This window comes from Rhodopseudomonas palustris BisB18 (assembly GCF_000013745.1).
Taxonomy (GTDB): domain Bacteria; phylum Pseudomonadota; class Alphaproteobacteria; order Rhizobiales; family Xanthobacteraceae; genus Rhodopseudomonas_A; species Rhodopseudomonas_A palustris_F.
This window is the reverse complement of record NC_007925.1, coordinates 3626070-3682979: the sequence shown is the minus strand read 5'-3', so window position 1 is coordinate 3682979 and position 56910 is coordinate 3626070. Positions and strand designations below refer to the sequence as shown.

General features: G+C 65.3%; 51 protein-coding genes (2 of these 51 running past the window's edge). 27 read left to right on the top strand and 24 right to left on the bottom strand.

Going from position 1 to position 56910, the window contains the following annotated elements; genetic code table 11:
• Window positions 1-1959, top strand: partial view of an ATP-dependent Clp protease ATP-binding subunit ClpA gene (clpA, locus tag RPC_RS16680; protein WP_011473754.1) — the 3' portion only. It extends 450 nt beyond the left edge of the window; only the last 1959 of its 2409 coding nucleotides appear in the window; its start codon lies beyond the left edge, outside the window; the stop codon is at window positions 1957-1959.
• 63 nt (window positions 1960-2022) lie between these two features.
• On the opposite strand, the gene RPC_RS16675 is transcribed toward clpA, so the two are convergent.
• Together RPC_RS16675 and RPC_RS16670 are read right to left on the bottom strand one after the other, a co-directional pair.
• The gene (locus RPC_RS16675; protein ID WP_415914727.1) at window positions 2023-3696 is read right to left on the bottom strand and encodes a glycosyltransferase family 39 protein; all 1674 of its coding nucleotides are present in this window, start codon (window positions 3694-3696) and stop codon (window positions 2023-2025) included.
• Window positions 3697-4079: 383 nt separating this feature from the next.
• Entirely contained in the window at window positions 4080-5015 is a 936-nt protein-coding gene (locus RPC_RS16670) for a glycine reductase (RefSeq protein WP_011473752.1), read from the bottom strand.
• 108 nt (window positions 5016-5123) lie between these two features.
• On the opposite strand from RPC_RS16670, the gene RPC_RS16665 reads away from it, so the two are divergent.
• Window positions 5124-6149, top strand: coding sequence for a transglycosylase SLT domain-containing protein (locus RPC_RS16665; protein ID WP_011473751.1), 1026 nt, complete (start codon window positions 5124-5126; stop codon window positions 6147-6149).
• A 74-nt stretch (window positions 6150-6223) separates the two neighbouring features.
• Here RPC_RS16665 and RPC_RS16660 read toward each other — a convergent pair whose 3' ends face one another.
• On the bottom strand, window positions 6224-6583 hold the full coding sequence (locus RPC_RS16660) for a PilZ domain-containing protein (RefSeq protein ID WP_011473750.1): 360 nt from the start codon (window positions 6581-6583) through the stop codon (window positions 6224-6226).
• 153 nt (window positions 6584-6736) lie between these two features.
• Between RPC_RS16660 and RPC_RS16655 the strand changes: the two genes are divergently transcribed.
• The 3 genes from RPC_RS16655 to tsaA all read left to right on the top strand — a co-directional run bounded on the left by RPC_RS16655 (window position 6737) and on the right by tsaA (window position 8345).
• Window positions 6737-7474 carry an AzlC family ABC transporter permease gene (locus RPC_RS16655; protein WP_011473749.1) on the top strand — a complete coding sequence of 246 codons (738 nt, stop codon included), beginning with the start codon at window positions 6737-6739 and terminating at the stop codon, window positions 7472-7474.
• Window positions 7471-7815 carry an AzlD domain-containing protein gene (locus RPC_RS16650; RefSeq protein ID WP_011473748.1) on the top strand — a complete coding sequence of 115 codons (345 nt, stop codon included), beginning with the start codon at window positions 7471-7473 and terminating at the stop codon, window positions 7813-7815. Before RPC_RS16655 ends, RPC_RS16650 begins: the two co-directional genes overlap by 4 nt.
• A 68-nt stretch (window positions 7816-7883) precedes the next feature.
• Complete coding sequence (gene tsaA, locus RPC_RS16645; protein WP_011473747.1) at window positions 7884-8345, top strand: tRNA (N6-threonylcarbamoyladenosine(37)-N6)-methyltransferase TrmO; 462 nt, start codon at window positions 7884-7886, stop codon at window positions 8343-8345.
• Between the two features lie 213 nt (window positions 8346-8558).
• On the opposite strand, the gene RPC_RS16640 is transcribed toward tsaA, so the two are convergent.
• The 4 genes from RPC_RS16640 to RPC_RS16625 all read right to left on the bottom strand — a co-directional run bounded on the left by RPC_RS16640 (window position 8559) and on the right by RPC_RS16625 (window position 11588).
• Window positions 8559-8987: an HIT family protein gene (locus RPC_RS16640; RefSeq protein ID WP_011473746.1), complete on the bottom strand. Its 429-nt coding sequence runs from the start codon at window positions 8985-8987 to the stop codon at window positions 8559-8561.
• 50 nt (window positions 8988-9037) lie between these two features.
• A complete protein-coding gene (locus RPC_RS16635; protein WP_011473745.1) occupies window positions 9038-10258 on the bottom strand; it encodes a GNAT family N-acetyltransferase in 1221 nt (406 codons plus the stop codon).
• Between the two features lie 102 nt (window positions 10259-10360).
• Window positions 10361-11110 carry a glycerophosphodiester phosphodiesterase gene (locus RPC_RS16630; protein ID WP_011473744.1) on the bottom strand — a complete coding sequence of 250 codons (750 nt, stop codon included), beginning with the start codon at window positions 11108-11110 and terminating at the stop codon, window positions 10361-10363.
• A gap of 10 nt (window positions 11111-11120) precedes the next feature.
• Window positions 11121-11588, bottom strand: coding sequence for a RidA family protein (locus RPC_RS16625; RefSeq protein WP_011473743.1), 468 nt, complete (start codon window positions 11586-11588; stop codon window positions 11121-11123).
• A gap of 200 nt (window positions 11589-11788) precedes the next feature.
• Here RPC_RS16625 and RPC_RS16620 point away from each other — a divergent pair, with 200 nt between their 5' ends.
• Window positions 11789-12661 carry a cell envelope integrity EipB family protein gene (locus tag RPC_RS16620; RefSeq protein ID WP_011473742.1) on the top strand — a complete coding sequence of 291 codons (873 nt, stop codon included), beginning with the start codon at window positions 11789-11791 and terminating at the stop codon, window positions 12659-12661.
• 196 nt (window positions 12662-12857) lie between these two features.
• On the opposite strand, the gene RPC_RS16615 is transcribed toward RPC_RS16620, so the two are convergent.
• Together RPC_RS16615 and RPC_RS16610 are read right to left on the bottom strand one after the other, a co-directional pair.
• On the bottom strand, window positions 12858-14156 hold the full coding sequence (locus RPC_RS16615) for a DNA polymerase IV (protein WP_011473741.1): 1299 nt from the start codon (window positions 14154-14156) through the stop codon (window positions 12858-12860).
• Window positions 14153-14452, bottom strand: coding sequence for a DUF3572 domain-containing protein (locus RPC_RS16610; RefSeq protein WP_011473740.1), 300 nt, complete (start codon window positions 14450-14452; stop codon window positions 14153-14155). The genes RPC_RS16615 and RPC_RS16610 overlap by 4 nt, the downstream gene beginning before the upstream one ends.
• Window positions 14453-14578: 126 nt before the next feature.
• Here RPC_RS16610 and RPC_RS16605 point away from each other — a divergent pair, with 126 nt between their 5' ends.
• From RPC_RS16605 to murB, 6 genes are all read left to right on the top strand, one after another.
• A complete protein-coding gene (locus tag RPC_RS16605; RefSeq protein ID WP_011473739.1) occupies window positions 14579-14944 on the top strand; it encodes a response regulator in 366 nt (121 codons plus the stop codon).
• A 9-nt stretch (window positions 14945-14953) separates the two neighbouring features.
• The gene (locus RPC_RS16600; RefSeq protein ID WP_011473738.1) at window positions 14954-16327 is read left to right on the top strand and encodes a PleD family two-component system response regulator; all 1374 of its coding nucleotides are present in this window, start codon (window positions 14954-14956) and stop codon (window positions 16325-16327) included.
• Between the two features lie 124 nt (window positions 16328-16451).
• A complete protein-coding gene (gene ftsW, locus RPC_RS16595) occupies window positions 16452-17603 on the top strand; it encodes a putative lipid II flippase FtsW (protein WP_011473737.1) in 1152 nt (383 codons plus the stop codon).
• Window positions 17604-17632: 29 nt separating this feature from the next.
• Complete coding sequence (murG, locus tag RPC_RS16590; RefSeq protein ID WP_011473736.1) at window positions 17633-18760, top strand: undecaprenyldiphospho-muramoylpentapeptide beta-N-acetylglucosaminyltransferase; 1128 nt, start codon at window positions 17633-17635, stop codon at window positions 18758-18760.
• Between the two features lie 148 nt (window positions 18761-18908).
• A complete protein-coding gene (gene murC / locus RPC_RS16585; RefSeq protein WP_011473735.1) occupies window positions 18909-20312 on the top strand; it encodes a UDP-N-acetylmuramate--L-alanine ligase in 1404 nt (467 codons plus the stop codon).
• On the top strand, window positions 20270-21241 hold the full coding sequence (murB, locus tag RPC_RS16580) for a UDP-N-acetylmuramate dehydrogenase (protein ID WP_049766117.1): 972 nt from the start codon (window positions 20270-20272) through the stop codon (window positions 21239-21241). Before murC ends, murB begins: the two co-directional genes overlap by 43 nt.
• Before the next feature lie 38 nt (window positions 21242-21279).
• Here the strand turns inward: murB and RPC_RS16575 are convergent, their stop codons facing one another.
• A complete protein-coding gene (locus tag RPC_RS16575; protein ID WP_011473733.1) occupies window positions 21280-22104 on the bottom strand; it encodes a DUF4239 domain-containing protein in 825 nt (274 codons plus the stop codon).
• A 10-nt stretch (window positions 22105-22114) separates the two neighbouring features.
• Complete coding sequence (locus tag RPC_RS16570; RefSeq protein ID WP_011473732.1) at window positions 22115-23278, bottom strand: glycosyltransferase family 4 protein; 1164 nt, start codon at window positions 23276-23278, stop codon at window positions 22115-22117.
• 120 nt (window positions 23279-23398) lie between these two features.
• Here RPC_RS16570 and RPC_RS16565 point away from each other — a divergent pair, with 120 nt between their 5' ends.
• The 9 genes from RPC_RS16565 to RPC_RS25575 all read left to right on the top strand — a co-directional run bounded on the left by RPC_RS16565 (window position 23399) and on the right by RPC_RS25575 (window position 36174).
• On the top strand, window positions 23399-24325 hold the full coding sequence (locus tag RPC_RS16565) for a D-alanine--D-alanine ligase (RefSeq protein WP_011473731.1): 927 nt from the start codon (window positions 23399-23401) through the stop codon (window positions 24323-24325).
• Window positions 24292-25284, top strand: a complete 993-nt coding sequence (locus RPC_RS16560; protein ID WP_041801957.1) for a cell division protein FtsQ/DivIB — start codon at window positions 24292-24294, stop codon at window positions 25282-25284. Before RPC_RS16565 ends, RPC_RS16560 begins: the two co-directional genes overlap by 34 nt.
• The gene (gene ftsA / locus RPC_RS16555) at window positions 25281-26603 is read left to right on the top strand and encodes a cell division protein FtsA (protein ID WP_011473729.1); all 1323 of its coding nucleotides are present in this window, start codon (window positions 25281-25283) and stop codon (window positions 26601-26603) included. The genes RPC_RS16560 and ftsA overlap by 4 nt, the downstream gene beginning before the upstream one ends.
• Before the next feature lie 93 nt (window positions 26604-26696).
• Complete coding sequence (gene ftsZ, locus RPC_RS16550) at window positions 26697-28475, top strand: cell division protein FtsZ (RefSeq protein WP_011473728.1); 1779 nt, start codon at window positions 26697-26699, stop codon at window positions 28473-28475.
• 345 nt (window positions 28476-28820) lie between these two features.
• On the top strand, window positions 28821-29780 hold the full coding sequence (gene lpxC, locus RPC_RS16545) for a UDP-3-O-acyl-N-acetylglucosamine deacetylase (RefSeq protein WP_011473727.1): 960 nt from the start codon (window positions 28821-28823) through the stop codon (window positions 29778-29780).
• A 310-nt stretch (window positions 29781-30090) separates the two neighbouring features.
• A complete protein-coding gene (locus RPC_RS16540) occupies window positions 30091-30999 on the top strand; it encodes an outer membrane protein assembly factor BamD (protein WP_041801955.1) in 909 nt (302 codons plus the stop codon).
• A gap of 12 nt (window positions 31000-31011) precedes the next feature.
• Window positions 31012-32697, top strand: a complete 1686-nt coding sequence (gene recN / locus RPC_RS16535; protein ID WP_011473725.1) for a DNA repair protein RecN — start codon at window positions 31012-31014, stop codon at window positions 32695-32697.
• Window positions 32698-32814: 117 nt separating this feature from the next.
• The gene (ligA, locus tag RPC_RS16530) at window positions 32815-35202 is read left to right on the top strand and encodes an NAD-dependent DNA ligase LigA (RefSeq protein ID WP_011473724.1); all 2388 of its coding nucleotides are present in this window, start codon (window positions 32815-32817) and stop codon (window positions 35200-35202) included.
• Between the two features lie 27 nt (window positions 35203-35229).
• Window positions 35230-36174, top strand: a complete 945-nt coding sequence (locus tag RPC_RS25575; RefSeq protein ID WP_011473723.1) for a 3'-5' exonuclease — start codon at window positions 35230-35232, stop codon at window positions 36172-36174.
• Between the two features lie 388 nt (window positions 36175-36562).
• Here RPC_RS25575 and RPC_RS16520 read toward each other — a convergent pair whose 3' ends face one another.
• Together RPC_RS16520 and RPC_RS16515 are read right to left on the bottom strand one after the other, a co-directional pair.
• Window positions 36563-37855, bottom strand: a complete 1293-nt coding sequence (locus tag RPC_RS16520) for a multidrug effflux MFS transporter (RefSeq protein WP_011473722.1) — start codon at window positions 37853-37855, stop codon at window positions 36563-36565.
• Between the two features lie 115 nt (window positions 37856-37970).
• On the bottom strand, window positions 37971-39797 hold the full coding sequence (locus tag RPC_RS16515; protein WP_011473721.1) for an aminopeptidase P family protein: 1827 nt from the start codon (window positions 39795-39797) through the stop codon (window positions 37971-37973).
• A 157-nt stretch (window positions 39798-39954) separates the two neighbouring features.
• Between RPC_RS16515 and RPC_RS26280 the strand changes: the two genes are divergently transcribed.
• A complete protein-coding gene (locus RPC_RS26280; RefSeq protein WP_157043232.1) occupies window positions 39955-40158 on the top strand; it encodes a hypothetical protein in 204 nt (67 codons plus the stop codon).
• Between the two features lie 17 nt (window positions 40159-40175).
• Here RPC_RS26280 and RPC_RS16510 read toward each other — a convergent pair whose 3' ends face one another.
• The 3 genes from RPC_RS16510 to RPC_RS16500 form a co-directional block, all read right to left on the bottom strand.
• Window positions 40176-41066, bottom strand: coding sequence for a 50S ribosomal protein L11 methyltransferase (locus RPC_RS16510; protein ID WP_011473720.1), 891 nt, complete (start codon window positions 41064-41066; stop codon window positions 40176-40178).
• 86 nt (window positions 41067-41152) lie between these two features.
• Window positions 41153-41938 (bottom strand): DUF3800 domain-containing protein, encoded by a 786-nt coding sequence (locus RPC_RS25120; RefSeq protein WP_208855619.1) that lies wholly within the window; start codon window positions 41936-41938, stop codon window positions 41153-41155.
• A gap of 243 nt (window positions 41939-42181) precedes the next feature.
• Entirely contained in the window at window positions 42182-43795 is a 1614-nt protein-coding gene (locus RPC_RS16500; protein WP_011473718.1) for a phytoene desaturase family protein, read from the bottom strand.
• A 195-nt stretch (window positions 43796-43990) separates the two neighbouring features.
• Here RPC_RS16500 and RPC_RS16495 point away from each other — a divergent pair, with 195 nt between their 5' ends.
• Window positions 43991-46270, top strand: coding sequence for a spermidine synthase (locus RPC_RS16495; protein ID WP_011473717.1), 2280 nt, complete (start codon window positions 43991-43993; stop codon window positions 46268-46270).
• 28 nt (window positions 46271-46298) lie between these two features.
• On the opposite strand, the gene RPC_RS16490 is transcribed toward RPC_RS16495, so the two are convergent.
• Window positions 46299-47054: a L,D-transpeptidase gene (locus tag RPC_RS16490; RefSeq protein ID WP_011473716.1), complete on the bottom strand. Its 756-nt coding sequence runs from the start codon at window positions 47052-47054 to the stop codon at window positions 46299-46301.
• A 248-nt stretch (window positions 47055-47302) separates the two neighbouring features.
• On the opposite strand from RPC_RS16490, the gene RPC_RS16485 reads away from it, so the two are divergent.
• Entirely contained in the window at window positions 47303-47644 is a 342-nt protein-coding gene (locus RPC_RS16485) for a hypothetical protein (RefSeq protein WP_011473715.1), read from the top strand.
• A 77-nt stretch (window positions 47645-47721) separates the two neighbouring features.
• Here RPC_RS16485 and RPC_RS16480 read toward each other — a convergent pair whose 3' ends face one another.
• Entirely contained in the window at window positions 47722-48483 is a 762-nt protein-coding gene (locus RPC_RS16480; RefSeq protein ID WP_041802961.1) for an ABC transporter permease, read from the bottom strand.
• Window positions 48484-48485: 2 nt separating this feature from the next.
• Window positions 48486-49406, bottom strand: a complete 921-nt coding sequence (locus RPC_RS16475; RefSeq protein ID WP_011473713.1) for an ABC transporter ATP-binding protein — start codon at window positions 49404-49406, stop codon at window positions 48486-48488.
• A gap of 225 nt (window positions 49407-49631) precedes the next feature.
• Here RPC_RS16475 and RPC_RS25115 point away from each other — a divergent pair, with 225 nt between their 5' ends.
• Window positions 49632-50132: a hypothetical protein gene (locus RPC_RS25115; RefSeq protein WP_011473712.1), complete on the top strand. Its 501-nt coding sequence runs from the start codon at window positions 49632-49634 to the stop codon at window positions 50130-50132.
• Between the two features lie 27 nt (window positions 50133-50159).
• Here RPC_RS25115 and RPC_RS16465 read toward each other — a convergent pair whose 3' ends face one another.
• The 3 genes from RPC_RS16465 to RPC_RS16455 all read right to left on the bottom strand — a co-directional run bounded on the left by RPC_RS16465 (window position 50160) and on the right by RPC_RS16455 (window position 53523).
• Window positions 50160-50438: a type II toxin-antitoxin system HicB family antitoxin gene (locus tag RPC_RS16465; RefSeq protein WP_011473711.1), complete on the bottom strand. Its 279-nt coding sequence runs from the start codon at window positions 50436-50438 to the stop codon at window positions 50160-50162.
• 38 nt (window positions 50439-50476) lie between these two features.
• On the bottom strand, window positions 50477-50770 hold the full coding sequence (locus RPC_RS16460) for a type II toxin-antitoxin system HicB family antitoxin (RefSeq protein WP_011473710.1): 294 nt from the start codon (window positions 50768-50770) through the stop codon (window positions 50477-50479).
• A 152-nt stretch (window positions 50771-50922) separates the two neighbouring features.
• Entirely contained in the window at window positions 50923-53523 is a 2601-nt protein-coding gene (locus RPC_RS16455; RefSeq protein ID WP_011473709.1) for an ATP-dependent helicase, read from the bottom strand.
• A 283-nt stretch (window positions 53524-53806) separates the two neighbouring features.
• On the opposite strand from RPC_RS16455, the gene RPC_RS25570 reads away from it, so the two are divergent.
• A complete protein-coding gene (locus RPC_RS25570) occupies window positions 53807-53980 on the top strand; it encodes a DUF1328 domain-containing protein (RefSeq protein ID WP_011473708.1) in 174 nt (57 codons plus the stop codon).
• Here the strand turns inward: RPC_RS25570 and RPC_RS16445 are convergent, their stop codons facing one another.
• A complete protein-coding gene (locus tag RPC_RS16445; RefSeq protein ID WP_011473707.1) occupies window positions 53981-54511 on the bottom strand; it encodes a thioesterase family protein in 531 nt (176 codons plus the stop codon).
• Between the two features lie 94 nt (window positions 54512-54605).
• Here RPC_RS16445 and RPC_RS16440 point away from each other — a divergent pair, with 94 nt between their 5' ends.
• The gene (locus tag RPC_RS16440) at window positions 54606-56024 is read left to right on the top strand and encodes an FAD-binding oxidoreductase (RefSeq protein WP_011473706.1); all 1419 of its coding nucleotides are present in this window, start codon (window positions 54606-54608) and stop codon (window positions 56022-56024) included.
• A 369-nt stretch (window positions 56025-56393) separates the two neighbouring features.
• On the opposite strand, the gene RPC_RS16435 is transcribed toward RPC_RS16440, so the two are convergent.
• On the bottom strand, window positions 56394-56910 hold the end of the coding sequence (locus tag RPC_RS16435) for an IS110 family transposase (protein ID WP_011471442.1). Its footprint extends 524 nt past the window's final position; only the last 517 of its 1041 coding nucleotides appear in the window; its start codon lies off the right edge, out of view — the gene reads right to left on this strand; the stop codon is at window positions 56394-56396.

Genomic DNA, 56910 nt, shown 5'->3' with positions numbered 1-56910 from the left:
GAGGCGCGGCCGGTGCGCGGGGTTGATGAGGAGACCGAGACCAAGGGTGGCGAGGACAGCAAAAAGAAAGGTGACGCTTTGGACACCTATTGCGTCAACCTCAACAAGAAGGCCCGCGACGGCAAGATCGATCCGGTGATCGGCCGTAATGTCGAAATCAACCGCGCGATCCAGGTGCTGTGTCGCCGGCAGAAGAACAACCCGCTGTTCGTCGGCGAAGCCGGCGTCGGCAAGACCGCTATTGCAGAGGGCCTCGCCAAGCGCATCGTCGACTCGGAAGTGCCGGAGGTGCTGGCCGCCGCAACCGTGTTCTCGCTGGACATGGGCACGCTGCTCGCCGGCACGCGGTATCGCGGCGACTTCGAAGAACGCCTGAAGCAGGTGTTGAAGGAGCTGGAAGCGCATCCCAACGCGATCCTGTTCATCGACGAGATCCATACCGTGATCGGCGCCGGCGCCACCTCCGGCGGCGCGATGGATGCCTCGAATCTGCTCAAGCCTGCCCTCGCATCGGGCACCATCCGCTGCATGGGATCGACCACCTATAAGGAATACCGCCAGCACTTCGAGAAGGACCGCGCTTTGGTGCGCCGGTTCCAGAAGATCGACGTCAACGAGCCGACCGTCGAAGACGCGATCGCGATCCTCAAGGGGCTGAAGCCGTATTTCGAGGACTACCACAAGCTGAAATACACCAACGAGGCGATCGAGTCGGCGGTGCAGCTGTCGTCGCGCTACATCCACGACCGCAAACTGCCCGACAAGGCGATCGACGTGATCGACGAATCCGGCGCGGCGCAGATGCTGGTGGCGGAGAACAAGCGCAAGAAGACTATCGGCATCAAGGAAATCGAGGCCACGGTTGCGACCATGGCGCGGATCCCGCCGAAGAGCGTGTCAAAGGACGACGCCGAGGTGCTGAAACATCTCGAAACCACCCTGAAGCGCGTCGTGTTCGGTCAGGATAAGGCGATCGAGGCTTTGGCCGCGTCGATCAAGCTGGCGCGCGCCGGCCTGCGCGAACCGGAAAAGCCGATCGGCTCCTATTTGTTCTCCGGCCCGACCGGCGTCGGCAAGACCGAAGTGGCCAAGCAATTGGCGGCCTCGCTCGGCGTCGAGCTGATCCGCTTCGACATGTCGGAATACATGGAGCGGCATACCGTCTCGCGGCTGATCGGCGCGCCTCCGGGCTATGTCGGCTTCGATCAGGGCGGCCTTTTGACCGACGGCGTCGATCAGCATCCGCATTGCGTGGTGCTGCTCGACGAAATCGAGAAGGCGCATCCGGATCTCTACAACGTGCTGTTGCAGATCATGGATCACGGCCGGCTGACCGACCATAACGGCAAGCAGGTCAACTTCCGCAACGTGATCCTGATCATGACGACGAATGCCGGCGCTGCCGATCTGGCGCGGCAGGCGTTCGGCTTCACCCGCAACAAGCGGGAAGGCGACGACCATGAGGCGATCAACCGGCAGTTCGCGCCGGAATTCCGCAACCGTCTCGATGCCATCGTCTCGTTCGCGCATCTCAATGCCGACGTCATCGGCATGGTGGTGGAGAAGTTCGTGCTGCAGCTCGAGGTGCAGCTCGCCGATCGCGACGTCACCATCGAACTGTCCGAGCCCGCCAAGGCCTGGCTGGTGCAGCATGGCTACGACGAGCAGATGGGCGCGCGGCCGATGTCGCGGGTGATCCAGGAGCACATCAAGAAGCCGTTGGCCGACGAGGTGCTGTTCGGCCGGCTGAAGGGCGGCGGTCACGTCCGCGTCGTGCTGATCAAGGACGAAGCGGTGGCCGGGGTCGATCTGGAGAAGATCGGCTTCGAATATCTCGAAGGCCCGGTGACGCCGAAGCCGGAGAAGCTGCCGGGCGCCCGCAAGCGCAGCGTCCGCAAGCCGAAATCCGGCGGCGGCTCCGACGGGCCGTCCTCGAAGGGACCGCTGGTCAAGGTGTGAGCCGCGGCAAATTGCCAAATTTGACGGGGCCGGCGAGCGATCGCCGGCCCCGTTCACTTGATCTCACGGTTGCTTGGTTATGCCGGGGGTGGGCGTCAGCGTCGGGGTGGCTTCCGGCAACATCACCGCCCAGCCATAGGCCTCGGATTTGCCGTGGCCGAGCGGCAGCACCATGGTGCCGAGCGTCGGCGTCAGCCCGGCGAGCGCCGCGCGATACGGCGCCGGGATCTCGTCGGTGCGCGGGAAGTCCGAGGTCGACCAGATCACCAGCGTGCCGGATTGTTTCAGCCGCTCCGGGGTGATCCACGGGCTCTTGCGGAAATCGGCGTCGATGAACACCGACGGCCGCGGCGAGGCGTACAGCGCCACGAATCCCGCCTGCTTGAAATCGCCGGTGACGATGTCCAGCCGGCGCAGCGACTTGCTGTTCCAGATCGCCTGCATCGCGCCCGACAATTCCCGCGCCGGCCACATCTGGGTCGGCACTTGCCCGCTGCCATTGGCCTTGGCGTTGACGAACACCACGTGCCCGATCGGCAGGCCGATCAGCACCAACAACCAGATCGTCGTCACCAGCCGCGGCGCGCGCAGCACGCTGCGCTGCGGCAGCAGCATCACCATGGCGAGCCCGGACAGCGCCACCAGCGAGCCGCCGATCTCCGGCCGTTGATCGACACCAGCCCAGAACGTCATTGCGCCGATCAACAGCAGCGGGATGAACGCCGCCATCAGCACCAGCGATCGGTCGAACAGGGTCGGCCGGCCGAGTTCGAGCGTCACCGGGGCGCCTTGCAGCGGTAGCTTCGGAATCATCGCCAGCAGCACCAGCACGATGATGCCGGCGTGGTAGCCGACCTGAGCGAGCAGGAATTTCAGCCCTGCCCAGAGCCGCGGCACGAAGCCTTCGACCGGCGGACGGTCGAAGGCGAAGGTGAACGGCAGAAAATGGCTCTGCACCAGCCAGATCAGGTTCGGCAGCAGGATCACCAGCCCGACCAGCACCGCAATGTAAGGCCCGCGGGTCAACAGGTGCCTGCGGCCCTGCGGCATCAGCAGCAGGTGCAACCCGAGCACCGCCAGCAGCAACGCGCCGGCGTATTTCGAGTACATCAGGATCGCCGCGGCGACGCCGAACAGCACCCAGTTTGACAATTTGTCGCCCAGCACCGCTTTGCGATAGATGTAGACAGTGGCGGCAAAGATCGGCAGCTGCCCGACGTTGTGGCTGTACATCGTCACCGGCGGGCCGAAATAATAGACCAGAATGGTGAGCGCGACGGCGAGCGTCGCGCCGGTCTTGCCGATGGTTTCCGTGCCGATCAGATAGACGAAATAGAACGTCACCAGGATCGAGCCGATCGCCAGTACGAAATGCGAGCTGATCCAGTGGAAGGTGAGCTGATAGGCGATTTCGGTCAGCCACGGCTCCAGCGGCGGGTGCTTCCAGTAGCCCCACTGCATCTCCCTGCCGAACAGGAACATCTCGTAGCTGTCGAACGGCATCGCCGGAAAGCTGACCGTGCTGGAGAACCACAGCGCGCCATAGGCGCCCATGATCCACAGCAGCAGCCGGGTCGGCGAGGTCTGCAGCGCGTCGAGAAACGAGTCGCAGGTCTCGGCGTACAGCTTGGAAAACGAGAACCCCGGGGCGGCCCTGGGGGGCGCGGCAGCGGGAGTTGCCGCCGCTGGCGCATTCGCTACCTTCGCTCGTTGCGCCGCCGCCGGACTTGGTTGCACCGATGGGGCAACGCGCTGCGGAGGCGCGGCGACGCGTTGCTCCGGGGTCCCGGCCGACGTGGCCGGGAGGAGCGCAGCCGTGGCCGCAGCCTCGCCCGCATTCGCCCGCGCTGCTGGCATCGGCGCTGGCCGTTGCGAAACCGGCGGACCGGAACCGTGGCGCTTCTTCGGCGGGCGCTGCTTGGGCTTTTTGCGCTTAATGCTCGTCGTCCTCGGTGGATCGGATGCGCGACCGTTCGGCCTGCGTTCAACCGATCGTGGGGTCACGGACGACGTTTTAATCAAATCGCCCCGCAAGGCAATTGGCCGGGGCGGCCGGTGCGAGGCTGGAAGCACGGAACACCGCTGCGGCGGGGACTTACCAACAGGAGAGCGCAAGTCGCCTAGGCCGCGCCGTCGCGGATCGCCCGGGCGCGCTGCTTTTGGGCGTCGAAGTCGCGCCGTCGCCGCGCCAACTCCTCCGGGCTCATCGCGGCAACGTTGTTGTAGTCGCGCTTCCAGGAAGCGTCGTCGCGCCAGCGCAGCGGCGACTGCACCGTGGTCTGCGGGCCTGGCGCGGAGTCCAGCAAGCGCAGCGCCAGCTCCAGCGTGAACGCCTGCGACGTCGGATCGCGCGGCTTGCCTGCGGAATTGCCGAGCGGAAAATCGCTGAACAGAAATCGCGGCACCGCGGCGTGCTCGACGATGTCCTTGGCGCAGCCCATCACCACGGTGGAGATGCCGTTCGCTTCGAGATGCCGCGCCACCAGGCTGACGGTCTGGTGGCACACCGGGCAGTTCGGCACCAGCACCACGGCGTCGACGCGATCGGCGCGGCAGCGCGCGAGAATCGCCGGCGCGTCGGTCTCGATGGTGACGCGGTGGCTGCGGTTGGTCGGGGCGCCGAAGAACCGCGGCGCGACTTCGCCGATCCGGCCGTCTGCCGCGAAGCGCAGTAACTGCGGCAGCGGAAACCAGCAATTGCCGTCCTCGGCGGTGGTGTGGATGCGGTCGTAGGCGATGTGCGAGATCCGCAAATCGTGCGGCAGCGCGCTATCGCCGTCATAGACCTGATAGAATTTGGCGCCGCCATTGTAGGGCGCGCCGGGTCCCTGATCGCCTTTCGCCGGATCGAACGGTGCGGCCGTGGTGACGATGGCGAGGCGGGCCTGCGCCAGCGGTTTGCGCAGCGGCTGGAATGGCGCCCCGACATGATGCGCCCAGCGATACGGCTCGGTGTAGCCGATCGCGGCGTAATAATCCCGCGTGCGCGCCATGTAGGGGATCGGCACGTCGTCGTCCGCCGCGAAACCGGGTTGCTCGTTCCGCGTTACAGCCATAACTTTGCCCCGGCTCGGTATCGGACGGGCGAATTGCTAGCCGGTCCGCGGTCGGTGTCAAGCCGCGGCGCGGACTGTCGCACACTGCAATTGGAACATGGACGCTTGATGCCGGCAGCTCGCGCCTTGCGATCGGTTGTTTGTTTGCTGGTGCTGGCTGCGCTGACCGTCAGTGCGCCGCTGTGCGCGGAGGATGCGCCGCCGAACAGCAACGCGACGGCGACCCCACCGGGAGCGCCGCCGCCGAATGCCGATACTGAGCGCAAGCCGGAGACGCCGCAGCAGCCGGAGCAAGTGGCGCCGCCGACGGAAGCCGCGCACGACGGTGATACCCGCGAGGCGATCTGCCTGATGATCGAATCCGCGGCGAAGGCGCACGATTTGCCGTTGGAGTTCTTCGCCCGGGTGATCTGGCAGGAAAGCCGATTTCAGCCCGATGCGGTCGGTCCCTTGACCCGCAACGGCAGCCGCGCGCAGGGCATCGCGCAGTTCATGCCCGGCACTGCCAATGAGCGCAGCTTGCTCGATCCGTTCGATCCGGTCCAAGCGCTGCCGAAATCCGCGGAATTCCTCAGCGAGTTGCGCGGCCAGTTCGGCAATCTCGGGCTCGCGGCTGCAGCCTACAATGCCGGGCCGCGTCGGGTGCAGGAGTGGATTGCCGGCACCGGTTATTTGCCGCAGGAAACCCGCAACTACGTCTCCGCCATCACCGGCACCTCGGTCGACGATTGGGCGACGATCGGCCGCAACGGCAAGACCGCCGAACCGACGGCGCGGACCAGTTGCCGCACGCTGATGGCGCTGTTGACGCGCGCGCCCAATCCGTTCGTGACGCAGCTGCAACAGCGGGTGAAACTCGGCGCCGATCGGCCATGGGGCGTCCAGTTGGCGGCCGGCTTCAACCGCGATCGTGCGCTGTCGCTCTACGCCCGTGCCATGACGCGTTTGAGTTCGGTGATTGGCGATCAGGATCCAAATCTGCTGAGTTCGGTATGGCGCAGTCGCGGCACGCGCACGTTCTACCAAGTGCGGATCGGCGCCGAGAGCCGCGTTGCGGCGAATGATCTGTGTCATCGGATTCGTCGCGCCGGCGGCGCCTGCCTGGTGTTGCGCAATGCGCGATTGAGCGGCTGACGTCATCCTGCTCCAGCCTTTCGATTGAGCATGATGTTTTCCGAAAACCGGTATCCACCTTTCCGGATCGTGCTCTAACCGCCGGAACGAAGCCTCTCGAGCTGCGCGCGCAGGGATTGGTCGGCACGCTCGGTGGCGCGCAGTCGCAGCGTCAAGTCGAGAGGCCGTTCCGCATGCCGTTGGCTGAAGCCATGGAACTCCAGGCCGGCCTGGTCCTGACGGCACCAGACGATGCGGGCGAGAAACCCGACGCTCTTGCGCGTTATCGTCAGATCGACGTGGTCCGGAACGACGGCCGCATTGTTGAATTCGACCTTGGCCCCGCATGAAGACAGATTGCGGACAATACAGTCGATGCTGGACTCTCGCTCGTTGAAGGCGATGCGGCCGCCGCAAAACACCCGTCCGCGAAAATGTTGGCGTCGTTCCAGCAACTCGGCCTCCCGTGCAAGATGCAGATCGTGCTATCGGAGGTGGTGGAGGTTCGGAAGTTCGACTGACGTCGAATGATCGTTAAGGTAAACGGGGGCGCTTGACCCGGCGGGGTTTACTGCGCGTATGAGTTCCTCACTCGATCGACGGATGGCATGGCGCTTCCTGCTCTCGACTCCCCGAAATGGCATAGCGCTGCCGGCGCTTTCAGGCTCGGATTGCGCGCGGTGGCGACCACTGTTTTGACCGCGGTGTTGTTCGCGACCTATCTCGGCATCGGCGCGCTGGCGCATGACACTCATTTCAGCCTCGGCTGGGTGCTGGCGTCGACCTTGTTCGTCTGGGCGGGCCCGGCGCAGATCATCCTGATCTCGACGCTGGGCTCCGGCGCGACGGTGGCGCAGGCCGCGATCGCGGTGACGGTGAGCGCGATCCGTCTGTTCCCGATGGTGGTCGCGGTGTTGCCGATGATGCGAACGCCCACCACGCGGCAGCGTCAGCTGATCCTGCCGGCGCATTTCATCGCCGTGACGCTGTGGGTCGAGTGTTTCCGACTGTTTCCGCAGGTGCCGCGCGAGGCGCGGATCGCCTTCACCCTCGGGCTTGGCTGTGGCCTGGTCTCGATTTGCCTGATCGCCAATGTGGTCGGTTTCATGCTCGCGGCCAATCTGCCGCAATTGTTCGGCGCCGCGATCCTGCTTTTAACGCCGTTGGCGTTCTTGCTGTCCACCGCGCGCAACTGCCGCGAACTCGCCGACATCGTCGCGCTCGGCCTCGGCCTTGCGCTGTTTCCGTTGGTCTCGCTGCTGCACACCGGGGTCGATATTTTGATCAGCGGCGTCACCGCCGGCACCATCGCCTATGGGGTGCATCGATGGAGGCACCGCCGATGAACGAGTTTATCGGCGACTGGCACGCGCTGGTGGTGTTGCTGTTGGCCGGCTTTCTGCCGAATGAAGTGTGGCGGATGCTCGGGCTGTGGCTCGGCGGCGGGCTCGACGAAGGCTCGGAAATTTTGGTGTGGGTGAGGGCGGTGGCCACCGCGATCCTCGCCGGCGTCATCGCCCAGATCCTGGTGTTGCCGCCGGGCGCTCTCGCCAGCGTGCCGGGACCGCTGCGCTACGGCGCGGTCGCGGTGGGGCTGGTGGTGTTCGTCGCCGCGCGCCGCTCGATCCTGCTTGGCGTGCTGAGCGGCGAGGCGGTGATGATCGCCGGCAAATGGGCGCTGGGTTAGCGCTTGCCGCGGCGGTCGCGTTGGTCTAACCGCGGGGTCAGCTTTCTCGGCATAAGCTGGAATTGACCATGGACTACAGTGACATTCGCGACGGCGAAATCGCCGTCACGCCGCCGCCCGCCACCGATGCCGGCCTGATCTTCATCGGTCGCATTCGCACCCCCTGGACCTCGCGCGAGCAGACGCCGCGACAGGGCGCGCTGGAGGGGCCGGTGTGCCGGTTGGAGATCTTCGAGCCGTGGCTGCCGGCGCTGCAGGGGCTGGACAAATACGCTTACCTCGAAGTGCTGTATTGGCTGCATCTGTCGCGGCGCGATCTGGTGCTGCAGAAGCGCCGCGGCGACGAGGCGCGCGGCACCTTTGCGCTGCGCTCGCCGCTGCGGCCCAATCCGATCGGCACCTCGCGGGTGACGCTGGTCGGCATCGAAGGCGCCACCGTGCTGGTGCGCGGGCTGGATTGCCTCGACGAGACGCCGCTGATCGATCTGAAGCCCGACCGCTTCCAGGGGGCGTTGCCGGAGGAGAAGTAGCGCTTACGTCTTCGGCTCGCATCTCGGACGGCGTCTCGAGAGGTGGCAACCTCTCCGCGTCATGGCCGGGCTTGTCCCGGCCACCCACGGAAACGGGCAAGGCGCCGCTTGTGGGCGTGGATGGCCGCGACGAGCGCGGCCATGACGTGGTGGGTTCAGTGCCGATAATCGCTACAGCATTTTCGCGGTGGAGCAGCCGGTGACGGCCTCGCTTCACCCGGCCTGCAGCGCCGCGATCAGTTTTTTCGCCTGCGCCTCGAGCACGGCAGCGTCTTCCTTGCGGCTGGCGGGCGGCAGCAGCGCCACGTCGTCATGGCGCGGGATCACGTGCATGTGCAGGTGAAACACCACCTGGCCGCCAGCGGGTTCGGAGAATTGTTGCACGGTGATGCCGTCGGCGTTGAACGCGGTCTTGGCGGCGCGGGCGATGGTGTGGGCGCCGCGCGCCACATGGGCGAAATCCTCCGCCGTAATGTCAAGGATGTTGCGCGCCGCAGCCTTCGGCAGCACCAGCGTGTGGCCGGGCGCGCGCGGCATGATGTCGAGAAACGCCAGCACGTGGTCGTTCTCATAGACTTTGTAGCAGGAGAATTCGCCGCGCAGAATCTTGGCGAAGATGTTGTCGGGATCATAAGCGGTCATGACGACTCCGAAAATTGATGGCGCGACTGTCGCCGCAGGAGGCGGTGCGGTCAAGACGCCTCGTCAGACCCCTTGCGAAACGGGCCGGCCTCGGTGAGTTCGCGCGCCGCCGCCGCCACATAGGCGCGCTCCTGCTTGAGGTAGTCCGCGACCGCGCGGCGCAGCGCCGGGTCGGCGATGAAATGCGCCGAATAGGTGGTTTGCGGCAGGTAGCCGCGGGCGATCTTGTGTTCGCCCTGGGCGCCGGCTTCGACGGTGGCAAGCCCGCGCAAAACCGCGAATTCGATCGCCTGATAATAGCAGACTTCGAAATGCAGGAACGGGTGATGTTCGATGGCGCCCCAGTGCCGGCCGAACAGCGTGTCGCCGCCGATGAAATTGATCGCGCCGGCGATGAAGCGGCCGTCGCGTTTCGCCATCACCAAGAGAACCTGCTCGCTCATGCTGCGGCCGATCTCGCTGTAGAACGCGCGGGTCAGATAGGGCCGGCCCCATTTGCGCGAGCCGGTCTCCATGTAGAATTCGAAGAACGCGTCCCAGGCTTCTTCGGTGATCGCTGCGCCGGTCAAGGCTTCGATGCTGATGCCGCCCGCCAAGGCGTCGCGGCGCTCGCGCTTGATCGCCTTGCGGTGCCGCGAGGCCAGCGTGGCGAGAAAATCGTCGAAGCTGCGATAGCCGGCATTGTGCCAGTGGAATTGTTGGTCGGTGCGCTGCAGGAATCCCTGCTGCGCCAAGAATCTCCACTCCTGCTCGCGGGCGAAGGTGACGTGCACCGAAGACGCCTTGCTGACGCCGCACAGCGCGATCAGGCCGTTGGCGAGCGCCGTGCCGACCTCTGCGGCGTCGACGCCCGGGCGGATCAGCAGCCGAGGTCCGGTCGCAGGCGTAAACGGCACCGAGACCTGCAGCTTAGGATAATAACGGCCACCGGCGCGCTCATAGGCGTCGGCCCAACCGCGGTCGAACACATATTCGCCCTGCGAATGCGACTTCAGATAGCACGGCACGATGCCGACGATTCCGCCGTTCTGCCGGGCGACGAGATGGCGCGGGCCCCAGCCGGTGCGGGCGCAGGCCGAGTTCGAGGACTCCAAGGCGGCGAAGAAGGCGTGCGATGTAAAGGGATTGAACGACGAGGCCGGCGCGCAGGCCACGCCGTTGGTCGGCGTCGCGCCGGGCTGCAGCGGCGAGGCGGCGCAGGCGTCCCAGTCGGCGGCCGCGATCTGGCTGACCGAACCCACCGCTTCCAGGGTGATCTCCGATGAAATCATCGATCAGCGAACCGGGCGAAAAAATCGGCGAAATCGGGATCCAGCATCGTCGGCGCCATCCTCCTGATTTGTGCATTGCGCCCGCCGGTTCAAGGCCGATCATTATTCCGGGCGGAATCCTTCGAAAATCATCTGGTCGGCATAGCGCGCGGCGTGCTGCCGCTGCTCCGGTGTCCGCACCGTCCAGGTCAACAAAGCGCAGCCGAACAGGTTGCGGGCGATCCACGGCGCCGGCGCCGGCAGATCGCGCACCCAATAGGCGACGAAATGCGGCCGCGTCTGCAGGCCGTGGCGCAGATGCAGCATGGCGTCGCGCTTGGCGGGCGCGAGCTTGTCCCAATAATCGTCGTCGTAGCGGCGCTGCGCGGTGACGCCGCGCGGCAGTTGCGGCAGCGCTTGGCGCAACGCCAGCACCTGGTCGGGATCGAACGACATCACCGCCGCCGGCCCGCGATAGGCCGCCAGCACCTGCGCCATCCGCGCCACCAGTTTGCGGTCGCCGTCGAAATGGCTCTTCACCTCGATCAACAGCGGCACCGCGCCGTCGACCAAAGCGCAGAGATCGCCGAGCGTCATCATCCGCTCCGCGGTGTCCTTGAACGGCACCTGCTTGAGCTGTGCTGCGGTGAGTTCGGCCAGCGCGCCGCTGCCGTCGGTGAGCCGGCCCAGCGCATCGTCGTGATGCACCATGGCCTCACCGTCCGACGACAATTGCACGTCGACCTCGATACCGAACCGGCCGGCCACCGCCGCGCGGACCGCGCCCGGCATGTTCTCGACCAAACCGCGGGCGCGATCATGCAGCCCGCGATGCGCGATCGGCCGTGCGGTCAGCCAGTCAGGGGCACGCATGCTCGGCTCGCTAAGCGACTTCGAACACCGCGTCGACCTCGACCGCGGCATCGGCCGGCAAGGCGGCGACGCCGACCGCGGCGCGGGCGTGGCGGCCCTTGTCGCCGAACGCGGCGACCATCAGGTCGGACGCGCCGTTCACCACTTTCGGAGCGTCGATGAAATCCGGCGGCGAATTCACGAAGCCGCCGAGCCGCACCACGCGGACCACCTTGTCGAGGTCGCCGAGCGCGGCCTTGACCTGCGCCAGGATGTTGATCGCGCAGCCGCGCGCCGCCGCGACGCCCTGTTCGATGGTGACGTCGACGCCGAGCTTGCCCTTGGCGATCAGTTGGCCCTGCGGATCGAAACAGACCTGGCCGGAGACGAACAGCAGATTGCCGGAGCGGACGAAGCCGACGTAGTTTGCAACCGGGCTCGCCGGCTCGTGCAGCACCACGCCCTGCGCCGCAAGTTTCTGCTCAACCGTTCCTGCCATGCTCATCCCCATGTTTGTTGTGCGCCCGGCCGCAATGTTGTGACCCCGCCTTTGCCCTGTTTCGCGCAAAGCGTTGCGACATGCAAGCAACCCGGAACCAGTCGCAGCGGCGAAAATCGCCTCGGTCCTCGGGTTTGAGCCATGGTTGCGGCGCAATGCCGGAGCCACTATTCTCGCGGTTTCAACGCAGGGGAGGTGTGATGCGCCGATTGTGGCCAATTTCGCGGTTTCGGTTGTCGCTGCTGGCGATCACCGTGGCCGTGGCGCCTGCGGGTTTTGGCGCCGCCGTCGCCCAAGCCGGCGCTCCGCCGGCGTTCCTGGCGCATCAGGCGCTGTATGAACTCAGCCTGCTGAAAGCGCGCGGCAATGCTTCGGTCAACAGCGTGCGCGGTCGCATTCTGTACAACTTCTCAGGCTCCGCCTGCGACGGCTACAGCTCCGACTTCCGCCAGGTCTCCGAGCTCGACAGCGGCGAGGGCAAGAACACGCTGAGCGATTTGCGCTCGACCAGCTGGGAAGACGGCGAGGGCAAGAGCTATCGCTTCAAGATCGACACCAAGATGAACGATGGCGATCCGAGTTCGGTCGACGGCATCGCCGAGCGCACCGGAGATCACGTCACCGTCAAGCTGAAGAAGCCTGCGGCCAAGACGTTCACCCTGGATGGTTCCACGGTGTTTCCCACCGAACAGATCCATCGCATCATCGCGGCGGCGCGCGACGGCAAATCGGTGCTCGAACTGTCGGTCTATGACGGCTCGGACAATGGCGAGAAGGTCTACAATACGCTGACGGTGATCGGTCAGCCGATCCCCGGCGACCGCGCGGTCACGGCGCCTGATCCTTCCACCAGTTCCGACGCGATGAAGTCGCTGACGCGCTGGCCGGTGACGGTGAGTTACTACGACCGCGAAGCCAAGGCCAATTCCGGCGAGCAGACCCCGGTCTATGCGATGTCGTTCGAACTCTACGAAAACGGCGTGTCGCGCGCGCTGGTGCTCGACTACAATGATTTCGTGATCGCCGGCGCGCTCGGCAAGTTCGACGTCAAGGCCAGCAAGCCTTGCAAGTGAGCGTGCTGGCTTAGTTTGCGGAGTGGTGACTGTGTCCCGGGCGCGGTGCAGCGCGTAGCGCTGCTCCGCAGAACCGGGACCGTTACGAAGGCCGCATCTGTAACGGCCCCGGCTCTGCAGCGCACTACGCCGCAAGTGCGGCGCACTGCGTTGCAGAGCCGGGGGCACGCAATCTCTCAGTTCACTCGCGCTCAGCTCATTCGCGCTGGTCGCGTTTCTCCGGTCCCTCATAGGCGATGCCCTTGATCACAGCGGCGGTGCCGAATTTCTTGCGCAGGTCATCCATCGCGCGTTCGGCGTGCGCGGCGCGGGCATCCAGCATATCGGTGTCGTCGGCCGCCGAACCCGGCGTCAGCGCGCTGACCCCGGTGCCGATCAGCCGGAACGCGGTGCCGTCGATTTCCTTGGCCAGCATCTCGCGCGACAGCGCGAAGATCTTGCCGGCGAGCTGGGTCGGGGAGTGAATGGTTTGCGCGCGCGTGCGCTGGCGAAAATCCGCGGTCTTCAGTTTCAGCGTGATCGTTGAGCCGGCGAGATCCGCGCTCTTCAGCCGCGACGAGACTTTTTCGGACAAGCGCCACAGCACCTTTTCCAGCGTCGCCAGATCGCGGATGTCGGTCTCGAACGTGGTCTCGTTGGAAATGCTCTTGGCGCCGCGGTCGGGCACGACCTTGCGATCGTCGATGCCGCGGGCTAGCCGCCACAGCCGTTGCCCCTCGGCGCCGAATTGCTTCATCAGATCGGCTTCGGCGGCGCGCTGCAGATCGCCGATCAAGCGATAGCCGCGCGCGATCAACCGCTGCTCGGTGGCCGGGCCGACGCCGAAGATGAAGCCGACCGGACGATCCGTCAGCATCGCGCGGGCGTCGTCCTGATCGAGCACCGCGAAGCCGCGCGGCTTGTCGAGATCGGAGGCGATCTTGGCAAGAAACTTGTTGCAAGACAGCCCGACCGACACGGTGATGCCGATCTCGCGCTCCACCTTGGCGGCGAATCGTGCCAGCACCTTGGCGGCGATCATGCCGTGCAGGCGTTCGGTGCCGGACAGATCGAGGAACGCCTCGTCGATCGACAGCGGCTCGACCAGCGGCGTCAGCGCCAGCATCGCCTGGCGCACCTCGCGACCGACGCGGACGTACTTCGCCATGTCGGGGCGCACCACCGCGGCGTCGGGGCAAAGCGCCAGCGCCTTGAACATCGGCATCGCCGAGCGCACGCCAAAGGTGCGGGCGATGTAGCAGGCCGCCGATACCACCCCGCGCTTGCCGCCGCCGATGATCACCGGGCGATCGGCGATCGCCGGATCGTCGCGCTTCTCGACGGTGGCGTAGAACGCATCACAGTCGATATGCGCCAGCGTCAACGCGCCGAGCCGGGCGTGGCGCAAAAGCCGAGGCGAGCCGCAGGCAACGCAACGCAACGCCGCCGCGCCGTCCTGTTCGGCGAGGCAGTCGCGACAGAAACCGCGCGCTGGGCTTGGCGCCGCCGCTGTCACGGCACGTCGCGCTCCCACGGCAGTTCGTCGAGCGCCTGGCGTGCCGCCGCGATCGTGGTCGGATCGAGACTGGAGGCCGCGGCGAACGCCTTCACGGTGTCGTCGTCGCGCAGCACGAAGTCCAAGACGCCGGCGAGGAACTGCGGATCGGCCGCGGCCAGCCGCAGGGTTTCCGGTCCAAGCCCGGTCTCGGCCAGAAAGCGGCCCAGTCGCTCGGGCTCCGAGGCGACGAAGGACAGCGCTTGGACCGCTACGATTTCAGCCACTTGGCGGGTTTTTCGATCGTCCTTGGTCATTCGCAATGTTTGCCTTTCCGTAACTTATAGTCTCTATTTTGAATCCATCATGCCCGAGTCTTGCGGCGTGGCGAACAGGTTCGCTGGTCGCAGATCCGGGCATTCGTTTGGGGATTGGAGGGCGGGATGGCAAAAACCGTCCTGATCGTGGAAGACAACGAGCTCAATATGAAGCTGTTTCGCGACTTGCTGGAAGCCCATGGCTACCAGACGTCGGGAACCAGCAACGGTTATGAAGCGCTCGAACTCGTCCGCAAACTCCGCCCCGACCTGATCCTGATGGACATCCAGCTGCCGCAGGTCTCCGGTCTCGAGGTCACGCGCTGGATCAAGGACGATCCCGAGCTGCGCGCGATTCCGGTGGTCGCGGTCACCGCCTTCGCCATGAAGGGCGACGAAGAACGAATCCGCGAAGGCGGCTGCGAGGCCTATCTGTCCAAGCCGATCTCGGTCGGCAAGTTCATCGAAACCGTTCGCCGCTTTATCGGGTAGGAGAGTTCGATGTCCGCGCGCATTCTGGTGGTCGACGACATTCCCGCCAATGCCAAGCTGCTCGAGGCGAGATTATCGGCGGAATATTTCGACGTGCTGACCGCCTCCAACGGCGCCCAAGCGCTGGAGATCTGCTCGCGCGCCGCCTGTGATATCGTGCTGCTCGACGTCATGATGCCGGACATGGACGGCTTCGAAGTCTGCCGGCGACTGAAGTCGAATCCGGCGACGCATTTCATTCCGGTGGTGATGGTGACGGCGCTCGACAGCCCGTCCGATCGGGTCCGCGGGCTGGAAGCTGGCGCCGACGATTTTCTCACCAAACCGGTGTCCGACGTGGTGCTGATCGCGCGGGTGCGTTCGCTCACCCGGGTGAAGATGATGACCGACGAATTGCGGATGCGCGCGCTGACCTCGATGGAAATCGGGGTGCAGGCGCCGGAGCGCGAAGCCGTCGCCGAAACCGGCAAAGGCGGTCGCATCCTGCTGGTCGACGACCGGCCGTCGTCCTATGAGCGGTTGGCGCCGGTACTGGCGGCCGAGCATGCCGTCGACGTCGAGCCGAATCCTTCGGAAGCGCTGTTCCACGCCGCCGACGGCAATTACGATCTGTTGATCGTCTCGCTCGGGTTGGAAGAGTTCGACGGGCTGCGGCTGTGCAGCCAGGCCCGCTCGCTGGAGCGCACCCGGCACGTGCCGATTCTTGCCATCGCCGACGCCGACAACAACGCCCGGCTGCTGCGCGGGCTGGAGATCGGCGTCAACGATTACTTGCTGCGTCCGGTCGACAAGAACGAACTGCTGGCGCGGGCGCGGACCCAGATCCGGCGGCGGCGTTACACCGATCATTTGCGCGACAACGTGCAGAACTCGATCGAGATGGCGATCACCGACGGGCTCACCGGGCTGCACAATCGCCGCTACATGGAGACCCACCTCGCCACGTTGGCCGAGCAGGCCGGAGTCCGCGGCAAGCCGCTGGCGCTGATGATGCTCGACATCGACTTCTTCAAGGCTATCAACGACAGCTACGGCCACGATGCCGGCGACGACGTGCTGCGGGAATTCGCGGTACGAATCCGCAAATCGATCCGGGGCATCGATCTGGCCTGCCGCTACGGCGGCGAGGAATTCGTCGTGGTGATGCCGGAGACCGATCTCGCGGTAGCCGGCATGGTGGCGGAGCGGCTGCGTCGCGCCATTGCGGGCGAACTGTTCGCAATCGAAAAGGGGGCGAAGCGCATCGAGGTCACGATCTCGATCGGGCTGTCGACGCTGGAGAAGAAGGGCGAGCCGATCGCCGACGTCTTGAAGCGCGCCGACGTTGCGCTGTACCGTGCCAAGCACGATGGCCGCAATCGCGTGGTCGCCACCGCGGCGTGAACGGCGGCCGTGCCGAGCGGCGCCGCATCGTCGCAGCATTGCGGTTCAAATCATTTCGACCTCGTTAACCGTCCGGCAACCACGATGGGGGACCAATGGGCGAACCCTTTGCCCAGGATGGCCGATGATCTCCCGTGAACAGCGCACCCCGTTCAGCGAATGGTGGTGGACCGTGGACAAGCTGCTGCTGGCAGCCATCGTCGTGCTGATGCTGGGCGGCGTGATCCTGTCGCTGGCCGCGTCGCCCCCGGTGGCGACACGGATCGGGCTCGACCCGTTCCACTTCTTCAATCGCCACGTATTGTTCCTGCTGCCGTCGTTCATCGTGCTGATCGCGGTGTCGTTCCTGTCGCCGCGGCAGATCAGGCGCTCGGCGCTGATCGTGTTCGCGATCTCGATCGCGTTGATCGTGGCGACGCTGCTGCTCGGGCCCGAGGTGAAAGGCTCGCGGCGCTGGATCACGATCCTCGGCCTCAACATCCAAGCCTCGGAATCCGCCAAGCCGGCGTTCGTGGTCCTGGCGGCCTGGCTGTTTTCGGAGTCGGCACGGCGTCCGGAGATGCCGGCGACGTCGATGGCGGTGGGGCTGCTGCTCTCGCTGGTGTCGGTGCTGGTGATGGAGCCGGATTTCGGCCAGACCATGCTGATCCTGATGGTGTGGGGCGCGCTGTTCTTCATCGCCGGAATGCGGATCGTCTGGGTGATGGGATTGGCCGGCCTCGCGGCCGGCGGGCTGTTCGCCGCCTATCTGTTGGTGCCGCACGTCGCCGGCCGCATCAAACGCTTCATGAACCCGGCCTCCGGCGACACCTATCAGGTCGACACCGCGATGGAGGCGTTCAGCAATGGCGGCTGGTTCGGGCTCGGGCCGGGTGAGGGCATCGCCAAGCGCAGCCTGCCGGACAGCCACACCGACTTCGTGTTCGCGGTCGGCGCCGAGGAGTTCGGCATCATCCTATGCTTGGCGCTATTGGCGCTGTTCGCCTTCGTCGTGATCCGCACGCTGTCGCGCGCCTATTCCTGCGAGGACCTGTTCTCGCGCTTCGCCGCTTCCGGACTCGCCATCCTGTTCGGCGTGCAGGCTGCGATCAATATGGCGGTGAACTTGCAACTGATTCCCGCCAAGGGCATGACGCTGCCGTTCATCTCCTATGGCGGCTCCTCGATGATCTCGCTGGCCTATGGCGTCGGCATGATGTTGGCGCTAACCAGGCTGCGGCCGCGGGTCGAGATGGAATCGATCGGCGACGCCACCGCGGCGCCGACCTATGCCTGACGGCGACGCGACGACGATGGCGAAATGAAATGCGACAAATGGCACCGTTGATCATGCTGGCCGCCGGCGGCACCGGCGGTCATCTGTTTCCCGCCGAGGCGCTCGGCGTCGCGCTGATGAAGCGCGGCTTGCGGGTGCGGCTGGTCACCGACATGCGCGCGTTGCGCTACAGCGGGCTGTTCTCGCGCGACATGGTCGACGTGGTGCCGAGCGAAACGCTGCGCGGCCGCTCGCCGGTGGCGCTCGCGCGCACCGCGCTGAAGCTCGGCACCGGCACCCTGATGGCGCTCAGTCTGATGCTGCGGCTGAAGCCCGCCGCGGTGATCGGCTTCGGCGGCTATCCGACGCTGCCGCCGTTGTTGGCGGCGCGGATGTTCGGCATTCCGACGCTGGTGCACGATTCCAACGCGGTGATGGGCCGCGCCAACCGTTTTCTTTCTCATAAGGTGACTGCGATCGCCACCTCGCTGCCCGGCGTGCTGGATCGCGATCCGGCGCTGGCGGCAAAGACCACCACCACCGGCACGCCGATGCGGCCGGCGATTCTCGCCGCCGCCGCGGTGCCGTTCGCCGCCCCCGAGGCGGAGGGGCCGTTGCGGCTGTTGGTGGTCGGCGGCAGCCAGGGAGCCCGGGTCATGGCCGACGTCGTGCCCGGCGCGATCGAGAAATTGGGCCCGGCGCTGTGGCCCCGGCTGGTCGTGGTGCAACAGGTGCGCGACGAGGACATGGCGCGGGTCCGCGCGGTCTATGACCGGCTGAAGCTCAATTTCGAATTGGAGCCGTTCTTCAACGATCTGCCGGCGCGGCTCGCCGCCAGCCATCTGGTGATCTCGCGCTCCGGCGCCGGCACCGTGGCTGAACTCGCCGCGATCGGCCGCCCCTCGATCCTGGTGCCGCTGCCCGGCGCGCTCGACCAGGACCAGTTCGCCAATGCCGGGGTGCTGTCGCAGGCTGGCGGCGCGATCCGTATCGCCCAGGACGATTTTACGCCGACTCGGCTTGCGCAGGAGATCTCCGCGCTCGCCGCGGATCCCGCACGATTGGTCGCGATGGCCGCCGCCGGCCGCGGCGCCGGCCGACTCGACGCCGCCGAACGGCTCGCCGACCTGGTGGTGAAAGTCGCCGGAATTTCCTCGAAGACGTCGCAATTGCAATGACATGGCGGCGATCAACGTCGCCATGCCGGAGTTGATGCTTTAAATCGGGCCGCGCTCGGTATACCGAGGGCCACGCATCCACACCTTGACGGCGCCGTGGCCGGCTGGCCCGCGCCGGAGCGCACTGAAACTTAAGCGAGATCATCCCATGAGACTGCCGCGCGAGATCGGACCCATTCACTTCGTCGGGATCGGCGGCATCGGCATGAGCGGCATCGCCGAGGTGCTGTGCAATCTCGGCTACACCGTGCAGGGCTCCGACGCCTCCGAAGGCGCCAACGTCAGTCGGCTGCGCGACAAGGGCATCGCCATCCATGTCGGCCACCAGGCCGAGAACGTCGCCGGCGCCGACGTCGTGGTGGTGTCCACCGCGATCAAGCGCGACAATCCGGAATTGTTGGCGGCGCGCGCGCAGCGCATCCCGGTGGTACGGCGCGCCGAAATGCTCGCCGAATTGATGCGGCTGAAGAGCTGCGTCGCGATCGCCGGCACCCACGGCAAGACCACCACGACGTCGATGGTCGCGGCGCTGCTCGACGCCGGCGAATTCGACCCGACCGTGATTAATGGCGGCATCATCAATGCTTACGGCACCAACGCGCGGTTAGGGGCGGGCGAATGGATGGTGGTGGAAGCCGACGAAAGCGACGGCACCTTCCTGAAGCTGCCGGCCGACGTCGCGATCGTCACCAATGTCGACCCCGAGCATCTCGATCACTTCAAGACTTTTGATGCGGTGCAGGAGGCGTTCCGCGATTTCGTCGAGAACGTGCCGTTCTACGGTTTCGCGGTGATGTGCATCGACCATCCGGTGGTGCAGGCTCTGGTCGGCAAGATCGAGGACCGGCGCATCATTACTTACGGCGAGAACCCGCAGGCCGACGTGCGGCTGCTCGATCTGACGCCGAACGGCGGCAGCTCGGCGTTCCGGGTGGCGTTTCGCGACCGCAAGGCCGGCACCGCGCATGAGATCGCCGATCTGGTGCTGCCGATGCCGGGGCGGCACAACGCGCTCAACGCCACCGCGGCGATCGCGGTCGCCCATGAGCTCGGTCTGTCCGACGACACCATCCGCAAGGCGCTGGCCGGCTTTGGCGGAGTGCGGCGGCGCTTCACCAAGACCGGCGAATGGAATGGCGTCACCATCATCGACGACTACGGCCATCATCCGGTGGAAATCGCCGCGGTGCTGAAGGCGGCGCGGGAATCCACCAAAGGCAAGGTGATCGCGGTGGTGCAGCCGCATCGCTTCACAAGGCTGCAGTCGTTGTTCGAGGAGTTCTGCACCTGCTTCAACGACGCCGACGTGGTGGTCGTCGCCGAGGTCTATCCGGCCGGCGAGGCGCCGATCGAAGGCGTCGACCGCGATCACTTCGTGTTGGGCTTGCGCGCCCACGGCCACCGCGAAGTCATCCCGCTGCAGGAGTCGGCGGCGTTGGCCAGCGTGGTGTATGGCGCGGCGCACAGCGGCGACTATGTAGTCTGCCTCGGCGCCGGCAACATCACGCAATGGGCCTACGCGCTGCCGGGCGAGCTGAAGGCGCTGGACTGATCGTGGCTTTGTTTCCCGATCTCGTTCCCGAGCTGAAAGCCGCGATGCCGCAGCTGCGCGGCCGGCTGCTCGGCAACGAGCCGCTGGCGCCCTTGACCTGGTTTCGCGTCGGCGGCCCGGCGCAAGTGTTGTTCACGCCGGCAGATGCGGACGACCTCGGTTACTTCCTCGCCGCCTTGCCGCGCGACATCGACGTCACCGTGGTCGGCGTCGGCTCCAACCTGATCGTGCGCGACGGCGGCTTGCCGGGCGTAGTGATCCGGCTCGGCGGGCGCGGCTTCGGCGAAACCGGCACGGATGGCGATGTGGTCAGCGCAGGCTCTGCCGCGCTCGACAAGCGCGTCGCGGAGGCGGCGGCGGCCGCGGGGCTGGGCGGGCTGGAATTCTACCACGGCATTCCCGGCACCATCGGCGGCGCGCTGCGGATGAACGCCGGCGCCAACGGCCGCGAGACCAAGGACGTGCTGATCGACGCCAGCGCAATTGCGCGCGATGGCACGCTGCATCGGCTGAGCAACGCCGAGATGGGTTTCAGCTATCGGCACAGCGGCGCCGATCCGGCGCTGATCTTTACGTCGGCGCGGTTTCGCGGCGAGCCGATGGATCGCGCGGCGATCCGCGCCAGGATGGACGAGGTGCAACGCCATCGCGAGACCGCGCAGCCGGTGCGCGAGAAAACCGGCGGCTCGACGTTCAAGAATCCGCCGGGCCACTCAGCCTGGAAACTGATCGACGCCGCGGGCTGTCGCGGCTTGCGCGTCGGCGGCGCGCAGGTCTCCGAGATGCACTGCAATTTCCTGATCAACACCGGCAGCGCCACCGCGCAGGATATCGAGACCCTCGGCGACACCGTGCGCGCCCGGGTGAAGGAACACTGCGGCATCGAGTTGCAGTGGGAGATCAAGCGGATCGGCCGCGCGCTGGATTGAGGGCTGAGGCCGCGCCAGATGCGACCTTCTCCAAGCGATTACTTCGCTGCGGGCAGGGCGGCCGGGTTCGTCAAAATCTCAGGCACCGCCGGCGTATCGGCCAAAGCCAGCAGTCGTTCCAGCGGCTGCGGCGACACCTTGAAGATGCCGTCGAACGGGTCTTCCTGCAGCGCGACCAAGCCGAGCGCCACGATCGCGCCGGAGGCGAACACGGTCAGCGCCGCGAGCATCGCGCGCGGCCGCTCCAGATGCACCAGCGCCAGCGCCACCTGGGTGATCAGGCCGAGGATCAGCACCGAGATCCATTTCAGATCGTTGGTGCGATCGGACGACAGGCTGAGCCGGACGGCGCGTGCGGTGGCGACCCGCACCGCGGCGTTGAGCAATGCGGCGTGCACCGGGTTGCTGTTGAGGCGGCTGATCGCGGGATCGCTGATCTGGCGCAGCAACTCGTCGAAAGCGGCGTCGGTTTGCGACGAACTGCCGCCTTCCACAGCCGGCCATTCGTCATGAACCACCGAGCCGGCATAGGCCTTCAGCGCGATGCGGATCTCTTTCATGTCGGAGACCGCCGCCACGCTGAGCGTGTAGATGTTGCGCAACTCGCCGGCTTCGCTTTGCACCGCGCGCGTGGCTTGCCGATTGCGGTCGCCGACGTCGTTGGCGAGAAAGCCGGTGAGCAGCGCGAACAGCATCGCCACCGAGGAGAAGAACGGCGCCACCAGGCCGTTCACCGTCTTGATGCGCGGGCCGAGCGGCGAGAAGAAGATCACGCCGACCAGCGCCAGCGCCGTCCCATAATAAAGGATGCCGAGCGTGGCAAAGGTCCCGAAGGTCGAGAGGTCGAGCCAGGCCCGGATCATGCAACGTCCTCTATGATGGTGAGGTGCCGCAGAGTTCGGCGGCGAAGCCGAGCCACGGCCGGTTCTTGATCGCGGCGGCCTCGCGCAGCACGGCTTCGGTCTGCGGCGCCAGCACGCTCATATCGTATTTGGTGCGCGCGGCGGCCTGCGCGGCGTCGCCCATCGCTTTGCGGCGTTCGGGGTCGGCGGCGAGCGCGATGAGGTGGCGGCTGATGGCGTCGACGTCGCCGACTTTCACGACATGGCCGGTGACATTCTCTGTGACGAAGTCCGCCAACATGCCGACGTCGCTGGCGATCACCGGCAGCCCGCGCGACATCGCCTCAAGGACTGCGAGCGGGCTCGACTCCTTGCGCGACGCCAGCACGAAGGCGTCCATCGCGGCCAGCAGCGCCGGCACGTCGTTGCGGCTGCCGGTGGTGATGAGTTGCGACGCCACGCCGAGCTCTTCGACCACCTTGCTGAGTTCGTCGAAATATTCCTTGAAACGACCGCCGACCAGCAGCAGCCGGGCGCGGGGCTCCACCTTCAGCACGTTGGCAAGCGCGCGCACCACGTCGATCTGCCGCTTGCGCTCGCAGATGTCGCCGACGCAGCCGATCACGAAGGCGTCTTGCGGCAATCCAAGCGCCTCGCGCGCCGCGACGCGCTCGTCGTCGCCGATCACCGGGAAGGAGCGGGTGTCGATGAAACTCGGAATCATCCGCATCGCCCGGCGCGACACCCGGTTGACTTTAATATGGTGCGCCTCGGCGTCCGGCGAGGTGGCGATCACCCGGTTGTTGAACCACCAGTGCAGTTGCAGCGAGGTCGAGTGCGCGGTGGCGACCACCGGCCGGCGGCTGAGGATCCGCGCCAGCATGCCGTAGGTGTGGGCGCTGCTCATATGAGTGTGCAGCACGTCGGGCTGGAACGCGTTCAGCCGCTTGGTCACCCGGATCAGCTCGCCGGGGCTGCGGCCGAACGAGGTGACGAATATCTCCGCGCCCTCGAGGCCGGGCCGGTCGCCGATCCAGGCACCGGGGCGGTGCAGCAGCAAGACGCGATGGCCGCGGCTCAAGAGATACTGCACCAGCAGCAGGCAATGCATCGCGACGCCGTTGACGCCGGTGCCGGAAATCAACAGGGCGATCCGCATCGGGGCGGGGCAGAGTGCTGCGGGATTGACGGTCATGGCGGGAGGAGAGATCACAGCTTGCCGGAGAGGCTTCTCCGAATCAGGAAAATCGACGAAATTTCAACGCCGGATATGGTCGCATCGATTCATCGCGCCGCCGCAGTTTGAGGACATCAAGTGACAAAACGCAAGCACGTCGCGGTTCTGCTCGGCGGCTGGTCGTCCGAGCGGGAGGTTTCGTTGCGCTCGGGCAAAGCCTGCGCCGACGCGCTGGAGCGCTGCGGTTATCAAGTGACGCGGGTCGACGTGCAGCGCAACATCGGCACCGTGCTCGACCAGTTGAAGCCGGACGTCGCCTTGGTGATGCTGCACGGCCGTCCTGGCGAGGACGGCACCATCCAGGGCGTGCTGGAGACCTTGGGAATTCCTTATAGCCACTCCGGGGTGCTGGCTTCCGCGTTGGCGATGCAGAAGGATCTGGCCAAGACCGTGATGGCGACCGCCGGGGTGCCGGTGGCGGAGGGGCTGACGCTGTCGCGCGCCGAGGTCGCCAAACGCCATGTGATGGCGCCGCCCTATGTCATCAAGCCGGTCGCCGACGGCTCCAGCGTCGGAGTCTTTATGGTGACCGAGGCCCATGAGCATCCGCCGCAGGAATTGTTCCGCGACGACTGGCCCCATGGCGAGCAACTGCTGGTTGAAAAATACGTCGCCGGCAAGGAGTTGACCTGCGCCGTGGTCAAGGGCGAGCCGACCGGGGTGATCGAGATCGTGCAGACCAACAAATTCTACGATTACGAGGCAAAGTATTCTCCGGGCGGGTCAAATCACATCCTGCCTGCATCTCTTTTACCATTTGTTTACCAGGAGGTCCGAAGGTTAACGCTGGCGGCGCATGTGGCGCTCGGCTGCCGGGGCGTTAGCCGGGCGGATTTCCGCTTCGACGACCGCATCGAGGGAACGGCTGGCCTCATCTGCCTTGAGGTCAACACCCAACCCGGCATGACCGAGACGTCACTTGTGCCAGAGCTCGCAGCGGATGCGGGCATAACATTTGACGAGCTCGTGCAATGGATGGTGGAGGACGCCTCGCTCGGTCGGTAAGACGGCAGAGGCTTCGATCTGACCTGAGAGCGGCAGCCATCGGGGTTGTCGTGCTTTTGCGTGAGCGGCGCGAGCGCGGTCGCCGCGCCAGGATCGCCCGCCGCCAGGAGCGCACCAAGAGCCCGCATCGTTTCATCGCCTTCCTGGAAACCTACGCGCCGCCGCGGGTTGGCGTGCTGTTCACCGCGCTGGTGCTGCTTGGCAGCGTCTCGCTCGGCATCGTCAAGGGCGGCCATCTCGAAGAGGTCACGACCGCGCTGAGCGATGCCCGCAACGCGGTCGCCAACGTCGCCGGTTTCCGGATCACCAATGTGGCGATCTCCGGCCGCAAACAGCTCACCCATGACGAGGTGCTGGCGATCGGTGGCGTCACCGGCCGCTCCTCGTTGTTGTTTCTCGATGCGGCGACCGTCCGCGACAAGTTGAAAGCCAATCCGTGGATCGCCGACGCTACCGTGTTGAAGCTCTATCCGGGCCAACTCACCATCGACATCACCGAGCGCTCGGCGTTCGCGCGCTGGCAGTTGCAGGGACGCCTCGCGGTGATCGCCGATGACGGCGCCGTGCTGGAGCCCTATGTGGCGCGCCGCTTCGCCTCGTTGCCGCTCGTGGTCGGCAAGGGCGCAGAGACCCATTGCAAGGATTTCATCGCGCTGTTGCAGCGCTATCCGCAGGTCAATTCGGTGGTGATGGCCGCGGTCTATGTCGGCGAGCGGCGCTGGAACCTGCGGCTCAGGAACGGCCTCGATATCCGGCTGCCGGAGAACGAGGTCGGCAATGCGCTCGCCACCCTCAGTAAGCTCGATGCCGAAGACCGATTGCTGTCGCGCGACATCGTCGCGGTCGACATGCGGCTGCCGGACCGGCTGACGGTGCGGCTGTCCGAGGACGCCGCCAAGGCGCGGGAAGAACTGTTCAACAAGGACAAGAAGACCAAGAAGAAGGCTGGCGACGCATGACCGGCCTCGATCACAACCAGGCGCCGAAGACGCGCCCGATGTCGCACAAGCGCTCGGCGCTGGTGGCGTCGCTCGATATCGGCACCAGCAAGATCGCCTGCCTGATCGCAAGGCTGACGCCGTGCCCGCCCAACGAAGCGCTGCGCGGCCGCAGCCACGCCATCGAACTGGTCGGCTACAGCCAGATCCAGTCGCGCGGCGTCAAGGCCGGCGCGGTGATCGATCTCGCCGAATGCGAACGCGCGGTGCGCCAGGCGGTGGCGCTGGCCGAAGGCATGGCCAAGGTGCGCGTGGAATCCGTGCTGCTGTCGGTGTCGGCGGGCCGGTTGCAGGGCCAATTAGTCGAGGCGTCCGCGGAAATCCGCGGCGGCGCGGTGACCTCGGACGACGTCACCCGGGTGACCAGCGCCGGGATGCACCACGCCACGCCGCAGGGCCGCACCGTGCTGCACACCCTGCCGGTCAGCTACACGCTCGACGGCGTGAAGGGGATTCGCGATCCGCGCGGCATGGTGGCGCGGCAATTCGGCGTCGATATGAACGTCGTCACCGTCGACGCCACGGTGGCCAAGAACCTGATGCTGGTGGTGGAACGCTGCCACCTCAACGTCGAAGCCATGGCGGCGAGTCCATATGTCGCAGGGCTGTCGGTTTTGACCGACGACGAGGCCGATATCGGCGCCGCGGTGGTCGAAATGGGGGCGGGAACGACCACGATCGCCACCTATTCGGCCGGACGTTTCGTCCATGCCTCCGGATTTGCGGTCGGCGGGCAACACATCACGATGGATTTGGCCCGCGGACTGGGCACTTGCATTGCAGATGCCGAGCGAATCAAGACGTTATATGGCACCGTGCTGACTGGCGGTTCCGATGCTCGCGAGTTGATGTCGGTGCCTAGCGCCGGGGACAACGAGCGGGATGCCCCGCAGATTATCTCCCGCGCTCAGATCGCCAACATCGTGCGGCATCGGGCCGAGGAGATTTTTGAAATGGTGAGGGACCGGCTCGCAGATTCCCCGTTTGCGGCAGAGCCGCGGGCGCGGGTGGTGCTGAGCGGCGGCGCTTCGCAACTCACCGGCTTGCCCGAACTCGCCACGCAAATTCTCGGCCGTCCGGTCCGGATCGGTCGTCCGCTCGGTTTCGGCAAGCTGCCCAGCGAGGCCAAGAGCGCGTCCTTCGCGGTGCCGACCGGGCTTCTGGTTTATCCGCAATATGCGCATCTCGAACACGTCGAGCCGCGCAACATGCGCCATCACAAGACCGGCACGAACGGTTACTTCGGGAAGGTCGGTCGATGGCTGCGCGAGGGCTTCTGATGACTGTCGTTTCACCCCTTTATTCCCCATCCACTCTCCCGGTTGTCGGCCGGGGACATCGCGATTCAACGCGCGCGTAATCGAGAGGCACCCATGACCATCAATCTCAACGTCCCTGATATTCGCGAGCTGAGGCCCCGGATCACCGTGTTCGGTGTCGGAGGCGCCGGCGGCAACGCCGTCAACAACATGATCACCGCCGGATTGCAGGGCGTCGATTTCGTGGTCGCCAACACCGACGCGCAGGCGCTGACGATGTCGAAGGCTGAGCGCCTGGTGCAGATGGGCACCCAGGTGACCCAGGGGCTCGGCGCCGGTTCGCAGCCCGACGTCGGCGCCGCCGCCGCGCAGGAGGTGATCGACGAGATCCGCGATCATCTGTCCGGCGCCAACATGGTGTTCGTCACCGCCGGCATGGGCGGCGGCACCGGCACGGGTGCAGCTCCGGTGATCGCCAAGGCGGCGCGCGAGATGGGCATCCTGACCGTCGGCGTCGTCACCAAGCCGTTCCACTTCGAAGGCGCGCGGCGGATGCGCACCGCGGAGTCCGGCATCACCGAATTGCACAAGGTGGTCGACACGCTGTTGATCATCCCGAACCAGAACCTGTTCCGGGTCGCCAACGAGAAGACCACCTTCGCCGACGCCTTCGCGATGGCCGACCAGGTGCTGTATTCCGGCGTCGCCTGCATCACCGACCTGATGGTCAAGGAAGGCCTGATCAACCTCGACTTCGCCGACGTCCGCGCGGTGATGCGCGAGATGGGCAAGGCGATGATGGGCACCGGCGAAGCCTCCGGCGAGAAGCGCGCGCTGACCGCCGCCGAAGCCGCGATCGCCAATCCGTTGATCGACGATTCCTCGATGAAGGGCGCTCGCGGGCTGTTGATCTCGATCACCGGCGGCAAGGACCTGACGCTGTTCGAGGTCGACGAAGCCGCCACCCGTATCCGCGAGGAAGTCGATCAGGACGCCAACATCATCGTCGGCGCCACCTTCGACGAAAGCCTCGACGGCGTGATCCGGGTTTCGGTGGTCGCCACCGGCATCGAGCAGGCCCAGCTGGCGCGCAATCTTGCCGCGCCCGCCGGCGCTGCGCCCGCCGCTCCCGCCAATGGCGGCACTCCCGACAGCCGGCTGGCCGATCTGACCGCGCGGCTGCGCGCCGACCAGCAGCGCGCGCCGGAAGCCGCCCCGGCGGCGCCGCGCCCGACCACTGCCGCGGCGCCGCGCGCGCCGTCCAACACCGTCGAGCGCGCCGCGCTCGCAGCGATCGCCGCCGCGGTCGGAACCGAGCAGATGCCCCAGGGCATGGCCTCGCAGCCGGCGTCCTACGGCGACGTCACGGTCCGCGCCATCGCGCAGAAGCCGTCGCTGTTCCCGGATCCGGAACCGGCGCGGCAGATCGTCCAGGACGAGCCGCCGACCCCGGAATCGTTCATCCCGCAGCAGCCGGATCGCGCCGCGATTCGCTCGCCGCGGATGCCGAAGTTCGAAGAACTGCCGATGCCGGCGCAAAACGAAATCCGCCAAGCCCACAGCGAGGCCGAGGACGAGCATCCGCATAAGACCCGGATGTCGCTGCTGCAGCGTCTCGCCAATGTCGGTCTCGGTCGCCGCGAGGACGACAGCGAGCCGCCGGTTTCGGCGCGTCCTGCTGGTCCGGCGATGGCGCCGATGCCGCCGCTGCCGGAACGCAAGCCGCAGCGCAGCGTGTCCGAGCAGATGGCCTCCGAGCCGGTCTCCGAATATGCGCGGCGGCCGGCGCCGCAAGGCCTCGACCTTCACGGTCGCCCGGCGCCTGTGGCTCATCCGCCACAGGGCGACGACCATCTGGATATCCCCGCCTTTCTGCGGCGCCAATCCAAGTGAGCGGCGTGTAACAATTGGGCAAGCACATGGCCTCGGCGGAACCCGCCGAGGCCATTATTCTTCGCAATGCAACATTGACGGTTTCAAAACCAAGTCAATGAATTTAAAAGATAAATTCAGATGAGCGGTGATTTTCGGCGGATTTCCGCTGCCACGATCGGCAAGGAATTCGGTGAACCGGCGGCGCTAATACGGCGGAGTTAGGGTAACAATCCGTAAAAAAGCGTGAGTTGGTGGTGTTTGTGACAGTGGGTATGGTTTTCTGACATTGGGGACATTGAAGACGAGTCGCGGGACTTTCGATCGCTTCCTTCTTCAACTGGGTCATTGGTGGGCAGACTAGCTATGAAATTCAGTCGTCAGACCACGCTTCGTTCGCAGGCCACGGTGACGGGCGTCGGTGTCCATTCCGGCCTTCCCGTGAATCTCACCATTGGACCCGCGGATGTTAACGCGGGTTTTATTTTTGTCCGCAGCGGTCTGGAAGGTTGTGATCGGGAAGTGCGCGCCTCGGCGAAGTCGGTGATTGCCACCGAGCTTGCCACGGTGCTGGGCGACACCGACGGCCCGCTGGTCTCCACCGCCGAACACGTTCTCGCCGCGTTGCGCGGCATGGGCATCGACAATGCCATCATCGAAGTCGACGGCCCCGAAGTTCCGATCATGGACGGCAGCGCCGCCGCCTTCGTCGCCGCGATCGATCAGGCTGGCATCCGCGAACAATCGGCGCCGCGCCGTTTCATTCAGGTCTTGAAGCCGGTGCAGGTCGCGATCGGCGACTCCTTCGGCGAGTTGCGGCCTCACGCGAGTGGCTTCCGCGCCGAAGTCGAAATCGACTTCGCCCATCCGCTGATCGGCCGCCAGAATTACATTCTCAATCTCAGCCCGGAAAACTTCCGCCGCGAAGTTTGTCGCGCCCGCACCTTCGGCAGCATGAGCGACGTGGCACGGCTGTGGAGCCTGGGTTACGCGCTCGGCGCCTCGTTCGACAATTCCATCGTGTTCGACGACACCCGCATGCTCAACACCGAAGGCCTGCGTTACGTCGACGAATGCGCGCGCCACAAGGTGCTCGACGCGGTCGGCGATCTGGCGCTGGCCGGTCTGCCACTGCTCGGCGCCTATCGCTCGGTGCGCGGCGGCCACAAGCTCAACCACGCCGTATTGACCGCGTTGCTGGCCGATCACAGCGCCTGGCGGGTGATCGAGGCCGAACCGGCGCGGCGTCCGCGCGGTCACGCCGAGGTCGTCAGCGGCATGCTCGGCGGCATGGTGGCCCCGGCCTACGGTCCCGACGTCTCCTGAACGTCCGACCGGGATTGCAACGACACCGATCAGGCAACCGATCAGGCACTTGGCTCACCTCGTCATCGCCGGCTTGTCCCGGCCGCATCGGCGCGCCCATCGCCGGTTCCAAAGTTAACCACAACCCTTGGCGGCCGCCACCCGGTCGCCTTATTCCGGGCGAAATGCCTGCGTACTCGGTTGGTTAATCGACCCTTTTAGGCTAAACCGCCTGCGGTCGCGCGGCCACGTTCGAGCATGTCGATGGTTCATCCATGACGGTGTTCATGGATCGCGCAGCGGGCAGGGCATCACAGGCATCAGGTAACATATGTCGGCACAACGCGTGGCGCCCGGATTACGGGAACTGATGGTCCTCTGCGGCGGCGCTCGCACCGCCCGCGGTTTGCGGTTCGCCGCCAGCCTGATCGTGCTGACGCTGCCGCTCAGCGGCTGCGGCACCGGCGCGCTGTGGGACAAGTTCATGACCAAGGATGAGACCTACACCGACGAGCCGGCCGACAAGCTCTATAACGAGGGCTTGTACCTGATGAACAAGGGCAAGGACCCCAAGGCGGCGTCGAAGAAGTTCGAGGAAGTCGATCGTCAGCATCCGTATTCCGACTGGGCGCGCAAATCGCTGCTGATGTCGGCCTACGCGTTCTATGAGGCCGGCGACTACGACAGCTGCATCGGCTCCGCGACGCGTTACGTGACCATGCACCCGGGCAGCCCGGACGCGGCTTACGCGCAATATCTGATCGCCGCCTCGCATTACGACCAGATCCCGGACATCTCCCGCGACCAGGGCCGCACCGAGAAGGCGATCGCAGCGCTCGAAGAGGTGATCCGCAAATATCCGACATCGGAATACGCCACCTCAGCCAAGAAGAAGCTGGAAGGCGCCCGCGACCAATTGGCCGGCAAGGAAATGAATGTCGGCCGCTATTACATGGAAAAGCGCGATTACACCGCGGCGATCAACCGCTTCAAGACCGTGGTGACGCGCTACCAGACCACGCGGCACGTCGAGGAGGCGCTGGCGCGGCTGACCGAGGCCTATATGGCGATCGGCATCGTCGGCGAGGCGCAGACCGCCGCCGCCGTGCTTGGCCACAACTTTCCTGACAGCAAGTGGTACCAAGACGCCTACAATCTAGTAAAGTCCGGCGGAGTTGAGCCGAGCGAGAATCGGGGCTCTTACATCAGCAAGGCCTTCAAGAAGCTCGGCCTCGGTTAGGATCATTCTTGCATGCTGGCCCGCCTGTCGATCCGTGACATCGTCCTGATCGAACGGTTGGATATTGAATTCGCCCGTGGCCTCGCGGTGCTGACCGGCGAAACCGGCGCCGGCAAATCGATTCTGCTGGATGCTTTCGCGCTGGCGCTGGGCGGTCGCGGCGACGCTGGCCTCGTGCGCCACGGCGCCGAACACGGCCAGGTCACCGCGGCGTTCGACGTGGCGCGCGGCCATCCGGCGTTCGCAATTCTCGCCGCCAACGGGCTCGACGACGCCAGCCCGGACGATTCCTCGGAAATGATCCTGCGCCGGGTCCAACTCGCCGACGGCCGCACCCGCGCTTTCATCAACGACCAGACCGTCAGCGTGCAGACCCTGAAGGCGGTCGGCGCGTCGCTGGTGGAAATCCACGGCCAGCACGACGAGCGCGCGCTGGTCGACGCCGCCACCCACCGCCGGCTGCTCGACGCCTTCGCCGGATTGGAGAAGGACGTCGCTGCACTGGAGACGCTGTGGGACGCCCGCCGCGCCGCGCGAGCCACGCTCGACGCGCACCGCGCCGGCATGGAACGCGCCGCCCGCGAGGCGGATTTTCTGCGCCACGCCGCCGATGAATTGAAGAAGCTCAATCCCAAGGACGGCGAGGAAACCAGTCTCGCCGAGCGCCGCACTACGATGATGCAGGGCGAGAAGATCGCCGGCGATCTGCGCGAGGCGCAGGAGGCGGTCAGCGGCCATCATTCGCCGGTGGCCTCTTTGGCCGCGGCGGTGCGGCGGCTGGAGCGCCGCGCCGGCAATGCGCCGGCCTTGATCGACCCGGCGGTGAAGGCGATCGACGCCGCGATCAACGCGCTGGAGGAGGCCGACCAGCATCTCACCGCGGCCTTGATCGCGGCGGATTTCGATCCCTTGGAATTGGAGCGGATTGAGGAGCGATTGTTCGCGCTGCGCGCCGCCTCGCGCAAATATTCCACCCCGGTCGATGCGCTCGCTGAGCTGGCAAAGAAATACGCCGCCGACGTCGCCTTGATCGACGCCGGCGCCGGGCAATTGAAGGCGCTGGAAGAGAAGGCCGCCGAGGCCGATTCCCGCTACGCCGCCGCCGCCGCCAAGTTGTCGGCATCGCGCGCCAAGTCGGCGGAGAAACTCAACAAGGCGGTGGCCGGCGAATTGGCGCCGTTGAAGCTCGAGCGCGCCAAATTCATGACCCAGGTCGAGACCGATCCGGGCGCGCCCGGCCCGCAGGGTTGCGACCGCGTTGAGTTCTGGGTGCAGACCAACCCCGGCACCAAGCCCGGGCCGCTGATGAAGGTCGCCTCCGGCGGCGAGCTGTCGCGCTTCCTGCTGGCGTTGAAGGTGGTGCTGTCCGACAAGGGCTCGGCGCCGACCTTGGTGTTCGACGAAATCGACACCGGCGTCGGCGGCGCGGTGGCGGATGCGATCGGCGCCCGGTTGGCGCGGCTCGCCTCGAAGGTCCAGGTGATGGCGGTGACCCACGCGCCGCAGGTCGCCGCGCGCGCCGATCAGCATCTCTTGATCTCCAAGGACGCGCTCGACAAGGGCAAGCGCGTTGCCACAAGGGTCGATGCGCTGCAGGCCGACCGCAGGCGCGAGGAAATCGCCCGCATGCTGGCCGGCGCCGAAATCACCGCCGAGGCGCGGGCGGCGGCGGACCAATTGATCAAGGCGGCGGGGTAGGGCACGTGTTCCGGACGCGGTGCCCGGTGTGCTTGCTCGGCTTTGCTTGCAGCGAGATTCCGGGTTCGCTCGGCCTGCGGCCTCGCGCCCCGGAATGACTCGCGTATAATTCATGACATGACAGCAAAACCCAAGACCGCGCCCACCGACCTCGACACCCTCAGCAAGGCCAAAGCAAAGGTCGAGCTGAAGCGGCTGTCGCTCGAGATCGAGCGGCACAACAACGCCTACTACCAGGACGACGCGCCGAAGATCTCCGACGCCGAGTACGATGCGCTGCGCCACCGGGTCGAAGCCATCGAGGCTAAGTTCCCCGAGCTGGTCAGCTCTGACTCACCGACCCAGAAGGTCGGTGCCGCGCCGGCGCGCGGCTTTGCCAAGGTGCAGCACGCGGTGCCGATGCTGTCGCTCGGTAATGCATTCAGCGACGACGAGGTCGCCGAGTTTCTCACCCGGGTGCGGCGCTTTCTCAAACTCGACGCGGAACAAATCCCGGCGATCGTCGCCGAGCCGAAGATCGACGGGCTGTCGCTGTCGCTGCGCTATGAGCACGGCAAGCTAGTGCGCGCCGCCACCCGCGGCGACGGCTTCACCGGCGAGGATGTCACCGCCAACGTCCGCACCATCAAGGATATTCCCCACGCGCTCGCGGTTGCCGAGCCGCCCGCCGCCTGCGAATTGCGCGGCGAGGTCTATATGCTGAAGAGCGATTTTCTCGCGCTGAACCAGCGCCAGGAAACGGCCGGTGAGCCCCCGTTCGCCAATCCGCGCAATTCCGCCGCGGGCTCGTTGCGGCAGAAGGACGTCGCGATCACCGCGTCGCGGCCGTTGAAATTCTTCGCTTATGCGTGGGGCGAATTCTCCGATCTTCCGGAAGCGACCCAGTACGGCATGCTGGGCTGGCTGAAGCGCGCCGGCTTCACCGTCAATCCGCTGATCACGCTGTGCAAGAGCGTCGACGACGCGCTGGCGTTCTATCGCAAGATCGGCGAAGAGCGCGCGACGCTGCCCTACGACATCGACGGCGTGGTCTACAAGGTCGACCGGCTCGATTGGCAGGAGCGGCTCGGCTTCGCCGGCCGCGCGCCGCGCTGGGCGATCGCGCATAAATTCGCCGCCGAACAGGCCACCACGATTCTCAACGGCATCGAGATTCAGGTCGGCCGCACCGGCGCGCTAACCCCGGTGGCGCGGCTCGCCCCCGTCACCGTCGGCGGCGTGGTGGTGCAGAACGCCACGCTGCACAACGAGGACTACATCAAGAGCCTCGACATCCACATCGGCGACACCGTGGTGGTGCAGCGCGCCGGCGACGTGATTCCGCAGATCGTCAGCGTGGTGCGCGACAAGCGGCCGGAGGATGCCGAGCCATACGAATTTCCGAAGTTCTGTCCCGCCTGCGGTAGCCATGCAGTGAGAGATGAAGACGAGGGCGAAGCTGTCCGGCGCTGTACCGGTGGGCTTATTTGCCCTGCCCAAGCGATCGAACGCCTGCGCCATTTCGTTTCACGGGGAGCCTTCGACATCGCGGGGTTCGGCGAAACTTATGTTGAACTGTTATATGAAGAGGGATTGGTGCGAAATCCCGCGGACATTTTTGCACTTCATTCAAAAGTCGATGAACTCAAAGCGGCATTGTTCAGAAAGCGTGAATCTCTGGCAACGCAGAGGGAAGAGAAAACCGGAAAGAAGCGGAAGAGTTCGCTCTCCGAAGAGAAACGCCAATACACTGATGTCGAGAATCTATTGGCCGCGATCGATGCCAGACGAACCGTCGCATTCAATCGCTTCATATTTGGCTTGGGAATTCGGCATGTGGGAGAGGTGACGTCGAAGGCTTTGGTCAGACATTTTGCGGATGTGAAGGCATTCCTCGATGGCGTTGACGCTGCCGCACTGGCGCGTCCGGGTCCTGCATGGCTCGATCTCAAGAACGTCAGATACATCGGTGAAATCACGTTGGAGCGGCTGCTGGAAATTCAGGGTGGGGCTGACACAAACGAAGAACGTCAAGGGTTTCAGCCGGACGCGCGTCAGCGAGCGAGCCTGCTTTCTCACTATGGCAATGAAGAGAAGATCGCCGGTGCTTTGCAGGCAGCTCGTTCGGAGGCTCCAGGTCCAGCCTTTCAGCAACTTGCGAACGACAGTGAGATAGGGGAGGTTGCGACGCAATCCTTGATCGATTTCTTCGAGGAGACCAACAACAGGCAAGTGGTCACAGCGCTCATGGATCAAGTGCAGGTTGAAAGGCCTGCCGCCGCCTCCGCGAAATCGCCTATCTCCGGTAAAATAGTAGTATTCACCGGCGCGCTTGAGCGAACAACGAGAGACGAGGCGAAAGCGATTGCCGAACGTCTCGGGGCTAAAGTCGCTAGTTCGGTGTCTTCAAAGACGGATTTGGTGGTGGCTGGACCCAGCGCGGGCTCGAAGCTGAGGGATGCGCAGAAATTTGGCGTTAAGGTATTGACTGAAGAGGAGTGGGCTGAGATCTCAGGAAATGAATAGTTCATTCATTGTCCAGTCGAGTAGCCCATGTCGATACTCGCAATTGATTTTGAGACTGCAAATGAAAAGCGGTCGAGCCCATGTGCATTGGGACTTGCTTGGATCGAACGAGGTCAGATTGTCCGTCGTGAGTATCGTCTGATAAAGCCGAAAGAGATGCGTTTTGGTGTCTTTGAGGCGAAGGTGCATGGCCTCTCGCCGTCAGAGGTCAAAGATGCACAAGAGTTTCCAGAAGTGATTTCCGAGTTCTTATCCGACATCCAAAGTGGTCTTTTATTGGCCCACAACGCTCAGTTCGATGTCGACGTGCTTTGCGCGACCCTCGCACTTTACGGAATTGCGATCCCTCGTTTTTCATTTCTTTGCAGTCAGCGAGTTGCCAGTCGTGTCTGGTCTGACGAGAAGTCGTTAAAGCTCTCAGCTCTCGGCGAGAAGCTGGGGATTTCCTTTCGGCACCATCAGGCGGATGAGGATGCGTTTGCCTGCGCTCATATCATCCTGGCGGCTGCTGCCCATCTTGGCCTCTCTGAGGTCCTCGATATCGCACCGCGTCTTGGGCTGCGGCTCGGCTTCGTCGATGAGGTCGGAGTCGTCCTTTGTGAAGACCTTCCCTTATGCGACAAGAATGAGGGGGTGCCCTCGTTTCGTTATGCGAAGCGTCTCTCAGCATTCGTGAATGAAGCGAAGACAACCATTCCTGAAAAAAGTCTTCATTTCGTTGTCAAAGGCAGCAGCGGAAATCAGTACAATGTTTCGGAGATCAAGAAGGACGGTGTGTTCGACCTGAAGTGCGAATGCACTGGATGGAAGACGCGGCATCGTTGTAGGCACGTCCATGCCTTGCTCTATGGAGAGGTGGATAGCTTGATTTCGGACAATGTTGATGATGTTAAGAAGCTTCAGCTCATCATCAAGGGTCTCGGAGGAGTTCCTCCGCTGTATGCGGATTGGTTACCGCCACCGCAGCGATGAATCGGTAGCCAAGCCAAGCCTATAAGCCGCCGCTCCACCCGCGCCGTCATCCTGAGGTGCCCGAGCGCAGCGAGGGCCTCGAAGGATGGGCCGCAGGGACTCGCAGCCGCATCCTTCGAGACGCCCGGCTTCGCTGCGCTCCGCCGGGCTCCTCAGGATGACGGCGTTGGTGGTGTGGCGGGCATTGCGTGCGGTTGCACCGCGGACTAATCGCTGAAGGTTATCAAAGGGTCGGCTTGCCACCGCGCGTGTCCCGGACGCCGTGCAGCGTTCTTGACGCTGCACGGCGAGCCGGGACCGTTACGGATGCTGCGCTTGGGACGGTCCCGGCTCGCGGCGCATCGCTTCGCGTTGCGCCGCGAGCCGGGGCACGGCAATCTCACAGCAACTACAACAACCCGGTCTCTTCTTCCTCGGCCTTCTCGATCAGATCCTCGGTGGCGAGCGCGCCGCCGCGCGGCACCAGGAAGATCATCGAGGCCGCGCAGGCCAAGGACAGCACCACCAGCGCGATGTTGAGCGGAACGGGCGTGGCGAAGTGGCCGCCGAGCCAGGCGCCGAATTGCGAGCACAGCGCGCCGAACCCCATCTGCAGAAATCCCATCAGTCCCGAGGCGGTGCCGGCGGCCTCCGGCTTGACGCTGATGGCGCCGGCGGCGGAATTCGACAGCACGAAGGCGGTGGCGAAGGTGATCAGCATGTGGGTGCCGAACAGCCAGCTCGGCTGCTGATTGTAGCCGAGCAGACCCCAGATCAGGTTCAGCGCGGCGCCGAGCAATTGCAGCGCGAGGCCGAACCAGATCAATCGTTCCAGGGAGTGCCGCGGCGAAAACCGCACGCAGCCGAGATTGCCGATTAGATAAGCGAGGCCGGAGGTGGCGAACCAGGCGCCGTATTCGGCGGGAGAGCGGTGCATCTGCATCACCACCACATAGGGCCCGCCGCCGGCGAAGGTGAAGATGATCGAGGACGCCAGCACCTGGCACAGCACATAGCCGACGAAGGCGCGGCTGGTGGTCAGGCTGCGGGCGTCCGACAAAAAGCTCGCGCCGGGCAGCCGATCGGCGGCGCGCCGCGTTTCCGGTAGCGCCACCGCAACCAGAATGGTGACCAGCACCGAAACCAGCGCGAGGACGTAGAAGATCGCGCGCCAGCCGAGGCTGATTTCCAGCACGCCGCCGAGCAGCGGGCTCAGCATCTGCGCGATCATCATCACCGCGACCACCAGGCTGATCATGCTGCCGACGCGCTCGCGCGGATAGAGGTCGCGGATGATGGCACGGCCGATTACCATGCCGCAGGCGCCGCCGAGCGCCTGCAGGAATCGCGCGGCGATCAGTTGCGGCAAGGTTTCGGCGAAGATGCAGCCGACGCTCGCCAGCATCATCAGCGCCATCCCGCCGAGCATCACCGGCCGGCGGCCGAGCTTGTCCGACAACGGCCCGAGCACCACCTGCGAAAACGCGATGCCGACCATGAACAGCGACACCGTCATCTGCGCGATCGAGATGTCGCGGCTGAAGTCGCGCGCCAGCATCGGCAGCGCCGGCACCAGAATATACATCGCGACCGGCGCGGCGCCGGTCATCGCCACCAGCACCAGCAGCATCGAGCGGGAGATCAGTTTGTTGTCGGGGGCGGGAGATCCGGTCGGCGGCGTGTTGCCCGTCAGTCCGTGCATGGGGTGGCGTGCCAGTCCTAACCGATGTTGCGATGGTTGGACTGTACCGACGTCGCCGCCGAGCGAGCAGCGGCTTTTCGGAATACGGCTAGGCGATTTTCGGGACCGTGGCCGATTAGGCCAGCGGCTGCGTCGCGGCGTCGAGCCAGACCTTGGTGGCTTCGTCGAGTTGCGGCCGCACGTCATGCCGAACCCGCGCGTGATAGTCGTCGAGCCAGCCGATCTCGGCGTCGCTGAGCGAACAAACATCGATCAGCCTTCGATCGATCGGCGCCAGCGTCAGCGTCTCGAACCCGTTCATCGGCTTTTCGGCGCCGACGATCGCGGCCTCGACTACCAGTTCCAGGTTCTCGATCCGGATGCCGAACGAGCCGGCCTTGTAGTAGCCCGGCTCGTTGGACAGGATCATGCCGCGCTTCAGCGGCGTGGTGCCGAGCTTAGAGATCCGCGCCGGGCCTTCATGCACCGACAGATAGCTGCCGACGCCGTGGCCGGTGCCGTGCTCGAAATCGATCCCGGCCTGCCAGAGAAATTGCCGCGCCAACGTATCGAGCTGCGCGCCGGTGCTGCCGTCGGGAAAGACCGCGCGCGCCAGCGCGATGTGGCCGCGCAGTACCCGGGTGAAGCGGTCGCGCATTTCCGCGCTCGGCTCGCCGATCGCGATGGTGCGGGTGACGTCGGTGGTGCCGTCCTGATATTGCGCGCCGGAATCGATCAGCAAGAGGTCGCCCGGCGCGATCCGGCGGTTGGACTTGCGGGTGACGCGGTAATGCACGATGGCGCCGTTCGGGCCGGTGCCGGAAATGGTGGGGAAGGAGACGTCCTTCAAGGCGCCGGTGTCGCGGCGGAAGCTCTCCAGCGCCTCCACGGCGTCGATCTCGGTCAGCTTGCCGGAGGGCGCCTCGCGGTCGATGAAGGCGAGAAACCGTGCCAGCGCCACCGCGTCGCGGCGATGCGCGGTCTTGGTACCTGCGATCTCGGTTGGGTTCTTCACCGCCTTCAGCAGCGTCACCGGGTCGGCGCCGCGCAGCGGCTTGCCGCCGGCCGCGGTGATCAGCCGGGTCAGCGCGTCGGCGGCGGTGGCGCTATCGAGCGCGATCGCCGCGCCGGTTTGCGCCAGCGTCTGCAGCGCGGGCGTCAAGGCGTCGGGCTCTTTCACCTCGGCGCTGTGCTCGAGATGATCGCGTGCGCTGTTCGACAGCTTGCGGGCGTCGATGAAGATGGTCGGCCGTCCGTCGCGCGGCAGCAGCGCATAGGACAGCGGCAATGGCGTGTGCGAGACGTCGGCGCCGCGGATGTTGAAGGTCCAGGCCACCGCGTGGGAATCCGACAGCACCAGGGCGTCGGCGCCAAGCGGCCCGAGCTCAGCGCGGATCCGCGCCAGCTTGTCGGCTTCGCTTTCGCCGGCAAATTGCAGACCGTGCACCGCCACCGGCCCGAGCGGCGGCGCCGGACGCTCCACCCACACCGCGTCGAGCGGGTTGCTGTCGACCGCGACAAGCTCGGCGCCGGCCTTGGCGCAGGCCTGGGCAAGCCGCTCGGCTGCCGCGGAAGTGTGCAGCCACGGATCAAATCCGAGGCGGTCACCCGGTTTGAGATGCGCGCCAAGCCAGTTTTCCGGCGGAGGTTCAACCAGGGGTTGGACACTCCAGGCCCGGCCGTCGACCTGTTGGGCTGCCTGCAGCGTATAGCGGCCATCGACAAACACTGCGGCTTCGGCGACCAGCACGATCGCCAGACCGGCCGATCCGGTGAAGCCGCAGATCCACGCCAGCCGCTCTTCGGACGGCGCGACATATTCATTTTGTTGCTGATCGGCGCGGGGAATCACGAATCCGCTGAGCTTGCGCCGCAGCAATTCCTCGCGAAAGGCGGCGAGCCGCGCGGTCAGCGCGACGCCGCTGTCAGGCTCTTCGAAGGTCTGAAAAAGCGCTTCGAACATTCCTCACCATCCTCATCGAGCCTCGCTGCCGCGATCGTGACGTAAAATACCCACGTAGTGGCACGCAATGTGCATGAAATATAGTGCTTTAGACGCAAAAGCGAAATCGAATTGCTGCAAGGCACGGTTTCGCTGAGCAACTGGGGAAATCCCAGGGGTGTTTCAACTCAACGATGAGGGGATACACATGCCTGCATTCACGTTCGAGAAGATATCTCCGCCGGCCCGCGGTGGTCCACCGCCGGTCACTGAAAAGAAACACCGCGGCTTGATCGTCCAGATTCTGGGTCGCTTCGTCGACACCCGCCGTCCCCATCCCGAAGACGACGAGTCCACCGGCGAACAATCGCCGCCGAAGTAACACTCCCGCTCACAGCATCAGGCGCCGCGGCGCAGCAGCACGCTGCTCCAGCCTTCGACGATGATCGCTTTGACGAGCATCAGGCCGCGCGCGCGGTAGGCCGCGATCACGCTGCGGGTCTGATGCGGCAGCAGGCCTGAGAGAATAATATCGGCGGACGGCGCCAGATGCGCCGCCATCGGCGTCGCCAATTGCCGCAGCGGATTGGCCAGGATGTTGGCCAGCACCAGATCGAACGGCGCCGCTTGGCGAAACTGCGCATCGGCAAAGCCCGCGGCGCAGATGCCGTCTAACAGATGGCCGACGCCGTTTAGCCGCGCATTGTCGCGCGCTACCCGCACCGAGACCGGATCGATGTCGCTGGCGGTGACGCGCTGTTGCAGCGCCTTGGCGGCGGCGATCGCCAGCACACCGGTGCCGGTGCCGAGGTCGAGCACGTTGCGCGGGCTGCGCCGCTTCAACACCGCGTCGAGCAGCAACAGGCAGCCGCGGGTGGTGCCGTGATGGCCGGTGCCGAACGCCAACGCCGCCTCGATCTCGATGCCGAGCTTGTTCGGCGCGATGCTGTCGCGGTCGTGCTGGCCGTGCACCACGAAGCGGCCGGCGGGCACGGGATCGAGCCCCTCCAGGCTGGCGCGGACCCAATCCTTGGCTTCGATCGTATCGAAGGCCAGCGCCGCGGCGACATCATCGCCGGCGGCCAGCGCCACCAGGCTGCGCACCGACGCCTGCTCGGGCGGCTCGGCGAAGTTCAGCGCGAGGTCCCAGGCGCCGTCGCTGCGCTCGAACGCGGCGACGGCGGCCGCACCGTCATCGAAGCACTCGGTCAACAGATCGACGACGCGGCGGGCGGTTAGTTCGTCGCCGATCGCGGCGCTGGCGCGAAAGGTGGTCGGGGTCAGTGGCATGTTGGATTATCTCGGTCGGGGAGGGGGAGGGGCGGCTGTTCAAGTCGATCAGCGGGTTATCGAGTGAACTTGTCTCTTGAGCTTTCTTAGTGGGCCTTGCGTTGCCTGCAATGTCGGCAATTGCACTGAGCGCCGACAGGGGTGAAGTGCACCAACCCGTGCAACACCCCACCAACCGCGTCGAATTTTGGAGCGATTATGTCGAATAACGACGCATCGCCATTCTCGTAATATTTACGAATAGCATGGGCTACCAAGTCTGCGTATTGGACTAGCCGTGTCGCTTTTGAATCAACAAACATTGGCACGTCAGCCAGATTGTATAGTTGACCCCACCGATGCCCAACTGTCCTGAAATTTCTAGCTAGACCCTGTAAAGATGTTTCATATGTCGTCTTGTCTAAGATAATCAGACCGCGCTGAGTGTTATCTGCCTTGTGGAGTCTTCCGAGAAATCGGTCAAAGCGGTTGCACACCTGCTCAAAAGCATATTCCATCGGGTCAGCAGGCGAGATGGCTGCTTTGTGTATCGCAGCCCCAAATAATGTGACTTGGTTCGATTTTCCGAGAATGCCAAGCGCGTCTCGATACGCTTTAATCCGGTCCTCCTTTCCGATGCCGCGCCAATGCTTCTTGCCGCCGAGGATATCCGCCCCGCGGAACTCAAGGCTTTGCGGGCTTTCCGGCCAGAGCTTCGTGGCTATGTCGTCTAAATTGCTGGCGAACCAATGCGGCTGTCGCTCGAATACGCACAGCCCGGCTAGAACAATGTGCCGGTCCGATGCGGTGGTTACAGAGCCGGAATCGTCCAAATAGAGGAGGTGCATGGCAAAAAAAGGCGGCCGGGTGGAATAAAGATTCCAACGGTCCACGACGGCGGACCTCCCGACCACTCGGACAGGATATATCACTGTCCTTTCTATTAACAACCCGCCAAAGCAGCTGGTTCCGACAAGCTGGCCAATAGAATTTCCCCAGGTCGTCAAGACGTTGTGCACCGGCTTATACAGGAGTTGTGCACAGCTCATGCAGCGGTTCTGCAGGGCTTTTCCAACATTCGCCTGCAGCTTCTGAGTTCCTTTTGTTGCTTCTTTATCAGTTGCTTGCGACGAACATCAGAACCGGTTTGTCATGAACAGCGCGCGGTGGTCGGCCAAAATCGCCCTTGCTGCGTTGTGGCCCGGCGCGCCGGTGACGCCGCCGCCGGGGTGGGCGCCTGAGCCGCAGTGATAGAGTCCCTTCACCGCGCCGCGATAGTTGGCGTAGCCGAGCATCGGCCGCGCCGAGAACAGCTGGTTCAGCGACAGCGCGCCATGGAAGATGTCGCCGCCGAGCAGGCCGAAGTCGCGCTCCAGATCGAGCGGCGACAGCGCCTTTCGGCCGATCACGCTCGCCGCGAATCCCGGGGCGTGGCGGTCGACGGTGGCGATCATCAGGTCGGCGACGGTGTCGCGGTGCTGGTCCCAGGACGCGCCGTCGGGCAGCGTCGGGGCGACGTGCTGGCAGAACAGGCTGGCGACGTGCTGGCCGGGCGGCGCCAGCGAATCGTCCAGCGTCGAGGGGATCAGCATCTCCACCACCGGCTCGCGGCTCCAGCCGTGTTCGCGGGCGTCATGCCAAGCGCGGTCCATATAGCCCAAGCTGGGGCCGATGATGATGCCGGCGCTGAGGTGGTCGCCTTCGCCGGGCAGCACGCTGAACGAGGGCAGCTCGCTCAGCGCGACGTTGATCCGGAAGGTGCCGGAGCCGTTGCGCCAATGCGTCATGCGCTCGCGGAATCCCTCGGGCTGCGCGTTGGCCGGCAGCAGCTTGGTATAGAGCAGCTTCGGGTTGACGTTGCTGGCGACATATTTCGCCCGGATGGTGCGGCCGTCGTCGAGCGTCACCCCGACCACGCGGTCGCGCTCCACCAAAACCTCGCGGACCCCGGCCGAGGTTTCGATTTCGGCCCCGGCGCTGCGGGCGGAGGCCGCCATCGCTTCCGAGATCGCGCCCATGCCGCCGATCGCGTGGCCCCAGATGCCCTTCTTGCCGTTCACCTCGCCGAAGGCGTGATGCAGCATCACGTAAGCTGAACCGGCAGCGTAGGGGCTGGCGTAATTGCCGACGATGGCGTCGAAGCCGAACAGCGCCTTGACCAGATCGCTCTCGAACCAGCCGTCCAGCATGTCGCCGGCCGAGCCGGTGAATAAATCGAGCAATGTGCGCTGCTGCGCCAGCGACAGGCCGCGCAAAATGTTGGCGGTGCCGAGCGCGTTGATCGCCTCGCGGATCGCACCGACGCCGAATCCCTCGACCAAATTAGGCGGCGCCCGCAGCACGAAACGCCGCAGCACGTCGGCGACGGCTTCCAGCTCGGCCATGAAGCGGTCGATCGTGCCGGCGTCGGCCTTGCTGAGCTTCTTGACCGACCGCTGGGTGCGGCCTTCGCCGGTGAGCAGGTAGCGGCCGTGCGGTCCGGGCAAAAAGTTCTGCGCCCGGCGCTCGACGATGCGCAGCCCGTGATCGTGCAGCTTCAGATCGGCGATGATCTTCGGGTTGAGCAGGCTGACGGTATAGGCGGCCACCGAATTGCGGAAGCCGGGGTGAAACTCCTGCGTTACCGCCGCACCGCCGACCACGGCGCGGCGCTCGACCACCTTCACGCGCAACCCGCTCATCGCGAGGTAAGCCGCGCAGGTCAGGCCGTTATGGCCGGCCCCGATGATCAGTACGTCAAAATCCGGCATCTGGCCTTCACGACGGTTCGGTGAAATTCAAAGGCCCGGGCGGCCACGCCACGCGCGGGCCTTTATCGAAGAGTTGGATGACTGGCACAAGCAGGGCATGTTAGATCTCAGCACACCTTCGTCCATCTGTCTCGCTCATCGCTCGCGCGATGCCCGCCGACCGCCCGGCGCCCGCCGGATCATGTTGGAGTTCTCATGACGTCGTCGACGCCCGCCGCCGCCTCGGAACCGCTCGTCCAATCCCGCAACGGCTTGATTCTGGTGGTCTATACCGCGGCGATCTTCACCAGCGCGCTGTTGCTTTTTTCGGTGCAGCCGTTGTTCACCAAAATGGTGTTGCCGCGGCTCGGCGGTTCGCCGGCGGTGTGGTCGGTGGCGATGGTGTTCTTCCAATCGCTGCTGCTCGGCGGCTACGCCTATGCGCACTACCTGATGCGGCTGCGGAGCCGCACCATTCCGGTGGTGGTGCATCTGTTGTTGCTGCTGGTGGCGTTTCTCGGTCTGCCGCTGTCGATCGCGGGCGGTTGGGGCACGCCGCCGTCCAGCGGCTACGCGTTCTGGCTGCTCGCCTTGTTCGCGGTGTCGATCGGGCTGCCGTTCTTCGCGCTCGCCGCCAACAATCCGCTGCTGCAGGCCTGGTTCGTGCGCACCGGCCATCCCGCCGGCCACGATCCGTATTTCCTTTATGCCTCGTCGAACATCGGCAGCTTCCTGGCGCTATTGTGCTATCCGCTGCTGCTGGAGCCGATGCTGTCGCTGCACGTGCAGAATCTGGTTTGGACCGGCGGCTACGCGGTGCTGATCATGTTGATCCTGGGCTGCGGCTGGCTGCTGTTGCAGTCGCCCGCGGTGGCGCTGCGCGACGAGGCCGAGGATGTCGCCGCACCGGCGCCCTCCTGGGCGCTGCGGGCGCGCTGGATCTTTCTCGCCGCGGTGCCCTCCGGGCTGCTGATCGCCGTGACCGCGCATATCTCCACCGACGTCGCCGCGGCGCCGCTGTTATGGGTGCTGCCGCTGTCGCTGTATCTGTTGACCTGGGTGCTGGTGTTCCAGTCGCGGCCGTTGTTGCCGCACAAATGGATGCTGGCGCTGCAGCCGGTCGCGATCGCGGTGGTGCTGGTGCTGCTGGCCTATGGCGGCGAGCAGAACCTGCTGCTGACGCTCGGCGGCCATCAACTCTGCTTCTTCATCATCGCGATGGCCTGTCACGGCGAGCTGGCGCGCACCCGTCCGGCGGCGCGCCATCTCACCGGGTTCTATGTGGCGCTGTCGTTCGGCGGCATGGTCGGCGGCTTGTTCGCCGGGCTGCTGGCGCCTTACACATTCTCCTGGATCGCCGAATATCCGATCCTGTTGGCACTGGCGGCGCTGTGCCGGCCGGCCCGCGTCGCGCCGTCGCCGCGCTGGACCCGTTGGTATTGGCTGGCGCTCGCCGCGGTCGCGGTGGCGCTGCTGGCGCCCGCGTTCGCCGGCGGCAAGCTGTTCGAATGGATCGAGACCAACCGGGTGGTGGTGATCGGCGACGTCGCCATGCTGGCGGTAATCGCCGCGCTGGTGCTGCGCGCCAACCGTTGGAAGATCTTCGCCACGGTGGCGCTGGGGCTGGTGCTGCTGCGCGCCTATCCGCACGAGGACGGCCGGGTCGACACGGTGCGCAGCTTCTTCGGCGTCCACAAGATCATGGTGACGGCGAACGGCCAGTATCACGTGCTGATGCACGGCACCACGATCCACGGCGCGCAGAAAGTGCTGAACGACGACGGCTCGCCGGTCACCGGACGGCCCGAGCCGATTTCCTATTACTACAAGGACGGCGGCATCGGGCAGGGCATCAGCGCGATCCGCGCCCGCAAAGGCGCCCCGCTGCGCGTCGCGGTGATCGGGCTGGGCTCAGGCTCGTTGACCTGCGCCGCCGCGCCCGGCGAGGCCTGGAAGTTCTTCGAGATCGACCCGTCGATGGTCGACACCGCGCGCGATCCGAAATACTTCAGCTTCGTGAAAAATTGCGCGCCGGATCTTGCGCCGGTGATGGGCGACGCCAGGCTGACCTTCGCGCAGCAGCCGGACGGGGTCTACGACCTGATCATCGTCGACGCCTATTCGTCGGATGCGATTCCGATCCATCTGGCCACCCAAGAGGCGATGGCGATCTACAAGGCCAAGCTGGCGCCGCAGGGCGCGGTGCTGATGCACGTCTCCAACCGGCATCTCGAACTGGCCAGCGTGGTGGTCGGGATCGCCGACGCCAACGCGCTGAAGAGCTGGGTCTATTCGGAGGATTCCGGCCGCGACGCCGAGTACATCTTCTCGACCTCGGTGGTGCTGTCGGCGGCGGCCGCCGCCGATGTCGGTGCGGTCGCCTCGTCGGACAAATGGGCGGCGACCCCGGCCGACAAAACCCAGCGGGTGTGGACCGACGACTATTCCAACGTGCTCGGCGCGGTGTGGCGGCGGTTACGCGACGGCGAGCAGTGACGCCGCCGCGCCCCGCCGACCGGCCGGCTTAGTCGTAGTAGCCGTAATAGCCGCGCGGCTGATAATATTGCCGCGGCGCATAGACCCGCGCGCCGTAATACTGGGTTTGCGGCTGCGGCGCGGCTTGCGCGTCGTCGTAGCGGCGATAGCCGCGCGGGGCCGGATAGCGCGCCTGATCGGAGCTGCCGTCGGCCGGAGTGATGTAGCCGTCATCGGCGACCTGAGGCACGATCCGGCGCGGTGCCGGCTGCGGCGCGAGTTCGACCGGCGCGCCGACGCCGTCGTAATCCGGGGCGCGACGGGCCACCGCGGTGTTGGCTTTCGGCTTCGGATTGCGCGCCAGCGCGACCTGCGCCGAGCCGGTCAGGCTGACGGTGGTGTTGAGCACGCCTTCGCTCTGCACCAGCGCGTAGAGCGTCGAGGCATTGGCGCGGGACAGCCGGACGCAGCCATGCGAGGCCGGGGTGCCGAGCCGGCCGACCGAATCGGTGCCGTGAATGGCGTGGCCGACCTTGGTGAAGAAGATCGAGTGCGGCATCGGCGCGTCGTCGAATTCCTTGGAGTAGTGGTCTTCCTCCATGCGGAAGGCGCGGAAACTGCCGTTCGGGGTTTCGTGCGACGGATTGCCGGTCGACACCGGCCAGCGATAGCGTTCGACGCCGTCGACCGCGACGGTCATTTGCTGCGCGTCCTTGTCGACGGCGATCGCGACTTTGGCCTGCACGAGGCTGCTGCCGCCGAGCAGAATCATCAGGGCGGATAACGCAACGAGATACCAACGCATGTGAAGTCTGGCCTCCTGGCCCTGATCCGAAGTGCACACTCCGTCCCAGCTATATGCACATCGGTCGCAAAAGTTTCCAGGGGCGGCTCATTGCATCGTTAAGCGGCCGTGATGGCGGCAGCATGGCGCGGCAAAAATCGGTCGCAAGTCGTCGGGAGGGCGCTCGATGATGGAACTTTCGTTCCGCCACCGGGTTACAATGGCGCGTCCCGAACGGGACAGGGGACGGCCACCGGAGGATTCCAATCATGAAGACCACGATTTCGACGCTCGCGCTTCGTTCGGACCGCTCACCCGCGAAGCTGTTGCTGGCGACCGCCGCGCTTGCGCTGGCGTTGCTGGCGATTCCTCACACCGGTAACGCCCAGGGCATCATCGGCGGCGCCGAGCGCGGCTCCCGCGAAGGCAATCGGGCGGCCGGTCCGGTCGGCGGCGTGGTCGGCGGCGCCATCGGTGCCGGTGTCGGCGGCGTGGTCGGTGGCGTCAACGGCGTGCTCGGCGTGCCGGATCGCGGCTACCGTCGCGGCCATCGCGGCCCGCGTTGCCGCGGTTACTACACCCGTAGCGGCCATTATCGCTGCTATCGCTAACAGTCCTCGCTGAAACAGCAAAGCGCGGTCCGATCGGGCCGCGCTTTTTTGTGTTTGTGCGGCTGGTTTGCCGCTCGTCAGTTCTTCAGCCGATAGCCGGTCTTGAAGATCCACCACACCGTGGCCATGCAGATCGCCAGGAAGCCCAGCGTAATGCCGAGGCTGGCGCCCAAGCTGACGTCGGAGATTTCATAGAAGCTCCAGCGGAAGCCGCTGATCAGATACACCACCGGATTGAACAGCGCGACGGTCTGCCAGGCTTCCGGCAGCATGTTGATCGAGTAGAAGCTGCCGCCGAGAAAGGTCAAAGGCGCGATCACCAACAGCGGAATCACCTGCAGCTGCTCGAAATTGCCGGCCCATACCCCGATGATGAAGCCGAACAGGCTGAAGGTCACCGCGGTCAGCACCAGGAAGGTGAGCATCCAGAACGGATGCATGACGTGCAGCGGCACGAACAGCCAGGCGGTGGCGAGGATGATCAGCCCGAGGATGATGGATTTGCTGGCGGCGGCGCCGACGTAACCCAGCACGGCTTCGAAGAACGACACCGGCGCCGACAATAATTCGTAGATGGTGCCGGAGAACTTCGGAAAGTAGATCCCGAACGAGGCGTTGGATACGCTCTGGGTCAGGATCGACAGCATGATCAGCCCGGGCACGATGAAGGTGCCGTAGCTGACGCCCTCGATCTGGGTGATGCGCGAGCCGATCGCGGCGCCGAACACCACGAAATACAGCGAGGTCGACAGCACCGGCGACACCACGCTTTGCAACAGCGTGCGCCAGGTCCGCGCCATTTCGAACAGGTAGATTGCACGTACTGCCCGGTGGTTCATGATCATGCCCTCACCAGGCTGACGAAAATATCTTCCAGCGAGCTCTGCGTGGTGTCGAGATCGTGGAAGCGGATGCCGGCCTCGCGCAACGCCGCGAGCAGGCCGGTGATGCCGGTGCGCTCCGACTTGCTGTCATAGGTGTAGATCAATTCGCTGCCGTTTTCGGCCAGCGCCAGATTGTATTCCGCAAGCTGCGGCGGGACCGCCTCGACCTTGCCGATCAGATGCAGCTTCAGCCGTTTCTTGCCGAGCTTCTGCATCAGCGCCGCCTTCTGTTCGACCAAAATGATCTCGCCCTTATTGATGACGCCGATGCGGTCGGCCATCTCCTCGGCTTCTTCGATGTAATGCGTGGTGAGGATGATGGTGACGCCGGTGGCGCGCAGCGCCCGCACCACTTCCCACATCCCCTTGCGCAGCTCGACGTCGACGCCCGCGGTCGGCTCGTCGAGGAACAGGATCTGCGGCTCGTGCGACAGCGCTTTGGCAATCATCACCCGGCGCTTCATGCCGCCGGACAGCGTGATGATCCGGGAATCTTTGCGGTCCCACAGCGACAGGTCGCGCAGCACCTTTTCGATATAGGCCGGGTTGGCCTTCTTGCCGAACAGCCCGCGGCTGTAGCTCACCGTCGCCCACACCGTCTCGAAGGCGTCGGTGTGCAATTCCTGCGGCACCAGGCCGATCATCGACCGGGCTGCGCGGTAGGCGGCGACGTTGTCGTGACCGTCGACCAGCACCTGGCCGGCGCTCGGATTGGCGATGCCGCAGATGATGCTGATCAGGGTGGTCTTGCCGGCGCCGTTCGGCCCCAGCAGGGCGAAGATTTCGCCGCGGTCGATATCCAGCGAAACGTCGTTGAGCGCCTTCAGGCCGGAGCCATAGGTCTTCGACAGGTGGGAAATGGAGATGATCGGGGGCATCAAGCTCTTCGGGTCTGACAGGGCGATGATCGGCGAAAGCGTAGGCCGAGGCGGCGCGGCGCAGGAGGGCGCGGGGGACGGCTCAAATAGGAACTGCGCCAGCGGTTTGCAATCCGGCCCGGGCAATCGTCGCCCGGCCTCGTGTTTGCAATGACTTAGCCGGCCCGGTTGAGCCGCGACGCGGCAGCGCGGTGGAACCTGGACGCCGCGACGACGTTACCACGCATGGTTGAATCCCTGCCGTCCGAGCCGGTCGAGCGTACGAGTCGCGGCGCCGGCGATCCGACGAAGCGGCTGCTGGTTGCGGCGATGGCGGCGCTGTTGATCGTCGGCGGCGCGGTGGCGTGGCGGATCACCGCCGATCCGGTCGCCCCGACGCTCGCCAAACTGGCGCCGCCGCCGAAAAATCCGCAGCTCGAAGAATTGCTCGAGACCACCAAGGCGCTGCAGATTTCGCAGGAACAGGCGATCGATCAGTTGCAGGTGGTGCAGGATCTGCTGCGGGAGCAACAGGCCGAATCCAAGAAGGCCTCGGACCGCGTCGCTGCGCTGAACGCCAGGCTCGATACGCTGCAGCAGTCGTTCGCCAGCATCGCCCCGCCGGTCACCGAGGAGGCCGTGCCGGACAAGGCGGAGCCGGAGGCGCGCAGCCGCGCTGCAACGTCGCGGGGCAAGGCCAGTTCACGTTCGCGCGCCAAGCGACACGGCACCGCACAGCGGCGTTGATCGATGTTTGAGGTCGCCCGGGACCGCTCAGTCCGCCACCGGCCACTCGATCTCGACCAGCGTCGCCCCGTCGGCCAGCGCCACGAACGCCGGATCGCGCTGCAGCTCTTCGAAAGGCCGCGGTGCTTTCAGCCCGGTCGAGCCATCCGGGTTGGTCCAGTCCTCGCCGGCGGCTTCCAGCGCCTCGATGGCTTCCTCGAGCGCTTCGTCATAGTCGTCGCCGGCGGTGATCAGGCCCGGTATGTCGGGAAACGACACGGTGAAATGGCCGGCGCGGTCGCGGATCACGGCGATGTAGAGTGGCATGGTGAAGTCAGCCTGCGAGTATCGGTTGAAGGATGGCGCTATTCCGCGGCATGCGCTTGCGCTGGAAATTCGATGACCGCGATCATCGCGTCCTTCGCATCCTCAGCAAATTCGTGGTCCTGCCGCAACTGATCGATGGTTCGAGGTGGGCGAAAGCCGGGCGAGCCATCGGCATTGACCCAGTCCTCCGCAGCAAAACTCAGCACCTCTGTGGCCTGCTGCATGGCTTCGTCGAGCGTATCCCCCGCCGTGATAACGCCTGCGATGTCCGGGAAAGACACGCCGTAGCAGCTGTCGGGATCCTTATGGATCAATGCAATATAGTGGGGCATCAATCTTTGCTCCAACCTGCCTGCCGATAAATACTAACGACTGTCCCAAGCGCAATGTCCCGTCTCGGGTGGGCGCGGCTATCCTTCAACATAGCGAGCCCCTCAGCGCCGGCATTTTATGCTGGCGCTGAGACGATCTGCTAGCAAAGATACTACACCCGCTCCACGAAACTATCGACCACCTTCTTTTCGCCGGCCTTGTCGAAGGCGATGGTGAGTTTGTTGCCGTCGACCCGCACCACCTGGCCGTAGCCGAACTTCTGGTGAAACACCCGGTCCTTCAGCGCATAGTCCGACGCCGCACCAGTGGATTTCGCCACCAACTCGCCCTCGATGGTCAGCGGCGCGCGCTTCTTGGCGAAATGATCCGACTCGCCGCGTGACGACGAGAACGGCGACTGCTCTTCGCTGAAGCCGTTACTTCCGCCGCCGCGGCTGTTCTTGGCACGGTTGGCCTGGGCGCGCTGCCAGCCCGGCGTGGTGTAGCTCGAGCCGAAGGATTCCATATTGTCGAACCGCGACGAGCCGTAGCCGCCGGCGCCGCCCCAGCCGGAGCCGCCCTTGGATTCGGTGATCTCGACATGATCGGCCGGCAGTTCGTCGAGAAAGCGCGACGGCAGCGTCGTGTTCCAGGTGCCGTGAATCCGCCGGTTGGAGGCGAAGTACAACTTGGCCCGCTTGCGGGCGCGGGTGATGCCGACATGGGCGAGGCGGCGCTCTTCCTCGAGCCCGGCGCGGCCCTGTTCGTCGAGCGCGCGCTGATGCGGAAACAGCCCTTCTTCCCAGCCCGGCAGAAACACGCTGTCGAATTCCAAGCCCTTGGCGGAATGCAACGTCATCACGCTCACCGCGTCGTCGTCGGCGCCGCCCTCGCGGTCCATCACCAGCGAGATATGTTCGAGAAAGCCCTGCAGGTTCTCGAACTCTTCCATCGAGCGGACCAATTCCTTCAAGTTCTCCAGCCGGCCGGCGGCGTCGGCGGAGCGGTCCTTCTGCCACATCTCGGTGTAGCCGCTCTCGTCGAGCACGATCTCGGCGAGTTCGGTATGCGTCTTCACCTCGCGCTGCATCCGCCAGCGCTCGAACGAGGTCATCAGCTCGCGCAGGCTGCCGCGGGCCTTCGGTTTCAATTCGTCGCTGTCGACGATCGCGCGCGCGGCTTCGGTCAACGGGATCTTGCGCTTCCTGGCATGGTCGTGCAGCAGCTGCACGGTGGCGTCGCCGAGCCCGCGCTTCGGCACGTTGACGATGCGCTCGAAGGCGAGGTCGTCGGCCGGCGAATTGATCACCCGCAAGTAAGCCAGTGCGTCGCGGATTTCGGCGCGCTCGTAGAACCGCGGGCCGCCGATCACCCGGTAGGGCAGGCCGAGCGTGACGAAACGATCTTCGAATTCGCGCATCTGGAACGAGGCGCGCACCAAGATCGCAATGTCGTTGAGCTTGTGGCCGTCGCGCTGCAGCTGCTCGATCTCTTCGCCGATCGCGCGGGCTTCCTCTTCGGAATCCCACGAGCCGGTGACGGTGACCTTCTCGCCGTCGACGTCCTCGGTGCGCAGCGTCTTGCCGAGCCGGCCTTCATTGTGCGCGATCAGATGCGAGGCGGCGGCGAGGATGTGGCCGGTGGAGCGATAATTGCGCTCCAGCCGGATGATTTTCGCGCCGGGGAAGTCGTGGTCGAAGCGCAGGATGTTGTCGACCTCGGCGCCGCGCCAGCCGTAGATCGACTGATCGTCGTCGCCGACGCAGCAGATGTTTTTCGGCGGCGAGGATGCGGCGGGCGGCTCGGCCTCGCCCTTCGAGACGCGCGGGCCTTGCCCGCGCTCCTCAGGGTGAGGGACTAAGTCAGTGCCTGCGCTGGCGATAGTCTCTGCACCGTCATGCTGAGGAGCCGCGCGCAGCGCGGCGTCTCGAAGGATGGAGGAATTCTTTGGCGACGACGGCGCCTGCGCCAGCAGCCGCAGCCAGAGATATTGCGCGACGTTGGTGTCCTGATATTCGTCGACCAGGATGTACTTGAAGCGTTGCTGATACTGCCGCAGCACGTCGGGATGTTCGCGGAACAGCCGGATGTCCTCCAGCAACAGATCGCCGAAATCCGCCGCGTTCAGCACCTTCAGCCGCTCCTGATAGGCGGCGTAGAGCTTGCCGCCGCGGCCGTTGCCGAACACCGCGGCTTCGCCGGCCGGCACCTGCGACGGCGTCAGCCCGCGATTTTTCCAGCCGTCGATCAAGCCGGCCAGCATCCGCGCCGGCCAGCGCTTGTCGTCGATATTGTCGGCGGCGAGCAATTGCTTCAACAGCCGGATCTGGTCGTCGGTGTCGAGCACGGTGAAGTTGGAGGTCAGCTGCACCAGCTCGGCGTGATAGCGCAGGATGCGGCCGCCGATCGAATGGAAGGTGCCGAGCCACGGCATGCCCTCGACGGCTTGGCCGAGCATTTGCCCCAGCCGTAGCTTCATCTCGCGCGCGGCCTTGTTGGTGAAGGTCACCGAGAGGATTTCGCCGGGGCGGGCGCGGCCCGAGGACAGGATATGGGCGATCCGCGAGGTCAGCACCCGGGTCTTGCCGGTGCCGGCGCCGGCCAGCACCAGCACCGGGCCGTCCAGCGTCTGCACCGCGTCGCTCTGCTCGGGATTGAGGCCGGCGAGATAGGCCGGCATCGCCTGGGCGCGAGCCCGCGCGGCGATGCCGCCCGCGGCGGGCTGGTAGCCGGGCAGGTCGTTGGCGAGGCGTTTATTGGTCGGGTCGGTCATGCGAATCGTCTTCCGCCCACGATGGCACCGCGGGCCGGTGCGGAGGAAGCCTCCATAGCGGGGTTATCCGCCATATAGGCCCTGAGGCCGCGGCTTGACAGAGTTGTCTTGCCTTGGCGACGACGGGCGATTGCCGCGAGACCCGGAAAACCCTCGCTTTTCCGTGACTTTGCGGCTCCGATTCGCATCGGAACTTTCGTTCCTAAGATGGATTGTTTCGCCAGGCAGCGCGGCGGCCCCTCGCGCTCAAGTCGAAACCGGATGTGAAAACGGAGTTGGTGTCATGCTGGGTTGGGTTATTACGTTTCTCGTCGTCGCGTTGATCGCCGGCATTCTCGGCTTCGGCGGCATCGCCGGCGCCTCGATCGAAATCGCCAAGATCATTTTCTTCATCGCCGTGGTGCTGTTCCTGGTGTCCGCCGTGGTCGGGCTGGCGCGGGGGCGCAACCGGGTCTAGTTAGGCGCGCTTCGCAGGCATCGCCACGCTGCGGCCGATGCCTTCGGGCCGTGTCACGCCGTGATGGGCCTCGGCCACCGCCTGAATCCGGGCGCGGATATCGGGCGGGAACGGCGCGGTCTTGCGGGAGGTCATGTCGACGTGAAGCGTCATGTTCTCCGAGGTGGCGGAGAGCCAGCCTTCGGTGGCGTGGCGCAACTCCTCGAAGGTATGCAGCCGCTTGTCGTCGGCCTCGATCAGCAGAATCGAAACCTGCGCCGGATCGCCGAGATGCAGTTCGCGCAGGTAGCGCACGTGGCATTCCGCGGTGAAGGTCGAGCCGCCGCGCGTCGTCAGGTAGTCCGCGCCGATCCCGAGATGCAGCCACAGCTCGTCGATCGCGCGGTCGAACAGCACGTTATAATAAGCCATGTTGAGATGGCCGTTGTAGTCGATCCATTCCGGCTCGATCGGCATCACCGAGGCCACGAACGGAACCGGCAGCAGGCCGAGATCGTCGGCGTTGAGATCGTTGGCGGCATCCAGCGTCATTGGCTCTCCTTGTGCGGCGGTTTCGCCGATTCTTCCCATTGACCCCTCCGGCGGCTTTTGACACTTTCGCGGCCCTGCCTGGAGGAGTCGTGACGTGGGCCTGACCATCACCAATCAACCGAAGCGAGCGGAGCCTGCGGCGGTGGCCGCCGCCATTGAAGCGCTCGCCGCACGGTTCGGCAACCGCCTGATCACTTCGCTGGCGGTCCGTGAGCAGCACGGCCACACCACCACCTGGTTGCCGACGCAGCCGCCCGACGCCGTGGTGATGGCGCAGGACACCGCCGATATCCAGGACGTGGTGCGGATCTGCGCCAAGCACAGCGTGCCGGTTATCGCGTTCGGCACCGGCACCTCGCTGGAGGGCCAGATCAACGCCCCGGCGGGCGGGGTCTGCATCGACCTGCGCGACATGAACAAGATTTTGGCGGTGCACGCCGAGGACCTCGACTGCGTGATCCAGCCCGGCGTCACCCGCAAGGCGTTGAATGAGCATCTGCGCGACCAGGGTGTGTTCTTCCCGATCGATCCCGGCGCCGACGCCTCGATCGGCGGCATGGCCTCGACCCGCGCCTCGGGCACCAATGCGGTGCGCTACGGCACCATGCGCGACAACGTGCTGGCGCTGAAAGTGGTGCGCGGCGACGGCGAGATCATCACCACCGGCACCCGGGCGAAGAAATCCGCCGCCGGCTACGACCTCACGCATCTGTTTATCGGCGCCGAAGGCACGCTCGGCATCATCTCCGAACTGACCATCAAGCTGCGCGGCATTCCGGACACCATTGCGGCGGCGGCGTGTTCGTTCGAGACCGTGGAGGGCGCCTGCCAGGCGGTGATCCTGGCGATCCAGACCGCGATCCCGGTGGCGCGGATCGAACTCCTGAACGTCGCGCAGGTGCGCTGCTGCAACGCCTATTCGAAACTGACGCTGCCGGAGACGCCGCTATTGCTGCTGGAATTCCACGGCAGCGAGGCCGAGGTCGCCGAGCAGTCGAAGAATTTCCGCGAACTCGCCGCCGAGTGCGGCGGCGGCGATTTCACCTGGACGACGCGGCCGGAGGATCGCAGCAAACTTTGGCAGGCGCGGCACGACGCCTATTGGTCGGTGCGGGCGCTGCGGCCCGGCGCCGGCGTGGTCGCCACCGACGTCTGCGTGCCGATCTCGCGGCTGGCGGATTGCGTGGTGGAGACCGAGGAAGACTTGAAGCGGCTCGGTCTGGTGGCGCCGATCGTCGGCCACGTCGGCGACGGCAATTTCCATTGCTCGCTGCTCTGCAACGTCGACGACCCCGAGGAGATGGCGCGCGGCGACGAGTTCATGCACCGGCTGGTCGAGCGGGCGCAGGCGATGGACGGCACCTGCACCGGCGAACACGGCATCGGGCAGGGCAAGCAGAAGTATCTCAAGGCGGAACTCGGCAGCGAGGCGCTGGACGCGATGCGGGCGGTGAAGCGCGCGCTCGATCCGCAGAGCATCTTCAATCCCGGGAAGATTTTGCCGCAACCTTAGCGCGATCGAAATAGCGGATCCTGGCGAGAGTTGGATCGATGCGCTTCAAGATTCCCAGGCCGTCATTCCGGGGCGCGAGCAGCGCAAGCTGCGAGCGAGCCCGGAATCCATATGTGGACGGCCCCCGAGCCACAAGAGTTTTTGATGTCGGATCGGATCGCTTGCATCCATATGTCCGGCCTGTTGATGCGGTCGCTTTGGACCGCTGGCCAAGATGGTTTCCGCGACGCGAGCTCCACACATAGTCACGACCTTTACGTGCCAATGGATTCCACGGACTGTCTCGCCTCTCGGATCGATCGATCGCGCCATCTGTCTCCTCTTGCAGCTCCGGCCCGGCCGGCGGGCGAATGCCTGCCGGCCGATCTCTCAGGCGGCGTGCGGCGATGCGTTCAGCATCCGCGCGCCGTCGTAATTTTCTCCGGTCAGCATCAGCTTCCAGGCGATCCGGGCGATCTTGTTGGCGAGCGCTACCGCCGCGAGCTTGGGCGGCTTGCGCGCCAGCAGCGCCAGCAACCACGGCGACGCCCGGCCGCGGCCACGGCGCACCTGCTGGATCACCGCGGTCGCTCCCGCCACCAACAGGCTGCGTAGCAGTTCATCGCCGGCGCGGGTGATGGTGCCGAGCCGAAGCTTGCCGGCGGTGGAATGATCCTTCGGCGTCAAGCCGAGCCAGGCCGCAAAGGCCCTGGCCGAGGCGAAGGTCTGCGGCACCGGCGTTTTCATCACCAGCGCACTGGCGCCGATCGGTCCTACTCCGGGAATCTGCGCCAGCCGCCGGCTGCAGGCGTCGGCGCGATGCCAGGCCAACAGCTTGGCGTCGATCACCTTCAGCTCATTCTGCAGTCGCGCGTAGTCCTGGCCCTGCAGCGCGAACAGCTCGCGC

Excerpts from the sequence above, each read along its gene's own strand:
- ligA (WP_011473724.1), top strand. The coding sequence starts at position 32,815 with ATGACAGCAAAACCCAAGACCGCGCCCACCGACCTCGACACCCTCAGC.
- RPC_RS16520 (WP_011473722.1), bottom strand. The coding sequence starts at position 37,855 with ATGCACGGACTGACGGGCAACACGCCGCCGACCGGATCTCCCGCCCCC.
- murB (WP_049766117.1), top strand. The coding sequence starts at position 20,270 with ATGGGCCTACGCGCTGCCGGGCGAGCTGAAGGCGCTGGACTGATCGTG.
- murC (WP_011473735.1), top strand. The coding sequence starts at position 18,909 with ATGAGACTGCCGCGCGAGATCGGACCCATTCACTTCGTCGGGATCGGC.
- RPC_RS25570 (WP_011473708.1), top strand. The coding sequence starts at position 53,807 with ATGCTGGGTTGGGTTATTACGTTTCTCGTCGTCGCGTTGATCGCCGGC.
- RPC_RS16600 (WP_011473738.1), top strand. The coding sequence starts at position 14,954 with ATGTCCGCGCGCATTCTGGTGGTCGACGACATTCCCGCCAATGCCAAG.
- RPC_RS16460 (WP_011473710.1), bottom strand. The coding sequence starts at position 50,770 with ATGCCCCACTATATTGCATTGATCCATAAGGATCCCGACAGCTGCTAC.
- RPC_RS16640 (WP_011473746.1), bottom strand. The coding sequence starts at position 8,987 with ATGACCGCTTATGATCCCGACAACATCTTCGCCAAGATTCTGCGCGGC.
- RPC_RS16500 (WP_011473718.1), bottom strand. The coding sequence starts at position 43,795 with ATGCCGGATTTTGACGTACTGATCATCGGGGCCGGCCATAACGGCCTG.
- RPC_RS16630 (WP_011473744.1), bottom strand. The coding sequence starts at position 11,110 with ATGCGTGCCCCTGACTGGCTGACCGCACGGCCGATCGCGCATCGCGGG.
- RPC_RS16510 (WP_011473720.1), bottom strand. The coding sequence starts at position 41,066 with ATGCCACTGACCCCGACCACCTTTCGCGCCAGCGCCGCGATCGGCGAC.
- RPC_RS16475 (WP_011473713.1), bottom strand. The coding sequence starts at position 49,406 with ATGCCCCCGATCATCTCCATTTCCCACCTGTCGAAGACCTATGGCTCC.
- RPC_RS16445 (WP_011473707.1), bottom strand. The coding sequence starts at position 54,511 with ATGACGCTGGATGCCGCCAACGATCTCAACGCCGACGATCTCGGCCTG.
- ftsA (WP_011473729.1), top strand. The coding sequence starts at position 25,281 with ATGACCGGCCTCGATCACAACCAGGCGCCGAAGACGCGCCCGATGTCG.
- ftsZ (WP_011473728.1), top strand. The coding sequence starts at position 26,697 with ATGACCATCAATCTCAACGTCCCTGATATTCGCGAGCTGAGGCCCCGG.
- RPC_RS16605 (WP_011473739.1), top strand. The coding sequence starts at position 14,579 with ATGGCAAAAACCGTCCTGATCGTGGAAGACAACGAGCTCAATATGAAG.
- RPC_RS16485 (WP_011473715.1), top strand. The coding sequence starts at position 47,303 with ATGAAGACCACGATTTCGACGCTCGCGCTTCGTTCGGACCGCTCACCC.
- RPC_RS16480 (WP_041802961.1), bottom strand. The coding sequence starts at position 48,483 with ATGAACCACCGGGCAGTACGTGCAATCTACCTGTTCGAAATGGCGCGG.
- RPC_RS16455 (WP_011473709.1), bottom strand. The coding sequence starts at position 53,523 with ATGACCGACCCGACCAATAAACGCCTCGCCAACGACCTGCCCGGCTAC.
- RPC_RS16560 (WP_041801957.1), top strand. The coding sequence starts at position 24,292 with ATGGATGGTGGAGGACGCCTCGCTCGGTCGGTAAGACGGCAGAGGCTT.
- RPC_RS16670 (WP_011473752.1), bottom strand. The coding sequence starts at position 5,015 with ATGGCTGTAACGCGGAACGAGCAACCCGGTTTCGCGGCGGACGACGAC.
- RPC_RS16665 (WP_011473751.1), top strand. The coding sequence starts at position 5,124 with ATGCCGGCAGCTCGCGCCTTGCGATCGGTTGTTTGTTTGCTGGTGCTG.
- RPC_RS16620 (WP_011473742.1), top strand. The coding sequence starts at position 11,789 with ATGCGCCGATTGTGGCCAATTTCGCGGTTTCGGTTGTCGCTGCTGGCG.
- lpxC (WP_011473727.1), top strand. The coding sequence starts at position 28,821 with ATGAAATTCAGTCGTCAGACCACGCTTCGTTCGCAGGCCACGGTGACG.
- RPC_RS16610 (WP_011473740.1), bottom strand. The coding sequence starts at position 14,452 with ATGACCAAGGACGATCGAAAAACCCGCCAAGTGGCTGAAATCGTAGCG.
- RPC_RS25575 (WP_011473723.1), top strand. The coding sequence starts at position 35,230 with ATGTCGATACTCGCAATTGATTTTGAGACTGCAAATGAAAAGCGGTCG.
- murG (WP_011473736.1), top strand. The coding sequence starts at position 17,633 with ATGCGACAAATGGCACCGTTGATCATGCTGGCCGCCGGCGGCACCGGC.
- RPC_RS16625 (WP_011473743.1), bottom strand. The coding sequence starts at position 11,588 with ATGGCAGGAACGGTTGAGCAGAAACTTGCGGCGCAGGGCGTGGTGCTG.
- RPC_RS16570 (WP_011473732.1), bottom strand. The coding sequence starts at position 23,278 with ATGACCGTCAATCCCGCAGCACTCTGCCCCGCCCCGATGCGGATCGCC.
- RPC_RS25115 (WP_011473712.1), top strand. The coding sequence starts at position 49,632 with ATGGTTGAATCCCTGCCGTCCGAGCCGGTCGAGCGTACGAGTCGCGGC.
- RPC_RS16515 (WP_011473721.1), bottom strand. The coding sequence starts at position 39,797 with ATGTTCGAAGCGCTTTTTCAGACCTTCGAAGAGCCTGACAGCGGCGTC.
- RPC_RS16540 (WP_041801955.1), top strand. The coding sequence starts at position 30,091 with ATGTCGGCACAACGCGTGGCGCCCGGATTACGGGAACTGATGGTCCTC.
- recN (WP_011473725.1), top strand. The coding sequence starts at position 31,012 with ATGCTGGCCCGCCTGTCGATCCGTGACATCGTCCTGATCGAACGGTTG.
- RPC_RS16635 (WP_011473745.1), bottom strand. The coding sequence starts at position 10,258 with ATGATTTCATCGGAGATCACCCTGGAAGCGGTGGGTTCGGTCAGCCAG.
- RPC_RS16650 (WP_011473748.1), top strand. The coding sequence starts at position 7,471 with ATGAACGAGTTTATCGGCGACTGGCACGCGCTGGTGGTGTTGCTGTTG.
- tsaA (WP_011473747.1), top strand. The coding sequence starts at position 7,884 with ATGGACTACAGTGACATTCGCGACGGCGAAATCGCCGTCACGCCGCCG.
- RPC_RS16575 (WP_011473733.1), bottom strand. The coding sequence starts at position 22,104 with ATGATCCGGGCCTGGCTCGACCTCTCGACCTTCGGGACCTTTGCCACG.
- ftsW (WP_011473737.1), top strand. The coding sequence starts at position 16,452 with ATGATCTCCCGTGAACAGCGCACCCCGTTCAGCGAATGGTGGTGGACC.
- RPC_RS16495 (WP_011473717.1), top strand. The coding sequence starts at position 43,991 with ATGACGTCGTCGACGCCCGCCGCCGCCTCGGAACCGCTCGTCCAATCC.
- RPC_RS16465 (WP_011473711.1), bottom strand. The coding sequence starts at position 50,438 with ATGCCACTCTACATCGCCGTGATCCGCGACCGCGCCGGCCATTTCACC.
- RPC_RS16490 (WP_011473716.1), bottom strand. The coding sequence starts at position 47,054 with ATGCGTTGGTATCTCGTTGCGTTATCCGCCCTGATGATTCTGCTCGGC.
- RPC_RS16655 (WP_011473749.1), top strand. The coding sequence starts at position 6,737 with ATGGCGCTTCCTGCTCTCGACTCCCCGAAATGGCATAGCGCTGCCGGC.